Raw genomic sequence first — 57,671 nt, 5'->3', positions numbered from 1 at the left:
GCTTATTTCCGTATTAGTTTCGATAGTATTTGGTATTTATTTAAGGAATAAGGATTACTCTTGAACAATTAACTATAAATGTAAAGGTGAAGTGTTCTAAAGCTGTTAGATATAATCTAACAACTTTAGAACACTTTTTTTATGATTAAATATTCTTCAGATTTATCGTTGGGTCCATGAAGCAGAGAAAAAGGATTATATATCCGCCGTGTTGGATCGGACCAGTGGCTAAATATTATCCTGTGCAATTGAACAAAAGCATGTCTTGAAAAAGACAATTGTCACGACAATGCCCCAATTAAGGTTTTTAATTTGCTCAAAAGAGAAATGTCTTTACGGGTATAATATCGATGACCTAGCTGAATTAAAGAATTTGGTCGTTAAATATATTAATTGGTACAACAATAAACGTATTTCTTTAAAGAAAAATGGATTGTCCCCGTAGAATACAGGGAACAATCCATGATTTCTTGAAACTTATAAAAATGTCTAACTTTTTTTATTGTATTTCATAAGGAATTGCTTTTTCTTTGAGTTTTATCTTTGAATGACCTCATTTAAAGCAATGAACTCATCAGTGGCGACACGATAGTATTTCTCTTCATTATCTCCTAAGTAGGCGATGCGGTCGTATTTCCAAGCTGAATGAGCTCCTAAGCCACGATTAGAGATTAATTTGGCATCAGAACTAACCAGAGTAGTGAATTCTTTATCTTTAGTTTCAACAATACCGGATTCAACTTGGTAACGATAAACGGTTTTAGCATCAACCCATTCATTCGTAGCAACGCGGTAGTAAATCTTACCATCTATCTTAATAGTTTGATCAAATTTCCAATCGGAATGCTTACCCAATTCTTTATTAGTAATAGGCTTCATTTGGCCTTTTTCTAATTGATACAATTTAACGTATTGTTTCATAGTACCAACGAATCCATTCATTTTGTCTGGATTAGGGTTTGGAGTTGGATTAGGGTTTGGAGCTGGATTAGGGTTTGGAGCTGGATTAGGGTTTGGAGCTGGATTAGGGTTTGGAGTTGGATTAGGGTTTGGGGCTGGATTAGGATCTGGAGTCGTTACTGGGGGTTTAGTATTATTACCATTACCCTCATCATCCGTAATCAGTTCATATTTAACTTCTTCATCAGTAGTGATAGTCCCATCTTCATTTACTTTAGCAGTTACGGTTTCTTTATCAGGTTTGTACCCATTAATTTGAGGAACGTTAACAGTGATAGTTTTCCCCTTTTTACCAGTAACATTTAGAACTGTTTGTAATCCAAGATTGGAATTGATGTGTACGTTAGCAGTTACGGTAGAATTAGCTTCTTCTTCAGAGTAACCATCTGATTCATAGTAAATAGAGATGGTTTGTTTACGGCCAGCAAATAAATGGTGTATATCCATGTCGCGAATATAATAATGTAGAGCTTGATTAAAAAAATCTTCAGTTGTGGGTTCATCTATCCCGTTATTTCCAACGTCAAAAATAGTTTGATGGAAGGCCTTACCAGACATCGTAGTTACACCCAATTGTGGGAAATAAGAGTAATACACGTCAGTACGTGTCTTATTATTATTTAGCTTAGCTGTTGATGGATCTGGTAATATTTCACCAGTCTGCTTAGAAAGCTTTGTATAAATATCAGCCGTAAGGCTCTGTTTGGAGAAAATTTTACCGTCCAAATAGACATTTAAATTAAAAATAGTCGGTTCAGCTTTTTCTAATTTAACAGTAAATTCGGCATTGTCCTTGTTAATCTTGTCAGGATCATATTCTTTAACAATTGGCTCTTCTTTAAAACTTATTTCAGTCGGATTTGAAGGGTTCACGACATTAGCAATATTATCAAAATCAATAGAAACAGCGTCAAAATGTCCCTTTAATAAATAGTCTTTTTGGAGAGAGACTAAATCTTCAATTGTGAAATCTTGTTCACCAGATCCAAGAGTATCATCATGAATCTTTTGATAAATTTCTTCACCAGTATCTTTGAAGATATAATGAACATTGGCATCACCATGCATTAATTCGTAGGTAATATGATCAACTTTTTTAGAATCATCTAGTAGGGAAAGCGTCTGAGTACTGTCGTCATATTGTAGTTGCATGTCAGAACTAACGCTTTCGTAGCTAAGAGAACCTCCCCAACTAGTAGTAATTTCTAAGCCATCGACTTGAAAATTAGTTTCTTTATTATCCTTTAATTCAGCAATTTCTTCATCAGTAAGATTAACGTAAATGTCATCTAATTTAGTATTAACATCTTTATTTGTGGAAGGGATCACGATGCTGGTGTCAGTATTTAACTGATCCAATGAGATTTTATCGCTTAATTTAATCTTGTTAGTACGTGGTTCTTGATTATTAGTACTTTTACCTTCTTGTGTTTTTGTATTCTGAACGACTTCAGTTTGGATATTTTGTGCACTAGCAACTGTTTGTTGCACAATAGGAGCCGTAAAACCTCCTAAAATAATAGCTGATAGTAAGATTGTTTTCTTTTTCATAATAAACTCCTTGCGTTTTGTGGTAGGGAATTTTCAAACCATTTGGTTTGTAAGTGGTTTCAGTATAACAGAGAAAATAGCACTGTAAGCGTTAAATAACGTGTTATATCAACAAACAATTGCAATCTAAAAATTACTTTATGGAAAATTATTTCAGATAATGAGAAAAGAATTATAAAAGCTAATGAGAATAAAAAAAGGATAAGAATTCAGTAATCGAGTTGGACTACTAAATTATTATCCCTTATGTCCTAAGATTAGATTTTTTTAAAATTTTTGTTTTATCTGAAATAAAGGATAAAAATAATATTAATTAAGATAAAGAAGGTAAGTATGATGTTATCTTGCAAAGTGTCAGATGAAATTAAATTAACAGTACCAAGACCTAAAATTGACGGTCCTAAGTTGTTCAAATTGTTGGATGGGCAACGAGAATATTTTGAATATTATTTACCATGGTTAAAGTTAACTAAAGTGGCGAATGATGAAGTGGAGTTTTTACAGATGACTAACCGCCATATGGGGATGAATGATTCATTAAACCTTGTAATTTGGTATCAAAATGAAATTGCCGGAATGATTAGTTTTAATCATTTTGATCATTTACGAGCTAGTGCCGATATTGGTTATTGGTTAGGTAAGAAGTTTCAGGGGAGAGGTATTGTGACAAGAGCAGTACAATGTTTTGCTAACTTGGGTTTTGAAGATTATGGTTTAAATCGCGTCATAATCCAAGCAGCAGTTGATAATGAAGCTAGTAATGCGGTGGCCAAAAGAGCTGGCTTCATTTTGGAAGGAACATTACGTCAAAATGAACTATTGGACGATGGCTTTCATGATGAGAATCTATACAGTTTGCTTAAAGAAGATTTATAGTAGTGACTCCAATTGGAAAATTTTAGTAATTTATTCCAAATAAAAAAACTATTTAGCTAACTTCCTAGTCAGTTAAATAGTTTTTTGTCCGTTTATAACGGGATTTATTTATTTTCTTTTTTAGCAGGTTTCCAAACACCGTAGATAACACCAGAAATTACAGCACCGATAACAACAGCTAATAAGTAAAGTAATGGTTTGTTAGCTAATGGTGTAACGAAGATACCACCGTGAGGAGCAGGAACGTTAACGCCCCATAGTTGTGTCAAACCACCACCGATAGCAGAGCCGATAACACTTGATACGATAACGTGCAATGGATCTCCGGCAGCAAATGGAATAGCACCTTCAGTAATGAATGATAAACCTAAAATGTAGTTTGAAAGACCGGCTTGTCTTTCTTGTTCAGTAAACTTGTTCTTCCAGAATGTTGTTGCAATCGCAATAGCTAGAGGAGGAACCATACCACCAACCATAACGGCAGCCATCAAAGCACCATCTTGGGTTGCAGTAAATGTACCAATGGCAAATGTGTAAGCAGCCTTGTTGAAAGGACCACCCATATCGATAGACATCATACCACCAAGTAATGTACCTAAGATAACAGCATTACCAGTACCCATTGATTCTAGGAAGTGAGTAATAGCGGCATTAACAACGGCGAAGATTGGATCAACAGCAAAGTACATGATAGCTCCAGTGAAGAGCAGTCCTAGTACTGGGTAAATCAAGATAGTCTTAAGACCAGCTAGTGAGTGAGGCAGGTTCTTGAGCCATTTCTTTAAGAAAACAACTACCCATCCAGCAATGAAACCAGCTAGAAGACCACCAATAAAGCCGGCAGGACTCTTGGAACTAACTACAGAAGCTGTAGCTTGGGAAGCCATGTAACCACCAACGAAACCAGGTAGCAAGGCAGGACGATCACCGATTGAAACCGCGATGTAGGCAGCTAGAACAGGGATCAAGAAACTGAAGGCGTAATTACCAACATTATTAAAGAAGAGGAACCATTGTGAATGAGCACCAACGGAGTTTTCCAATAGGAAGGAAATAGCCATTAAGATACCACCACCAACAACGAATGGAAGCATATTGGAAATACCATTCATTAAATCAGCGTAGATTCTTGACCAAAGTGACTTCTTTTCTTCAGTGTCTTCTTTTTCTGCGGTAGCACCACCCTCAGCATGGAAGACAGGAGCTTTTTGTTCAACAGCTAAGTTGATTAATTCTTCGGCTTTGTTGATACCATCACTAACAGGACGGTTAACTAAGTGCTTGCCATCAAAACGAGGCATATCAACTTTCTTGTCGGCAGCGATGATAACACCATCAGCACGGTTGATTTCGTCGGCGGTTAACTTATGCTTAACACCTTCGGAACCATTAGTTTCAACCTTAATGTCGATACCCATTTTTTCAGCTTGTTCTTTTAGAGCAGCTTCAGCCATGTATGTATGAGCAATACCAGTAGGGCAGGCTGTAACAGCAACAACATAAGGTTTCTTGTCATCAGAATCGCTAGCTTGAGCGGCAGCCGCTGCTTTAGCTTTTTCTTTCTCTTCGTCAGCTTTATCCTTGGCTTCCTTTTCTTTCATGGCTTTATCAAATAATTCTTGAACTTCATCAGCTGTTTTAGCAGCCTTTAGGTTCTTGACCAATTCAGGATTGATTAGAAGTGATGATAGTGCGGCAAGAGCTTGCAAGTGAAGATTATCAGCACCATCTGGAGCAGCAATCATAAAGAATAGGTAGGCTGGTTGGCCATCTAATGATTTATAATCGATACCCTTAGCACTTTTAGCAAATAAAACTGTAGCACGTTTAACAGCTTTATCACGAGCATGTGGCATGGCAATTCCTTCACCGATACCAGTACTTGTTTGTGCTTCACGCTTTAAAATATCTGCTTTGTATAATTCTTTGTCATCAATAACGCCGACTTGATAGTACTTATCAACCATTTCTTCAATGGCATCCTCTTTAGTAGTAGCTTTCAAGTCCATGATCATGGCGTCTTTTAACAATAGTTGCTTTAAGTCCATTATTAAGAGTCCCCCTCAATTAGATTTCTGTAATAGAAATTTCCTTATAAACTTCGTCAATTTTTTCTTTAATAGCTATGTCTTGACTGAAGGCAGTAGCTGATCCACAAGCAGCACCCATATGGAAGCTTTCAATAGGATCGTTTGTTTCCATGAATGTACCAGCAAATCCGGCAATCATAGAGTCGCCGGCACCAACTGAATTGATGACAGTTCCTTTAGGAGCATTTGCCTTATAGGCTTTATCCTTAGTAACTAGTAAAGCACCATCTCCAGCCATAGAAACTAAGACATGCTTAGCCCCTTTGTCCAAAAGTTTTCTAGCGTAAGTAATGATTTCTTGTTCATCTTTGAAAGTAACGTCGAACAAGTCAGCTAGTTCATGATGATTTGGTTTTACGACTAATGGGTGTAGTGGCAAAGTATCCAACAGGGCTTGACCAGTAGTATCAATGATGAATTCGGCACCTTGCTTTTGAATTTTTTCAGCAATATCTAAATAAAAATTAGTATTGAGATTTCTGGAAAGGCTTCCAGCCATAACAACGATATCACCCTTGCCAATTTCACTTAAATTATTCATGAAATTAGTTTGTTCTTCATTGCTGATGGTAGGACCGGCACCGTTAATTTCTGTTTCCTCGTTTTGTTCAGTAGCGTTAATTTTGACATTGATACGAGTGTCTTCCTTAACTCTAGTAAAGGAAGTTTTTAGGTTGTGTTGAGAAAGCAATTCTTCAAACATTGAACCTGTAGCACCACCAACAAAACCAAGCGCTGTGGAATCAATATTAAGTTCCTTCATAATTCTAGAAACATTGATTCCTTTTCCTCCAGGAAGTTTAACATCGTTTTGAGTACGGTTAACTTCACCAGTATTTAAATTCTTCAATTGTAAAACGTAATCAATTGAGGGATTAACTGTAATTGTATAGATCAACTAGATTGCCTCCGTTATCTTAGTAAATTTTTTCAAAGCATTAGCTTCTTTTTCTGATAGTCTGCTTGTTATTAATGGAACTTCATCTAAAGTTGCAAAACGACTAAAACTAACTTGCGAAAACTTGGAACTATCGGATAGTACATAAGATTGATTCGATTGCGTGATCGCCAAACTCTTAATAGCTGCTTCTTCAGGATCTGGTGTTGTGTAACCAGCATCAATAGAAAAACCATTGGTACCGAGAAAAGCGCGATCAAAGTGATATCTTTCAAGTGTTTGAATGATGTTTGCACCAATCAATGCCTTTGTAGATGATTTTAACTTTCCCCCAGGAAGAAATGTGTTCACGTTATAATCGGCCAACATCGAAGCGTTGTCGACACTATTGGTAATGACTAACAAGTCGTTATGTTCTATTAAGTAGGGGATCATGAATTGAATGGTAGTTCCGGAATCTAAAAAGATTACTTCATGATTTCTAACTAAACTTGCGGCTGTTTGACCGATCAGTTTCTTTTCATTAATATGTACAGCTGCTTTTTGAGAAAGCGCTGGTTCCTCATGTAATGAAATGACGTTTTGAGCACCGCCGTGGATTCGTAATAACTTGTGACAATTCTCAAGATCTTGCAAATCACGACGCAAGGTAGATTCAGAAGCACCCGTTAATGGAATTAAATCGTGGAGTTTGACAATATTGTGTATTTTTAATTGTTCTAAAATAATTTGTTGTCTTTCTTCAGTAAGCACTTTCATCACCTCGCAAAAAATATAATACCTCCATATTCATTCAAAATCAATCATAAAAACTCAAAATCTTTCAAAATCTTCCAAAAGATATCAACCGATTAATAAATTTCTGGACAATCAATTATACTTCAAAGTATTATGAAGTATGTTTTTGTGCTAAAATTTAGAAATGATAATTAAGTTTAGAAAGGGGGATTTTAATGTTTGTAGATAACGTTAAAATCACCGTAAAATCTGGTAAGGGTGGAGACGGCGCTGTTGCCTTCCGCCACGAAAAGTATGTACCACTTGGCGGACCTTCAGGTGGAGACGGTGGTCGCGGAGGCGACATAATTTTAAAGGCTAATGAAGGTATGAATACCTTAATGGACTTTAGATACAAGAGAATTTTTAAAGCTCAACCTGGTCAAAATGGCCAAATCAAGGGAATGTATGGTCACAAGGCTGATCCAGTTTACATTGTCGTTCCTACAGGAACATCAATTTATGATGAAGATAGTGGTAGATTAGTCGGAGATTTAACCGAGAATAACCAAGAACTAGTTGTTGCTAAAGGTGGAGATGGTGGTCGTGGTAATATTCACTTCGCTACATCTAAGAACCAAGCACCAGAAGTAGCCGAAAATGGTGAACCTGGTCAAGAAAAGCATTTGAAGCTTGAATTGAAGTTGATTGCGGATGTTGGTTTGGTTGGATTCCCATCAGTTGGGAAGTCTACTTTATTATCTGTAGCAACTTCTGCTAAACCTAAGATTGCTGCATATCACTTTACAACTTTATCTCCTAATTTAGGAATGGTTAAGTTGGAAAATGGGCAAGATTTTGTTATTGCTGATTTGCCAGGATTAATTGAAGGAGCTTCTAACGGTGTTGGTTTGGGGATTCAATTCTTACGCCACGTTGAAAGAACTAGAGTTATCCTACATTTAGTTGATATGGATCCTAATAATGGTCGTGAACCTTATGATGACTATTTAGCTATCCGTAAAGAACTAGGTAATTACGATGCAAATGTTTTGAAACGTCCAGAAATTATTGTGCCAACTAAGTTAGATATTCCTGGTTCTGAAGAACGCTTGGCAGAATTTAAAGAGAAATTGGATGCTGATGCTGATATTTTCCCTATTTCAAGTGTTCAACATACAGGTGTTAAAGATCTGATGAATCATACTAGTGAAGTATTATCCAAGGCGGAACCAATTCACATTGATGTACAAACTGACGATTCTAAAGAATACAACTTTGAGCCAGAGAAGAAGCAATTTACTATTGAAAAAGATGCTGAACATAGTTTTGTTGTTAAAGGTGATCGAGTTGAATTACTTCTTCAAAGAACTAATTTGGATCATCAAGATGGAATTATGCGTTTTGCTAGACAATTGAAGTCAATGGGTATTGAAGACGCTTTGATTGAGGCAGGGGCCGAATCAGGTGATTCAGTTACAATTCTTGACTTTACTTTTGAATTTATTTAGGGGCTAGAAATAATGAATAAATCACCGAAAAGAAGATTTATTACTGGATTTGATGGACTACGTACTTTAGGGGTTATAGGTGTTATCATGTATCACTTAAATCCTAATGTTTTTTCCGGTGGATATTTGGGAGTGCCAATCTTCTTCCTAATATCTGGATACTTAATCACAGATCATTTCTTTAATACTGTAGATTATGGTGGTTCGTTTTCATTAAGTAATTTTTATCTAAAAAGAGTAAAAAGATTGTACCCAGGGATGCTGTTTGTATTATTAGCATCGGGGGCATATATTGTTTTGTTTTTAAAGAACTTGCTATACCATTTCGATCAGATTTTTGTGACAAATATTTTGAATGTCTATAATTGGTGGCAAATTTTTAATGGTCAGTCGTATTTCGAACGATTTGCCAATAATGAATCACCATTTACACATTTATGGACGTTGTCTATTGAAGGTCAATTTTATATTATTTGGCCAATTCTGTTGATTTTGTTTAGTAAATTCCATGTTAAAAAAGGCCGTATTTTTGGCTTTTCTATGATTGTTTCCATTGCATCAGCAATTTGGATGGCAATTTTATTTAAGCCGGGTGTTGACCCAAGTAGAATTTATTATGGTACTGACACAAGATTATTCTCAATCCTTTTGGGATGTGGCTTAGCACTAGTTTGGCCTGCTGAAAAATTAAAAGAAGGTCTTAAAAAATCTGATAAATGGAAATTGAATATTGTTGGTTTATTGTCGTTAGCTTTGATGCTGTTGATGATTTTCACAATTAAAGATTCTGATCCATTCCTTTATCGTGGCGGGATGTTCATCTTCTCTGTTACAACATGTATCTTTATTGCGGTTGTAGCTCATCCAGATTCTATGTGGAATGGTTTGTTATCCAATAAGGTTTTCCATTTTGTGGGTTCAAGAAGTTATGGATTATACCTATACCAATTTCCTGTTATGATCTTTTTTGAATCTAAGTTTAAAAATGTTGCAGATCATCCGATTTTATATCCGGTGATTGAAGTTATTTTAATTGTCTTAGTAACTGAATTTTCATTCAGGTTCGTCGAACAACCTTTGGCCCATGCTAAGTGGAGTGACGTTAAGAATTTCTTTAAATCTTCAACAGGAATTCAACGTATTTTAGCTCTAGTAATTGCTTTAATTAGTATTACAGGTTGTTACGGTGTAGTTAAAGCCGTTAGTGCACCAAATCCTAATGTTAACCATAGTCAATTGGCTAATAAGATTAATAAGAATGAAAAAGCTAATAAGAAAAAGAAACAGCAAGCTATTGAGAACCTGAAAAAGGCTAAAAAGAAACAGAATGCAACAGGTAAGATGTCAGCTGCTGACTATGCTAGATATAAGAAAGCAGCTAAAGATAATCCAATTAATACCGAATTCGAGAAGTATGGTTTAACACAGATCGACTTGCAGAGATTAAAGGATGTACCATTAACAGCTGTTGGTGATTCGGTTATGGCCGATGGATCAGATAATTTCTTGAAGTTGTTTGATGACAAGAAGGTCGTTGTTGATGCAGCAGTTAGTCGTCAATTGACTGCCAGTCTAGATATCTTACAGAAGTATAAAGATCAAGGCGTCTTAGCACCTAATGTCTTGATTGGTTTAGGAACTAATGGACCATTCAATATGCAACAGCTTGGACAAATTATGTCATTGGTTGGTCCACAACGTCATGTTTATTGGATCAATGTTCATGTTCCAACTAGACCATGGGAAAAGACCGTTAATGGTGTTCTAAGTCAAGCTCAAAGTAAGTATAAGAATTTGACCGTGATTGATTGGAATGGATATTCAAATGGACACACTGATTGGTTCTATGATGATAATGTTCATCCAAATCCGGACGGTTCAATGTATTACACATCCTTCGTGGCTAAGGAAATTTTGAAGTCATTGGATAAAAAGTAGAAGTAGAATAGGAATTTTTTATGGAATTAGAATTTTTAGGAACAGGCGCTGGCGTTCCATCAAAGGGCCGTAACGTTTCAAGTACAGCTCTAAAAATGTTGGATGAAAGAAATGAAGTCTGGCTGTTTGATGTCGGCGAAGCTACACAGCATCAAATTTTAAAAACGGCAATTAAGCCTAGAAAGATCACAAAAATTTTTATCACTCATTTACATGGGGATCATATCTTTGGTTTACCCGGTTTGTTATCTAGTCGTTCTAATCAGGGTGGAAATTCGCCTTTAGAAATATATGGACCAGTTGGGATCAAGCTGTTTGTTGAAACCTCCTTAAAGGTAACCGGTAGTAGATTAAGTTATCCTATCAAATATATTGAGATGAAAAACGGTGGGGAAATCTTTAACGATAAGACTTTCACTGTATATGCAGGCGAATTGAAACATCGAGTAACTTGTTTTGGCTATCGTGTGGTTGAGAAACCAAGGACTGGTGAACTTTTGGTGGATGATTTACAGAAGTACAATATCCCTAATGGTCCACTTTTCGGTCAATTGAAGGCTGGTAAGACGGTTACTTTAGAAGATGGTACGGTTCTAAACGGTAAGGACTTTATTGGTCCTGATAAGCCAAGTAAGGTCGTTACGATCATTTCGGATACTCGCTATACTCCAGAAATTGATAAATTATCACAAGATGCAGACGTAATCGTTCACGAATCAACTTTTTCTAACGATGAAAAGAAACTAGCTTATAATTATTTCCATTCAACTGCTACTCAGGCAGCCGAAGTGGCCAAAAGATGTCATGCAAAAGGATTGATTTTGACACATATTTCTGCTAGATATACTGGTAGAGGTGCTTTAGTTTTGCAAAGAGAAGCTCAAAGAATCTTTAAGAATACTAAAGTGGCTAGTGATTTTGATTTGTTTGAAGTTCCATTCAAATAGAAAAGAGGATGACTATGGTTAATTTATTGAATCAGACAGTTTTGGTTACAGGAGCATCTTCCGGAATTGGTAAAGATGTAGCTATTAATGCTGCAAAATCCGGTGCTAATTTAATATTAGTAGCTCGTAATGAAGATAAGTTGTTGCAGGTAAAGAACGAATGTATTCGTGTCGGTGCAGAGGGTGCTCACCATGAATACTTGAGCGTTGATATGAGTGATCCACAACAAATTACTGAGGGCGTAAAAAGGGCTTTTGAAATCACTGATGATATTGATGTCTTGGTTAATGCCGCCGGTTTTGGTGACTTTTCTAATTATCTAGAAACAGATTTTGATAAGATTGAAAAGATGTTTCGCGTGAACGTTTTAGGCTTAATGTTAATGACAAGATTAGTTGCTAGCAAAATGATTGATAATGGCCGCGGACATATTTTTAATGTTGGATCAATGGCTGGTAAGATCACAACTCCTAAATCAGCAGCATATGCAGCTACTAAAGCGGCTGTAATCGCCTTTTCAGACGGTTTAAGACTTGAATTGAAGCCATTAGGTGTATTTGTAACGACTATCAATCCAGGCCCTGTAGCAACTAATTTCTTCTCTGTGGCTGATCATAATGGAAACTATCTTGATTCGGTGAAAAATTTTGTGCTTGATCCAAATAAGTTAGCCTGGGAAATAGTTAATACGTTTAATAAAAATAAGCGTGAAATTAATCGTCCTCGTTATATGGAATTAGCAGCGGTACTTTATAAATTAGCACCAAGTTTAGGGGACTATTTTGCTTCAACACTTGGAAATCGCAAATAGAGGGTTAAAAAATGAGTAATAATAATGGTAAACAATCAAGATTCGTCATTGGATTAGTTATAGCTTTGATCGTGGTAATCTTTGCTGTGTTGAATGTAGATCCAGTTACAGTCAGTTTTGGTTTTACAAGAGTGAAGTTGCCATTAATTATTTTGATTATTGTTTCATTACTTTTGGGAGCACTGATCACATTGCTTTTAGCTAATACTGGAAATAAAAAAGAAAATAAACTTAATCGACATGCACAAAAACAAATTTCCAACGTAAAAGTGTCTCATGATAACCAAATTGCGGACGCTTTAAAGGAAAATAATACAAAAAAGCAAACAAAATAGGATTTTTGCTTGCTCTAATGTTTTTATGATAGTATTATATTAAACGTTAGATTTGATTAAGTAATATAAATAAAGGAGTTTTTAAATATGGCAGTTCCAAAGAGAAAATCATCAAAACAAAGAAAACGTCAAAGACGTGCACATATTAAATTGAACACACCAAACATGCAATTCGACGTTGCTACTGGTGAATATCGTTTAAGTCATCACGTTTCACCATCAGGTATGTACAAGGGTGAAAAAGTTATCAGTGATAACAAAGAAGCTTAATTAAAAGTCAAGTCAATTGGTCTTGGCTTTTTTTTAATATTTTTAATTAGATGGGGAAACAACTATGAAAAAATTAAAGTATTTATTGTTGTTGGTTATTCCGCTATTCTTTTTAATGCTCTCAGGGTGTTCAAAATTAAATTTATCAACGACTAAGAAGTCATATAGTGCAGATGGTTTAGTTGCTGTGGTTAAGGGTCAAGCTAATAACTATAAGAAACTGACCTATACAGTTAATGGCGAAACTAAGAAAGTAGCTGTAGACGGTGGACATTTTGCTATCTCTATACCTGTTTCAGCAAGTGATCAGAATGTGAGAATCAAAGCTGTTAATGGTGATAAGACAGAGACTAAGTTGGTTAAAGTAAAAAAAGCTAAGGCACTTGAAGATTACCTGACTTTTGCGCAATCGTATAATTATACATTGCTATCATTAGGACAACAAAATGATCAATTACAATTAATTTCTAAAAACGGAATTATAACGCATAAGAAGAATGATGGAACAAAGTGGTATTACAACGTTCAAAATAACCAATTAATGGGAATTGCAACAAAGTTCTCTTATAAAGATCTCAAATCTAAGACTGGTCAAAAGAATTTTGCTACAGATTTGATGATTGTTTCCAAGTTATTAGGAGCTGATGGTAAAAAAGTTTTAAAGGATTTTGCTAAGCAGACTAAAAATGCTGACAAGAATTCTACTAAGACTTCAATGGATCCAATCACTTCTAAGGGAGTTAATTATAATATTAATTTGACGACTAAAGATTTCTATATGTACATCACTAAGTATTAATTTACTTACAAAATAAAAACTTCAACTCTGAAAATTGAGTTGAAGTTTTTTAGTTATAATTTAAAAATTTTAATGGTACAAAAAAACGCTTAATCTAAATTAAGCGTTTTTTTCGGTCTTTGTTTCTTTAACAGAACTGTCGAGCATCAATGGAATTACACTGAAGATGACAGCGAATACTATACTAACAATGATAGAATAATTTGTATTGTAAGTTTGTTGGTTTAGGGCACCACCGATAAAACCGGCAACTTGTCCTAACATGATTGACCAGAAAATTACAGCAATATATCTCATTTCTTCCATCTCACTTTCTCAAGTAGTTTAGCACAAAATGGATTTTTACCCAATAAACTTCTGCTTGATTTTGATATAATTTTAAACAAAGGGGGCGTTAAATTGCAAGCCCAATTACAAGTCATTAGTAGTTATAGTTTATTGCATAGTCCTGCCAAATTGACGGAGATAGTCGATCAGGCTAAGGAACTAGGCTATAAGGCTATTGCTTTAACGGATATTAATAATTTATACGGTTCGATAGATTTTTATAAATATGCTCGTAAAGCCGGTATTAAACCTATTATTGGTTTAACAATTGAAACGCAGGGATTGATAGATGAACAGAATAGTTATCCTTTAATTCTATTGGCAAGAAATAATAGTGGGTATCAAAATCTTATTAAAATTTCTTCAGCAGTTATGTCATCCAAGAATTCTCTAGATTTAATAACTTTAAGAGCATATTTGAAAGATCTTTTTGTAATTACTCCAGCAAGTGGTGCAGAAGTTATTACAGTCGACAATAAAAAAGATTACATTCAAAAATTATTGAAGTTAATTGATAAAGAAGCTCTTTACTTAGGAGTAGGAATTTATTCTGAGCAAATTGATAATGTTCGAGTTATTAAAGATGTATCTAAATTGAATGGTCTTAAAATGGCAGCCTTAGGCGATGTACGCTATGTTAAGACTGATGACCATCTGGCTTACCAGGTAGTCAATTACTTGCGTACAGGACAACATTTTGACAATCTGGAGCAAGTTGTAGAGACGGGAGATCATTATTTACGTCCAGCAACTGATTTTATGTCTGATTTTTCAGAAGTTGATATGACAGATGCGGTAGAAAATACTGGTCATATTGCTGATCAGTGTAATGTTGAGATTGAATTCAAAGAGACAGAGCTACCGGAATTTGAAACACCTGATGGCAAATCTTCGATCCAGTTTTTAACAGAATTGACGCAAAGAGGGTTGAATAAACGTCTAGCAGGTCAAATTCCTAATGAATATACTCAGAGATTAGATTATGAATTAAGCGTTATTGATAAAATGGGCTTCTCAGACTACTTTTTGATTGTTTGGGATGTTATCAAGCATGCTCATGAAGTCGGGATTAAAACAGGTCCAGGGCGTGGTTCTGCGGCAGGATCATTAGTATCATACTGTTTGGGAATTACACAAGTTGATCCAATTAAATATGATCTGCTATTTGAACGATTTTTGAACCCTCAGCGGGTAAATATGCCAGATATTGATTTGGATTTACCTGATAATCGGCGTGATGAAATGGTTATGTATATGCATGACAAGTATGGTTCTGACCATATGGCACAAATCATCACCTTTGGGACTCTGGCTGCTAAGATGGCCTTACGTGATATTGCTAGAACATTCAGTCAAACACAGTTTCAGATGTCACAGTGGTCGAATGCCATTCCTAAAAAATTGAATATAACTTTACAAGAATCTTTTGATGAATCTAGTACTTTGAGAAATTTGATCAATAATTCTCGTGAAAATGAATTGATCTATCAAGTGGCTAAACGAATTGAAGGTATTCCACGACATTACTCCAAACATGCTGCGGGAATCGTTTTAAGTAAGAAAAAGATGACTGATATTGTGGCTGTTCAGCTGGAAGATGATGGCATCAATCTAACACAACAGACTAAAAATAATGTTGAGAGTGTTGGATTGTTAAAGATGGATTTCCTAGGTTTAAAGAATTTAACGATTTTGGATAAGGCTATTCAAATAATCTCAAGAGATTATGGTCGTGAATTTATTCCGGAGAAAATACCTCTGAATGATCCTAAAACGCTAGAATTGTTCCAGAGAGGGGCCACAGACGGAGTTTTTCAATTTGAATCAGATGGTATTAGGAGTGTTTTAAGACGGCTTGTACCGACTAGCTTTGACGATATTGTGGCAACTAATGCACTGTATCGTCCTGGTCCAATGCAAAACATTGCTACATTCATTGCACGAAAACATGGTCAAGAGCCAGTAACTTATCCAGATAAATCTTTAGAGGAATTATTGCGACCAACTTATGGTATTTTGGTGTATCAGGAGCAGGTTATGCAAGCATCGTCACAAATGGCTAATTTCTCGTTGGCAGATGCGGATATTTTACGTCGAGCTATTAGTAAGAAAAACGAACGATTGATTGAAGAAAACCGACAAAAATTTATTAATGGTGCTGTTGGTCAAGGGCATACTAAAGAATCGGCTGAAAAGGTTTATCAATATATCGAAAAGTTTGGTAACTATGGATTTAATAAATCCCATGCGGTTGCATATTCGATGATTGCCTTTTGGTTGGCCTATATCAAAGTTCATTTTGCAGATGCATTCTTCGCTTGTTTGTTGAATTCTAATTTGAACAATGAGAATAAGGTTTCAACTTATGTACAAGATGCTAAAGATCAGCAAATTAAGATTTTGAATGTTGATATCAACTTGAGCTCTTATGAATTTAGTTCAGCTAATAAAGCAATACGGTTCGGTCTGTTAAGTGTCAAAGGGATGCGTCGAGACTTAGCTCAATCGATTGTTGAACAGCGTGAAAAGAATGGACCATTTACGAGTGCGTTAAATTTTTTGCAGCGAATAGACCCAAGGTTTGTTAAGAATGATTATTTGGAGCCATTGATCTTGGCTGGTGCTTTTGATTCGTTTAATAAGAATCGTAAAGAATTACTATACGATTTTCGAGACTTAATAGAGAGCATCCAATTGGCAGGTAGTAATTTGTCACTATTTGATGTTCTAGATCCAAAAAAACACGAAGTTGACGATTTTACTTTGACGGAGAGACTCAATCAGGAAAAAGAATATTTAGGTGTCTATGTTTCTGGACATCCAGTTGAAAGATATCGTAGTAAACTATTAAACATTTCCACTAAGAAGATATCTGAACTGAAAATGGTTCAGAATATTTCTGTAAAAATTTTGGGACTAATTAAGAATTTACGAGTTATTAGAACTAAAAAAGGTCAGAGAATGTGTTTTATGACAATTGAAGACGAGTCTGGCAGTATATCAGTAACAATTTTTCCTAAAGTTTTTCAAAGGATTGAAAATATGGAATTAGATGGTAAAATTTTCTTGTTCGATGGTCACAGTAATGTGGGGCAGCGAGGTGATTTAGAATTTATCGCTGATCGACTAAGTGATCCTAAACAATATACTGTCCAATTACCAAGCGAGAAACTCTATCTTCGAGTTACGAAGAATCTTGATACACCTGATAATTTAGAGAAGTTATATCGTTTGATCGAACATTATCCCGGGAAAATGCCAGTTATTATTTATCGGGAAAAAAAGAAGCAAGCATTACTGTTGAAATCTAATCGTTGGATAGGCTTTAATAATAATGTGCAGAGTCAATTGAAAGATTTCTTAGGCGAAAAAAGTGTTTTCTTAAAAAAAGACTAACAAATTTGCTTGAAAAACGTTTTCAGCTCTACAAACTAACCTATAAAAATGTTATATTTGATTAGGTTTTGTTTTAGAAACAAATAATTTTGGAGTGTGAACAAATGAAGCGTATTGGTATTTTAACCAGTGGTGGAGATGCCCCTGGTATGAACGCTGCTATTAGAGCAGTCACACGTAGAGCCATTGATAAAGGGCTTGAAGTGTTTGGTATCAATTATGGATATGCTGGTTTGGTTGCTGGTGATATTTTCCCACTAACAAGCGAAGACGTATCTGACCGTATTCAACGTGGTGGTACATTCTTGTATTCTGCAAGATATCCTGAATTTGCTAACGTAGAAGGTCAACTCAAGGGTATTGAGCAATTAAAGAAATTTGGAATTGATGCATTAGTTGTTATTGGTGGAGATGGTTCTTACCATGGTGCATTGCGTTTAACAGAACATGGTTACAACGCAATTGGTCTACCAGGAACAATTGATAATGATATTCCATTTACTGACTTTACAATTGGTTTTGATACAGCTGTATCTACAGCTGTTGATGCCATTGATAAGTTGCATGATACTGCTAGCTCCCATGAAAGAACATTTATTGTTGAAGTAATGGGTAGAGGTGCTGGTGACGTGGCTCTTTGGGCTGGTGTTGCCGGTGGTGCTCAAAAGATTATCGTTCCAGAACGTGATTTTGACATCAAGGAAATTGCTGAAGAAGTTAAAGAAGGCCGTCAAAACGGTAACAAGAACATGATTATTGTTTTGGCCGAAGGTGTTATGCATGCCGATGACTTCAAGAAGGAATTAGATAAGTATGGTGATTTTGATTCACGTGCTACTGTCTTAGGACACGTACAACGTGGTGGTTCACCAACAGTTAAGGATCGTGTCTTAGCAAGTAAGATGGGTGCTTATGCTGTTGATTTGCTTCTTGACGGCAAGGGTGGTCTTGCTGTTGGTATCGAAAACAACAAGATTACTTCTCATGACATTCTTGACTTGTTCGATAGCAAGCACAAACCTGATTTATCATTATATGACTTAAATGAATCTTTAAGCAGATAAGTTAAGCATATAACGTTTTAATTTGTTACAATAAACGATGAAAACAAGAAAAGGGGATTCTCGATGAAAAGAACTAAAATTGTAAGTACACTTGGACCTGCCAGTAACGATGTTGACACAATCGTTAAGTTGATTGAAGCCGGAGCTAATATCTTCCGTTTCAACTTCTCACATGGTGATCACCCAGAACATAAAGCTCGTATGGAAATGGTACACGAAGCTGAAAAGATTACAGGCAAGACTGTAGGTATCGTTCTTGATACTAAAGGTGCTGAAATCCGTACTACTGTTCAAGAAGGTAACAAGTTTGAAGCTAAGATTGGTCAAACAATCCGTATCTCAATGGATGACTCATTAACAGGTACTCCTGAAAAGATTGCTTCTACATATCCTGGTCTATACGATGATACACATGTTGGTGGTCACGTATTGATCGATGATGGTCTTGTTGACTTGAAGATTACTGAAAAAGATGACAAGAACCGTGAATTGGTTACTGTTGTTCAAAATGACGGTATGATCGGTTCAAGAAAGAGTATCAATGCTCCTGGTGTTGAAGTTCGTCTACCAGGTATCACAGAAAAAGATTCAGACGATATTCGTTTTGGTTTGGAACAAGGTATTAACTTCATCTCAGCTTCATTCGTTCGTAAAGCTCAAGATGTCCTAGATATTCGTGCAATCCTTGAAGAAAAACACTGTGAATACGTACAAATCTTCCCTAAGATCGAATCACAAGAAGGTATCGATAACATCGATTCTATTCTTAAAGTTTCAGATGGTTTGATGATTGCTCGTGGTGACATGGGTGTTGAAATTCCATTCGAAAACGTACCATTCGTTCAAAAATCATTGATCAAGAAGTGTAATGCTCTTGGTAAACCAGTTATCACAGCTACACAAATGCTTGATTCAATGCAAGAAAACCCACGTCCTACACGTGCCGAAGTTACTGATGTTGCTAACTCTGTTCTTGATGGTACAGATGCTACAATGCTTTCAGGTGAAAGTGCTAATGGTGACTACCCTGTTGAAGCTGTTGCTGCTATGGCTCGTATCGACGAACGTACAGAACAACAATTAGACAAGAATAACTCACTTGCAATCCAACGTTTCGAAGATTATAAGGGTTCAAACGTTACAGAATCAATCGGTGAATCAGTTGTTAGAACAGCTGAAGAACTAAACATCAATACAATCGTTACAGCTACTAAATCAGGTTACACTGCACGTATGATTTCTAAATACCGTCCAAGTGCTGATATCTTAGCTCTAACATTCGATGAAACTACACAACGTGGTTTGACAGTTAACTGGGGTGTTGATCCAGTTATCGTTGACAAGCCAGAAAACACTGATGAAATGTTTGACTTAGCTGCTAAGAAAGCTCAAGAACTTGGCTTTGCTAAGGAAGGCGATTTAATTCTTGTTGTTGCCGGTGTTCCTGTTGGTGAAACAGGTACAACTAACTTGATGAAGGTTCAATTAATTGGATCAACATTGGTTAAAGGCCAAGGTGTTGGTGAAGAATCAGTTGTTGGTAACGTTGTAGTTGCTAACTCAGCTGAAGAAGCTAACAAGAAGGTTAACGAAGGCGATATTCTTGTTACAAAGATGACAGATAAGGATTACCTACCAGCTCTTGAAAAAGCTAGTGCCGTTGTTGTTGAAAACGGTGGTTTGACATCACATGCAGCCGTTGTTGGTATTGCTATGGGTCTACCTGTTGTTGTTGGTGCTAAGAATGCTACATCACTTGTTAAAGATGGTGACACTGTTACTGTTGATTCAAGACGTGGTGTTGTATACAAGGGTGCTTCACGTTCACTTTAATTTTTAAATGAAATTAAACATGCTTTAAAACATAAATTGACTGAAAGAAACTGACGAGTTTCTTTCAGTTTTTTTGTGTTTGCGGTAATATCGTATTAATAAACATATTGAGGTGAAAATTTGTCAAATAAAGATGTTTTAGTATTTGAGATCGAACAGGCTAAAGGGAAGCCTCAAGATATTAAGAAGAAGAAAGACTATTGTCCGTTCTGTGATCGGGAAAATTTAACTAATATAATTGAGCAAAAAGGGGACATGATTTGGCTAGAGAATAAATTTAAAACACTTAAAGATACTAATCAAACAGTGTTAATTGAATCTAGTGATCACTATGGTGATATTTCTAATTATTCAGTTGCTAAAAATCGAGAAGTCTTTGAATTTGTTTATCATTGTTGGGATGAAATGATTCAGAGCAAAAAATACAAGAGTGTTTTGTTATATAAAAATTTTGGCCCTATGTCAGGTGGGTCTTTACGTCATCCACATTTTCAAGTGATTGGCTTAGATAATGTTGATGGATATAAACATATTGAGGCCGAGAATTTTACTGGAATGGATGTATTTAATTCAAAACATATTAATGTTAATGTTTCGGAAAAACCAATCATGGGATTTGTAGAATTTAATGTTGTTATCAATAATCCTAAATATATTGATGATCTAGCAGAATTTACACGTGTGACAGTTAAGTATGTTCTAGATGATCTTTATGGTGGTAAGTTTGATTCTTATAACTTGTTCTTTTACAAGGTTGGACGAAAGATTATTTGTAAGATTGAGGCCAGATATGTAGTTTCTCCATATTTTGTCGGTTATCGTTTATCTCAACGTGATGGTGATAAGCAGGTAAGAGGAATTGCGGACGTGTTATTACAAAGACTACAAGAGAATGCCCATAGTTCAGAAATTGAAAATCAAGAATAAACAAAAAGATGGTTCGTATGAGCCATCCTTTTTTGTTACTTTCATATCAGCTTCGGAGTAGAAATGTTATGTAACCTAAAATATAAAATAATCAGATTTATTCAATCCAACCATTCTTTTTAGCAACATTTAAGGCTTCAATTCGAGAGTGAGTGCCAGTTTTACTGAGAATAGAAGAGATATAATTTCGGACAGTTCCGTTAGAAAGAAAAACACTGTCGGCAATCTCTTGAGTTGATTTCCCTTGAGAAAATTCTTTCATAATTTTCAATTCTTGAGGGGTCAGGGGATTCTTTACCGCAGTTAAAATGGTTGAAACTAAATTTGAATCATAAATGGTTTGACCATCTAAAATTTTATGAATCGAATCAACTAGTTTATCGGTAGGGCCATCTTTCAATAAGTATGCATTTACTTGGGCAGCCACGGCTAGCTCAAAGTAGGTCTTACGAGCAAACGTTGTAAGAATGACAATTTTTAAATCCTGTTTTGTTAAACGAAGTTCGTTAGCAACTTCTAGGCCTGTCATTTGCGGCATTTCAATATCTAAGATTGCTACATCTGGTTTTAAGGAAACTATTTCTTTGAGGGCTGTTTGGCCATCAGTCGCATTACCAATAACGGTAAAATCGTCTTCTAAATTAAGAATTGCAGAAAGTGCTGAGTTAAGCATTTCTTGATCTTCAGCAATATAAATGGATGTCATAATTACTCCTCTTTGGGAACAGATATTTTTAGCAATACACCGTGCTTGGACTCTATTTCAATTTTACCATCAATTTTATTAAGGCGTGTTCTCATACCATTTAAACCAAATGTTTGACGATCATCTGATTTTTGAAATCCTATGCCATCATCTTGAATTTTTAGTAAATAATTGTTTTGATCTTCCTCAAAAATAAGATTCATCATATTGGCTTTACTGTATCGGATGACATTGGTAGTGGATTCTTTAATAATTGCCGAAAGGACATGTTGAACCGTCTTTGGCCATTTGGCAGATATTTCTTCGTTAACCGAATGTTGCCTTATATCAGCAACCTGTAAATTATTTTCTTCTTCAATCATGGCACTGGCAATAGTTTTTTCGTTAAGATCAGCAACTATTTTACGAACAAGATTCAAATCTTCACGAGAAGTTTTAGAAATATCTTGTAACTGTTGTTGAGCCTTCGTAGGATCCTTGTCGATTAATTTAGAAGCGAGTTCGGCCTTGAGAGTAATGATGGAAAAAGATTGACCTATGTTATCGTGAAGATCTTTAGCAATTCTGTCACGCTCATTCTGTTTGATAATTGATTCCAGACGTTTATTATTTTTTTTGGCTTGATAGCTGCGCCGATAACTATTAGCTAATGATCGAGCAGCGAGGGGTGAACCTATTGTAAAAGTTAAAGTAATAATTACACCTATGAATCCATAACTATTCATCACTGGACTTAAAAGAACAAATGAAGTAATGCAGCTTAGTGAAATTATTAGAAACATAGCATAATATTGAAAGAATTTTTTTGATTTCAACGGTAATGAACCGATTTCCCATGCAGTATAAATGAAGAGGGTGCCACCTCCGTCGGGAAATAAAATGACAAAATAGACAGCAATAGACAACTGTACGAGAAGATCCAGCCACAGATAGGGATTAATCCAGTAGCCATCACGATAAAATTTAAGAAAAATAATCATTAAAATTAAATGCCACCAGTTGAAATGGGCTTCGTGGGCTAAGAGTTGAGTCGCCATAAGAAATAATGAAAAAACCCAAAAATAGGGCATAAAGCCTAATCTTTTTGGGAATAAAATGTGCTTCTGCATGAAATTCTTCATTGCGTAACAAGTCCTTTTTCTTTTTGAATTTTGTTTACTATAAATAGAATTAAGAAAATAATGAAGGACCAAATCAACAGATTAATAAAAGGACCAATGTGTTGGGTCGTCTGATGTAGAATATTTTTATCAATAACAGATAATTGATAAGTGGGCATTACTTTACCAATGTTTTGTAACCAAGTAGGCATAATATTGATAGGCCACCATAATCCACTTAGAATTGCTAAAGGAAATACTACCAAGTTTGTTAATAAATTAACAGTATTAGGTTTTCTAGCAAATGAAATTAGTACACCAATTAGAATTAATAATATGGTACCTAGAAGATTGATTGAAATTAATTCAAACAGTAGTCTGATTGAGATACTGACATGATTGACGATCATTGCTATTGCAGTAAGTGCAATGGAGGATACTAGATTCAAAGTGATAAGAACAATTGCCATGGATCCATAGTATTGAAAATTTGAAAGGGGACTTAGTGTGACAAATAATTTGAAGTTAGACATTTCGTCTTCTAAAAGTGTATTTGCTGTAGTGATAATCCCACCTAACATACAAGCATAAATCATCATACTAACTAAATAATCTTCATTCCAAACTTTGAGATAGCTAGCAGGGACATTACTTACGAGAATTTTAGTATACAGGATATAAAAAACGATTGGTAGTAACATATCAAAGAAAAAGAAGGCTTTATTTCTAAGGACTATACGTTTGAAGTTGATTTTAGTTTGAAAGATAAATTTATTCATGATTATTCTCCTCGTAGTTAAGTAATAGCGTGTCCAAAGTACTTTGTTTTACTTGTAAATTATCAATTGCTTTTAAGTAAGGTGTTAATTCAGTGACTAATTGATTAACATCGTTAGTAATAATTTGAAAATGATGTCCAACCAAATTGATTGAGATTATGTTTGATAAATTTTCGAAGTCGATTTGATTCAATTCACTGTCGAATTCAATCAAGCTTTGGCCTTCACGACTACGGAGTTGCTTGATTGTACCATCGAAAGCAATGGTTGAGTTCTGTAAAATTAAAAATCGGTCTGCAATGTTTTCTAATTCTTCTAGGTAATGGCTAGTAACGAAAATTGTTTTACCAGATTTTTTCAACCGATCAATTTCTTGCCAAAAGTCATTTCGAGCGTTGCTATCCATGCCGACGGTAGGCTCATCTAAGAAAAGTATTTCAGGATTACCAGCTAATGCTAATGCAAAAGCCAATCGACGTTTTTGACCACCGGAGAGTCCAGTCATTAGGTTGTTTTGATGATCTTTTAAACCAGAGATATTCAGGAGTTCTTCGTAGGAAAGTGGTTTGTCGAAATAACTGCGGGTTAGGCTGATAATCTCTTTAACAGTGATTCGATGCAATACGATATTGTCTTGCATCATAACACCGGTAATTTGTTTCCAATTATCATTAGTTAAAAACTTAATCTGACCAGAGGTTTGAGGAATTAGATTTAAAATAATGTTGATTAAAGTAGTCTTTCCGGCACCATTTGCACCAACTAAAGCAATAATGGATGATGATTCAATTTGAAGATTGATATCTTTTAAAATAATTTTTTTGCCAAAGGATTTGTTGATATGTTGAATTTCTAAAATAGTCATATGATTAACCTCATCTCTTAATTGAATAACTTTATTTTAAGAGAATTGCCTGTACAGCAATAGTAAGCAATGTCATTAATTTATATGACAGATGTCACATTATTGTATTATTAAATGTTTTACGAAAACATTAATCAATAAAAAAATCTCCAACCCTAAAAAGGGTCGGAGATTTTAAAGAGTTATTATGCTTCAGGTTGGTAATCTTTATCAATAACCAAAACAGGTTTAATTGTCTTACCGCTAACTGAATCAACATCAGCTTCGTTAATTTGGTCGAAATCATAGAACTTTTCAGTTAAATCAAATGGGAAGACACCCATCCTGTAGAATTCAATTAGACGAGGAATATCAACTTGAGGAATTGAATCACCCATATTGACACCGACGATCTTCTTGTCATCAACGCAGAGATCGTTCCAAGTACTCAAAGTGATGTTATGTGGAGTAACAGCAATAGTTGCGGTTGTACCACCTTGTGTTAAAGCAGCAATGGAGTCTTCCATAACCTTTTCAACACCAGTTGTATCAACAGCCCAGTCAACACCTAATCCGTTAGTAATCTTCTTGATAGCCTCAACAGCATCTTCGTTCTTACTATTAACGGCATCAGTAGCACCCATCTTCTTAGCTAATTCCAAACGTGAATCAACGATATCGACAGCAATAACTTTGACACAGCCTGAAATCTTACCAGCCATCATAGCGGCTAATCCAACAGCACCTGTACCAAAGACAGCAATTGTATCCCCAGGTTTTGGTTGAAGGGTATTGAAGACCGTACCACTACCAGTTACGTAGCCACAACCAAGAGGTCCTAATTTTCTTAAATCAAGGTCATTAGGAACCTTAACAGCATTTCTTTGAGAAATCACTGTGTGAGTTGTGAATGAAGATTGATTAAACATGTCACTTACGTGATGGCCGTCTTCAGTGAAATGATCAGTACCATCAGGACGTGTTCCTGAAAGATTTGATTTAGCATAATTACGACATTGTGTTGGTTTACCCTTTAAACAATTGTCACATTCACCGCATGAATAGAAGGACATGATGATGTGATCACCGGGTTTGAAATTCTTAACATTTTTACCGACTTTTTCGACAATTCCGGAACCTTCATGTCCTAAAATAACTGGAAAACTAAAGGCGGCATCACCTTTACGCAATGCTTCATCAGAATGACAAATACCAGATGCAACAACTTTAACTTGTAGACCGTCGTCCTCAAGATCGGCCAATTCAACGTCATCTTTAATAACAAATGGATCATTTACTTTATCAACAACAGCAGCTTTAATTTTCATAACATAAGAACCCTCTTCCATAAAATAAAATGTTCATTGGAAACGCTTACTACATAAGAAATTATTTCACAATATCAGAAATAATTCAATTGGCTTTTGACAATTATATTGATAAAGGGCTATATTTTATAAATTTTTATCATGAAAATAGAATCAATCCCTTCATGAGATATCATGATTTTTAAAAAGGAGAATTAAATTACGAAAATATTAAAATCTTAAAAGTATTATGTAACGTAAACTGGTAAAATATAATAGCAAAGAAAATTAAAATAAAGAGTATGGTGAATATGGATATAACAGAAATGTATGGTCAAGTATTGACGGGTACTGTGACCGATTTAAATAAAGATGAAGCTTTCGTTCAAATCGACGGTAAGACGTTTGCTTTGGACTTAAATGAATTAACAGAGATCCCTGAATTGGGGGATGAAATCAGTGGTTTTCTCTATGAGAATCAAGCCCATAAAAATAAAATGACGACAGTAGTGCCTTTTGTTGTGCAAGGTGTTTGGGATTTCGCTGAAGTAACTGATGTTAGAACCGATTTAGGTGTGTTTGTTAACATTGGTTTGGATGATAAGGATATTGTTGTTTCCTTAGATGATTTACCTTTCGAACATTCTGAATGGCCTAAAAAGGGCGATAGTTTAATGGTCAAATTGGATATTGATCACAAGGGAAGACTTTGGGGTAAATTAGCCGATATTGAACTTTATACGCAAATTGCTCGTAGTCCTGGTGCTGATGTTAAGAACAAGGATGAAGAAGGTACAATTATCGCTATTAGAGAGAGTGGTGCCTTTGTTATGACGGAAAGTTATTACATTGGTTTCATTCATGTGGAGGAACAATCACAACCACTACATATTGGTCAACATGTTAAAGCACGTGTTATTGGTACTAGTCACCGTCGTTTGAATCTATCAATGAGACCCCGTGCTTATGAGGAAATTACCCCAGATGCTCAAATGATCGTCGCTGTTTTGGAACACTCTCGTGATAAGAAAATGCCTTATACCGATAAGAGTGATCCTGATGATATTAAAGAATACTTTGGTATCAGTAAGGGTAGCTTTAAACGTGCTTTGGGTAATCTTATGAAACAAAAGAAGATTGAACAAAAAGACGGCTACACTTATCTCAAATAGAGGTAACAATATGAGTGAGAAATTATCAATTAAGAATCAAAAGATGATTGATACAATTGCTGACTATGCTCGTTACCTTCGTTTGGATCGAGGATTGTCACAGAATACAATTGTTTCATATCAACAGGATTTATTGGAATTCAGTAGTTTTTTGGAAAAGAAGCAAATATCGTTTTATCCAGAAGATCATTTTGTTGTTACACAATTTTTTGTTAGTCAAGATAAGGAAAATAAGTCCAAGACTTCACAGATGCGGATGTTTTCTTCGTTGAGACGTTTCTACCAGTGGATGGAAGTTATTGATAAAATTCACGCTAATCCGATGAATGAATTGGATGCTCCCAAAAAGGGAAGTCATTTACCAGTTGTTTTGTCGATGGATGAAGTGAATTCACTAATTGAGTCGCCAGATGTTTCCACACCTTTAGGTATTAGAGATCGAACCATTTTTGAGGTAATGTATGCGACTGGTTTACGTGTCAGTGAATTAGTCAATCTGAGTATGGATGATTTACATTTGGATTTAGGCTTGATCAAGACTTTAGGTAAAGGAAATAAAGAACGGCTCTTGCCAATTGGCGATACGGCCATTGAGTGGTTGAAAAAATATTTTGCAGAAACTAGAAAAGATTTGGTGGCTAAATACGGTCAACAAAAAGAAGTCTTTTTGAACTTTCGTGGTAAGAAATTAACTCGTCAATCAATTTGGCGTATGATCAAAAAGTATATTGCTCAAGTTGGAATTAAAAAGGATGTTACACCGCATACTTTACGACATTCATTTGCCACCAACTTATTGGAAAATGGAGCTGATCTTCGAGTTGTCCAGGAGTTGTTAGGACACTCTGATATTTCAACGACACAAATTTATACGCATGTTAATCAAACGAGAATGAAACAGGTCTATAATAAGGCCTTTCCAAGAGCTTAGATAGGAGGATAGGGATGCTTAGTAAGTATAGTGATGAGAATAAGAAGATTGCTATGGGCTTTTTATCTTATATCAGTGACCTCAAGGATTTGAATAATTTGGAACAAGAGTTACAGCTCTATTCTGAAGATGAAAACCGTCAGTTATATCTTTGGAAGAGTAACATGGAAGATTATTCAGGTATCGTAGCATTATCATTTTCAGATAGTACTGTCTTTATCGAATACGTTTCACTAAATCCTTCATATCGTTCACAGAGTAACGTTTTTAAAATTTTTGATGACATTCAACAGAAATTTCCCAACTTAGTAATTTTAGGGAATTTTAATTTGAGTAAGCAGATTCAACAGTGGCGTCAGAATAAACAAAAATTAGAAAAAGATATGAAAGAAAAAGAAAACAGCTAATGCAAAAATTGAATTTAGTTTTAACTGATTTTGAAGGTCCAATTGATTTATTATTGCATTTGATCAAAGAGTCAAAAGTCGATATTTATGACATTCCGATTGCACAAATTACCCAACAATATATTGATTATTTGAAAAGTATGAAAGTTTTAGAGCTGGATATTGCAGGCGACTATTTGGTCATGGCGTCAACTTTGATGTCAATCAAAAGTAAAATGTTGTTACCACAAGCACCGGATGAAATTGAAGATGAAATTCAAGAAGATCCGCGTGATGAGTTGGTTTCTCAACTTTTAACTTATCAAACATACAAGCGAGTTGCAGCTTATTTTGAAGAAAAAGAACAAGTTAGAAAGCAACAATTTGATAAAGAGGTCAGTTTGCCTAAAGAGCAATTGGATCAGTTTCTAAAACCTGGTTCGGTAATTTTAGATGATTTAGCAGCGACGTATTCTGAATTGTTACGAGCTCAAAAGAATCATCAACCAGAAATTGAAACAATCGAAAATGAAACTTTGTCAATCGAAGATGCAACTAATAATATTATGGGTGAATTGAGATCAGTTAAGAAAATGACTTTTAAAGCCCTTTTGAAATTAAATAATAATATTGAAGAAATAGTTACTGACTTTATGGCTATCTTAGAATTAGCTAGCAAACAATTAGTTTCAGTTAGTCAAGATGGTTTTCAAAGTGAGCTATTCATTGAATTGAGGAATTAATGTGTATCAAGCAAAAATAATGGCATTATTATTTGTGGCGGGAGATCAAGGCATTAAAGAAAAGGATCTCGCTGGACTTTTGGAAATAGATAGTGCAGCCTTAAGACAAAATATTGAAGAGTTAAAAGTGAAATTAATGACCGATGTCGATTCTGGGGTCGAGTTAGTTGAATTTAATTCGAACTATAAATTAGTCACTAAAAATGAGTTCAATGAACTATTAACCAAGTACTTTAAAACTGGATTGGCTACTAAGCTGAGTCAAGCAGCACTCGAAGTGTTGTCGATTATAGCTTATCGTCAACCAATCACTAGAATTGAAATCGATGAGATTCGTGGGGTACAAAGCTCTGGTAGTTTAAATACTTTATTGATGAGAAAATTGATTAAGGAAAATGGGAAGAAAGATGTTCCCGGTCATCCTAATCTTTACGTAGTAACTGATGAATTCTTCGATTATTTTGGAATCAAAGATTTAAAAGAATTACCAAAAATAGAAAATTTTGAGGATAGTTCCGATATAGGAGATATAAATGGAGAAAGTTAGATTACAAAAATTCATGGCTGATGCCGGAGTCGCTTCTAGACGTAAATCAGAAGAGTTGATTGCCGAAGGCCATGTTAAAGTAAATAACAAAGTAGTTACAGAAATGGGCATCAAAGTTGACCACAGCGATAAAGTGGAAGTTGACGGGATGCCTCTAGAAACAGAAAAGAAACGTTACATTCTAATGTACAAGCCTCGTGGAGTGATTTCAGCTGTTAAGGATGATAAAGGTAGAAAAGTAGTTACTGACTTATTAGAAGAAGACGTACAAGAACGTGTTTACCCTATTGGTCGTTTAGATTACGATACTTCAGGTTTGCTGTTACTAACGAATGATGGGGAATTTGCTAATCATTTGATGCACCCACGTTACCATGTGGATAAGACTTACGTTGCTAAAATCGAAGGTATTTTAGAGACTGAAGAAATCAAGAAATTGGAGTCTGGGATTAAGTTTAAGGATTACACGACATCTCGTGCTAAAGTCAGAGTTATGTCTAAGGATAAGAAGAAGAATTCTTCAATTGTTAGAATAACTATTCATGAAGGACATAATCATCAAGTTAAGAATATGTTCGATGCTGTTGGTCATAAGGTTGAGAAATTGGCTCGTGAGAACTATGGTTTCTTAACTCTTGATGGCTTAGTTTCTGGTAAGTACCGTGATTTGACAAGACAAGAGGTCGCTCAGTTGAAACAAGATAATCGTTAATTAATTGAATTGGTTTAAATGTTAAGAAAACTCTACAGTTGTCTTATATCAAGCGTTCTGCTATATTGAATGTATAAAATTAAATAATTGGTTTTCAGGGCAGGGTGAAATTCCCGACCGGCGGTAAAGTCCGCGACCCAGCATTGCTGGTTGAATTGGAGAATTCCCAATACCGATAGTAAAGTCTAGATGAAAGAAAACAGAAGGTTAAGGTCTGTTTTGGTGTGCCCAAAATAGGCCTTTTTTCTTTGGAAATCAATTGGAGAGGTTGATTTTAATGGGAAAAAGTTTAGATAAGATGCATGAAGTAATAGGAGTAGCTGTTTTTGCAGCATTGGGAACGATTTTGATGTTCTTCGAGTTTCCAATTTTGTTTTGGTTACCTTTCTTGAAAATTGATTTAAGTGATGTGGTAACGCTAATTGGAACTTTTGCATTTGGTCCTGTAGGTGGTGTTTTGATTGCATTATTGAAATCAATGGTGCATGTGATTGTTACTGGTAGTGGCGTAGCCGGTTTGATTGGTAATGGATCTGCTTTTGTGGGTTCAGTTGCTTTATTATTACCTTTCAATTACTTCTGGAAGAGGAATAAGAAGGTTATGGCAGTGATTGCGGGAACCGTTGTAATGACGATTATCATGTCATTATTGAACTATTTTGTTGTAATGCCACTTTATATGAATGTTATTGGAATGAAACTAAATATGAGTTTGGCCGAATATGTGGCAACAGGTGTGGTACCATTTAATATTGTCAAGGCACTGATTATTTCAGCGGCCACGATGATTGTTTATCCACGTATCAAAGGGCATTTCTCAATAAAATGAGAAACTAACAGAATTTTATAAATCTTTAAAGAAAAATTTTAAACTTTTATGATATGCTTTAAGAGATAGAAATTAGGAGGTTGGTTTTTAATGGCCGATAAGGATAAAAACAATATGTCTGGCGATTCTCGCGTTCCTAAATCCACACAAGGACTTGAGGGATCCGTTAGTCTCGAAGATTTGAAGAAATATCATCTAATTAGTGATGGCACAAGTGATGTGGTTACACCTACACCTACTAGTGCGGTTTCTGACGATCAAACTTCTAATGATGCACCTGTAGAAGAAAATACTGATGACTCAGCAATGAGTGAGAATCAGGAATCTGCAGACCGTCTTCAATCTGAAGAAAGCCAAGATCATTTAAGCGAAGCAAAACAGGATAATAATCCAGAAACAAATTATAACGATAATAATTACGACTCAGCACCAGAAGACGATCAGTCAGCTCCTGAAGCACCAATACCTGTGCCAGTAGAATCTGAAGAAACAAATCAATCTGAACCAGAAGATTCAGTTGATGATGAAGCAGAGGATGACGCTAAAAAGAGTAGTAAGCCTTGGGAAAACAGTTTCGATACTGATACTGACGATGACGGGCATGTGTCACGTGCTGTAACTAAAGAAAAACAACGTGGTAATCATACTTTAGTTGTTACTTTAGTCATTGCCTTGATTATTATTATGTTTACACCGGTAGTTATTAATGCTGTTAAAGGTAGTAGCGGTGGTGACTTGGATAGTACTCAATCTGCTAAATCAGTAGAGAATAAAGACAAGTCAACTAAGAAAAAGAAGAAAACTACTAAAAAGGCTACACCTAAGAAGAAAGCTGCCAAGAAGACAACAACTAAGAAGTCAACAAGCAGCAATAATTCTTCAAATAACAATAGTAGTAATAATTCTGATACAACGGATAATGACAGTTCTAACTCAAATGCTACAAATGATGGTAACAGTACTACTTCAAATAGTAGTGATACTACAGCAAGTGATAACAACACAACTAATTCAACAACAAGTTCAGATTCACAATCACAAGCTAACCAATCAAATAGTACTGATAGTTCCGACAGTTCTAACACTTCAAGCACTACTTCAAATAGTAATGCAAATAGTGGAACTTCATATTACACAGTTAAAGCCGGTGACAACTGGTTCAGAATTGCTTACAACAACAATTTAACAACTGCTCAATTGAAGAGTATGAATGGTAATGTTGGAACATTGACACCAGGTACAACATTAAGAGTAAAATAGATAAGTAATTAAGGGTCTCTGACAATTTTGTCTGGGCCCTTTTATTAAGGAGAGAAAAGTAGATGCAAATTGCAATCGATGGACCAGCTTCAGCCGGTAAAAGTACTATTGCCAAATTAATTGCTAAAAATTTAGATTTTGTTTATTGTGATACTGGTGCGATGTACCGTACAGTAACATTACTTGCAAAAAAGAATAATGTAGGGTATGGTGATACTTTCAATATTTTGAAGTTAATGTCTGAACATAAGATCCATTTTCTTAATAAGGAAGATGGTCAACACGTTTACTTAGATGATGAGGACGTTTCAGATGCTATTCGAACAGAAGAGATAACTAATAACGTTTCTCAAGTCTCAGCAATCAAAGAAGTTAGAACGGAATTAGTTCAAATGCAGCGAGATATGGCAAACGATATTAATATCGTAATGGATGGTCGTGATATTGGAACGACTGTTTTGCCCAATGCCGAAGTAAAAATTTTCTTAATTGCTAGTGTAGAAGTACGTGCGCAAAGACGTTATAAGGAAAACCTTGAACGTGGCATCGATACACCTTTGAAAGAATTGCAAGATGAAATTGCTGCTCGTGATTACAAGGATTCACATCGAGAGATTTCGCCATTGAAAAAAGCTGATGACGCTATCGAAGTTGATACATCAGATATGACCATTGAAGAAGTTGTTAAAAAAGTTACAGAAATTGTTAATGAACATAAGTAGGGAGGCAGATTATGTCTGTTCCAGTAGTTGCGTTAGTAGGGCGCCCCAATGTTGGTAAATCTACTATTTTCAATAGAATAATTAATGAAAGATTATCTATTGTTGAAGATACACCAGGTGTAACTAGAGATCGTATTTATTCACGTGCTAGTTGGCTTGGAAAAGAATTCCGTTTAATTGATACCGGTGGTATTGAAATGAGCGGAGAAAAGATGTCAGTTCAAATCAAGAATCAAGCTGAAATTGCGATTGATGAAGCTGATGTTATCGTCTTTATTGTTAATGGACAAAATGGTGTTACTAAAGAAGATGAGGATGTTGCCAAAATTCTTTATCGTACGAAGAAACCAGTTGTCTTAGCAGTTAATAAAGCTGATAATCCAGAACAACGTGAAAACATTTATGACTTTTACTCACTAGGATTTGGCGATCCTAATCCTATTTCTGGTTCCCAAGGAACTGGTTTGGGTGATTTGTTAGATGAAATCGTGAAAGTATTTCCTAATGATGATAAAGACATAGATGATGAGTCAATCAAGTTTAGTTTTATTGGCCGTCCTAATGTTGGTAAGTCATCTTTAGTTAATGCTATTTTAGGCGATGAACGTGTTATTGTTTCCGATATGCAAGGAACGACACGTGATGCTGTCGATACTAAGTATCATGATGAAAAGCTCGATAAGGACTTTACAATGATTGATACTGCCGGTATTAGAAAACGTGGTAAGGTCTATGAAAATACAGAGAAGTACTCTGTATTACGTGCGTTGAGTGCGATTGATAAGTCGGATGTTGTCTGTGTTGTTTTGAATGCTGAAGAAGGTATTCGTGAACAAGACAAACGTGTAGCTGGCTATGCCCACAATGCTGGTAAAGGTGTTATTATCGTTGTCAACAAATGGGATGCTTTGAAGAAAGATACCCACACTATGCAGGACTTTGAAAATCAAATTAGAGCAGAGTTCCAATACTTGTCATATGCTCCAATTCTCTTTACTTCAGCAATTAAGGGTCAACGTTTAGATCAAATCCCAGAACTAGTGACACGTGTCTTCGATAACCGTCACCGTCGAATTCAATCAGCTGTTCTAAATGATCTATTGTTGCGTGCTACTTCAATCGCACCAACACCATTAGTTAATGGTAAGAGATTACGTATTTACTACATGACACAAGTAGCTATTCAGCCACCAACATTCGTTGTTTTCGTTAACGATAATGAATTATTGCATTTTTCATATGAACGTTTCTTGAAAAATCAATTACGAGACACATTTGACTTTGAAGGAACACCGATTAAGATCTTGCCTAGAAAACGTAAATAGAGCCTAAAACGGTGCTATTTTACACGCTTTTATAAATATATTTATATTTAAAGAAAATTATCGTAAAAAACGGCTTAAATGCTTGCCACATCGACATTCCTATGGTAGTTTTGTAAATAGAATAATGAACGCATTCAAATAGTTCATGTGTTCTAAATTTTTTACAAATTTCGGAGGTATTTTTACATATGGCAAATAAAGCTGAACTTATCGATAGTGTAGCAAGTAAAACTGGTTTGACAAAGAAGGATGCAACTTCAGCTGTTGATGCAGTCTTTGAAACAATCCAAGAAAACTTATCAGAAGGCAACAAAGTTCAATTGATCGGCTTTGGTAACTTCGAAGTACGTCAACGTGCTGCTCGTAAGGGTCGCAACCCACAAACAGGCGAAGAAATTAAGATTCCTGCAAGCAAGGTTCCTGCATTTAAACCAGGTAAAGCTTTGAAGGATTCAGTTAAATAATTCTTTTTTAAATTAGGGGCGGTCATTAGACCGTCTTTTTTTACGCAAAAATATGGAGGTAACAATTTGAGTAAAGCAGATGAAGTTATAGAAACAATTGATGATGGTGACTTTTCGAAAGTTGACTCTTTAATTCAAGAATCAATTGCTCAAGATGATGACCAGACTCAATTTTCACTAGCGGAGACTTTGATGAGCCGTGGCTTATCTGTCCAAGCCAAGACTGTCTATGACCATTTATTAACGATGTATCCAACTGAAGGGCAAATCTTGTCTCGCTTAGCTGAGATTTCTGTATCTGATGGAGATACTGATCAAGCTTTAGGCTATATTTCTCAAATCACACCTGATTCGCCAGCTTATGCCGAAAATTTGCTGGTTTCAGCCGATATATATCAATCCCAAGGTTTGTACGAAGTTAGTGAACAAAAACTATTAAGTGGCATCAGAGAGTTTCCTGATGAAGAAGTATTCAAATTTGCTTTAGCTGAAGTTTATTTTGATGAGAATAAGTTTAGCAAGGCTTTGACATATTACGACATGCTACTAGACATGGGGATTAAAAATTACTCTGGTATCTCAATTGTTTTACGTAAGGCCAGTTCCCTTGCAGGGGATGGTCAATATGAAGAAGCTATTGATGCTTATGAAGATTTGAATGCTATTGAGTTGAATGAGGATGCACAATTCCAATTAGGCTTCTTATATAATCAAGTTAAGAATTATAATAAATCGATCAGTATCCTGGAAAAACTTTTGGAGACAAATCGTGATTATCCAACGGCATATTCAATCTTGGCTGAGGACTATTTAAACATTAAAAAGAATTCCGATGCCTTCAAGTATGCACAATTAGGTTTGAATTTGAATGAACTAGATGACAATCTTTACCAAATTGCTTTTGATGCTGGTACTGCGGAAGATCCAACTGGAGCAATCAAGATACTTGAAAAGGGAATTAAAATAGTCGAAAATCCTTTACCTTTAGTAATTAAATTGAGTGATTATTATGTAACCAAAGGCCAATTTAAGAGTAATCTTGATTTATTAAACGTTCGCGATATCAGTAATAATCCTAAATTAGTTTGGAATTTAGCTAAGTCAGAATTTGAAACTGATGATGTAAATAAAGCTCAGGAGAATATTTTGCTAGTTCTCGACGATTTTAAGGATAACTTGGATTACTTATCCGATTTAATTGAAATCCTTCGTAGTACGGGTAATAATGACGTTCTCAAGCCAGCTATCCAACTGTACTTGAAACAGGATCCTGATAATGAAGAAATGCATAATTTATTGGATCAAATTTAGAAATTTAGGATTAGTAATAACCTCACTAAGATGACACCTAATCGTGTGTGACTTAGTGAGGTTATTTTTTTAAAAAGTATTTTTAGACAATAAATAGCATTATTAGTCAATTAATCCATTGATAATATCTTATTATACTATTTGTAAGCGGTTACTAAAGGCTTTGTGGAGGAACTTTAAATGGAATTCAAACAAATATATATAAATCACATGAAAAATCCGATTGGCTTTGACTTTGACAGCTTGTTTATCAGTTGTGAATTATCGTCTAAAAATTATCCTGAAGATTTGGAGAAGAAAATGACAATCTCCTGTCAAGGAAGAGTAATTTATATGACTGAATGGCAGGCAGCCAATAATTTAAGTTTTAAACCAATATTTAAATTGACTAGAAAAACAAGATACGAAGTTTTGGTTGAATTAAGATCCAATGACAAGTCCTATTCACAGAAAGCCTTTTTTGAAACAGGATTAATGAATAGTTTTCAGCAAAGTAAATGGATTGGTAGTGAAGATACGAGTGTACACGGAATTAATTTACGTAAACAGATTACAATTCCTAAAATTAAACAGGCACGCTTGTACATTACAGGATTAGGTTTGTATGAAGCCTATATTGATGGAAAAAAAGTAGGTGATGAGTACTTGGCACCTGGATTCACCGATTATAACTACTATATTCAGATAGCAACGCATGATGTTTCCAATTTATTGAGTGAGCCCGGCATTCATACTTTGCAGATATCATTAGGTGATGGTTGGTACAAAGGAAAACTAGGTATTCAAACTCATGGTGGAAAAGCTAATCAATACGGCAATGTCTTAATGGCTAATGCTGAATTAGATTATATAGACGATAGTGGAATTAAGCATATATTAGGAACAGATTCTACTTGGCAGATAGCAACTTCACATATATCCCATTCAGGAATTTACTATGGAGAAGATTTCGACGAGACTTTGAGTACTAGAGATCTATCGACAAAAGAATTTAAACAACCGACAAAACATTTAAGAGATCGTTTGAGTTTGCCTATTAAGGAACATGAGATTTTTGAAGCTAAAAGGATTAATACCGTCGATAATGATATTGTTTTAGACTTTGGTCAAAATATGTCTGGTTGGGTTACTTTTGAAAATACATTACCCAAAGGAACCAAGGTAGAGTTGCAATATGGTGAGATTATTCAAAAGGGAAATCTTTATCGTGATAATCTGCGTTCAGCTAGAGCTAGTTTTACTTATGTAAGCGATGGTACAAAACATTTAATCAGACCACATTTTACGTATTTTGGTTTTAGATATGTTAAATTAATAGGTTTTCCTGAGAATATTGATCTTAAACTCTTTCATGCGAGAGCTTTGTATTCAGATATGGAAGAAATTGGGCAAATCAAAACTGATAATACCGCAGTGAATCAATTATTTAGCAATATTAAATGGGGGCAGAAGAGTAATTTTGTAGATATCCCAACAGATTGTCCTCAACGTGATGAACGTTTGGGTTGGACAGGCGATGCAGCCATATTCTCTAAGACTGCAAGTTACAATATGGATACTTATCAATTTAATAAAAAATTTGCTTTTGATATCGCTGTCGAACAAAGTTTTCGTAACGGTGAGGTTCCATTGTATGTTCCCAATGTTGACGGGAAAGATGGTGGAAAAGCTGTTTGGGGTGATGTAGCGACTATTATCCCATGGGTATCTTACTTAAGATCTCATGACAGTACGATTTTACGTCAAAATTTTGGGGCTATGATGTCTTGGGTTGATTGGATTCATGATTACGCTAAATCTACTAAAAATGAATTTCTCTGGTTGGATTCCGATCAATTGGGCGATTGGTTAGCCCTGGATACAGAAGATATTATGCGTCTGAAAGGTAAAACTCCGGATGAATTGATAGCAAGTGCTTATTACTATCAGTCAGCTAAGATTGTGGCGCGGACGGCATTAATTTTACATTCTAAAAGAGAACATGAGTATTACAAATTACTAGCTGAAAAAATAAAAGAAGCTTTTATTACAGAATTTTATACAGCCGGAGGACGTTTAATTACTGATACTCAAACGGCTTTGGCCTTATGTTTGAAATTAGGACTTTATCTGCAAGCTTTTCATGAAGAGATCGTTAAAAAATTAGTTGGTCGCATTGAAAAGGATCAAAATCATTTAACCACCGGCTTTGTGGGAACTCCAGATTTGTTACCAGCTCTGTCTGAGAATGGTCAAAATGATTTAGCTGTTCAAATATTTCTTAATGATGATTATCCTAGCTGGCTTTACGAAGTAAGACTTGGAGCAACAACTATTTGGGAGCGTTGGAATTCTATTCAACCTGATGGCAATATTAATGAAAATGGTATGAACTCTCTTAACCATTATTCAGCAGGAGCGGTTATGCAGTGGGCATATGAATATCTTTTAGGAATTAAACAGGGTAAGCGATTAATCATTCAACCGCAAATAACACCTAAATTTAAAATAATGAGTGGAAAAACTAAATTAAATACAGGCGAATTGAAAGTTCAATGGAGATTAGCAGATCATCAAGGGTCTCGAGTAGAAGTGATCTTGGATATACCATTTGATAATCCAGCTCAAATGATTTTACCAAGAACTCAAAACTGGGTTGACAATGGTATCAAACATCAGAACGGCGATATTTTGCAGCCAGGTCATCATGAAATATCTTATGAGCCCAAGATTAATTTTATTAATACTTTTAGCGTTCATACAGCTTTAAACAAATTTATGAATAATCAGGAAATAACGAACAATTTGAAAGAATTAGTACCATTTTGGGAGTTCTTAGAATTGCCTGGTAACATTGATCATTTTAAAGACTATTCAATTTTACAGTTAAGTCGGGAAATGAAGGGAATTGGATTCACTCCCTTGAATGATGAACAGTTAGCACGCATTGATCGATACTTTAGAACTTATGCTAAGGAGCAAATAGAAAAGGAAGATGAATTGAAATGAGAAAAATAATGACACGTTTTGCAATTTTGATATTGTCCGTTTTCACAGTTAGTGCAGGGGCAACAGCGGCAACAATCCCGTTAATGATGAAGAGCTTTCCAAACATAAGTTCAACAACGATTGAATTATTAATGACGATTCCTTCATTAGGAATTATTGCTTTTACGCCAGTGAGCAACTGGGTAGCTGATCTTATTAGTGTTAAAAAGACTATTATGACGGGACTTGTATTGATTTTCCTAGGTGGTGTAATTCCCGCTGTTACGGTTAACTTTCTGTTAATATTTGCTTCAAGAATCATCTTAGGATTGGGTACAGGACTATTAATGTCATTCTCACAATCTTTGATTATTCAATTGTATCAAGGTAGAGAACAACAAAGAATGTTAGGACTTTCTAGTGTTTTTCAAGGTTTAGGGATGTTTGTTATGACTTATGCCGCCGGTGTTTTATTAAATAGTGGTTGGCAGATGTCATATTGGGTTTACCTGATTGTTTTACCTATTATTCTTTTGGTTGGTGTTTACGTTCCTAAAACTGTGGGAAAAGTAACTGATAGTAATCAGTCTGAAATTGTGACTGACAGTAAGAAAATTGATAGTAAAATTTGGACTTTAGCATTGTTTGCTTTTCTATTTAATGCAACTTTTGCTTTTATATCAATTAAATTTGCTCTCTTAGTTGTTTCACGCAATTATGGTACGGCAGCAGACGCCAGTACTTTGCTGGGATTAATGGCCTTTGCTATGGCAGCCGGTGGATTTATTTTTATGTTCGTTCAAAAGCATTGGTTTAAATTTACTACTGCAATTGGTTTAGGGTTTGCAACTATTTCATTTTTGATTTTAACAATTTCACGTTCGTTGATGCTAAGTGGTATAGGAGTAATTTTGGTAGGTATCTCTGTATCAATCTTTATGGCCTCAATGGTAGCTAATATCAATAGAATGACTTCAGCTAGTCAAGTAGCTTTCTCCACTTCAGTAGTTATGACTTGTGCTAATGTAGGGACGCTATTATCACCATATTTTGCTAAAACACTTTCTAATCTCTTTGACAATCAAGAAGCTGGCTTCACTTTTGAAGCAGGGTTAATTATTTTTGCAATCCTCTTTGTCATTGCGACATTTGTTGGTATGAATTATTCCAAACTTGAATATAAAAATTCCAGCGATTTATCAAATAATATGAATGCACAGAATTAGGAGGAAAATTATGTTAAGTAACGAAGCAAAAGAGGCAATTAAAATTGCTAAAAGTATTAAGACGCAACAATCAGATAAACTAACACCTGATCAAGTTTGCTTTTTGAGAAACGATGCAAATCAAAATAATAGTGTATCTATTCCAGATGATATAAAAATGGATGAAATCAATGAGAATGCCAAAGGTGAATTTTATCATTTGAAAAATGGTATCGATCGGACAGTTTTACTGTTTATTCATGGTGGAGCTTACATGACAGGAACAGTTAAATCACGAAGAAAGCTCTGTTTTAACCTATTAAGAAGGCTCAATTGTGATGGCTTTTCAGTTGATTATCGACAATGGCCTGAAGCAAAGCATCCCGCAGCTCAAGAAGATGTAATGGCGGCGTACCAATACTTGGCAAAACGTTACAAGCGTGTTTTAGTCTTTGGTGAATCAGCTGGTGCTACGCTGGCATTAACTTTGACACTTGAGTTGAAATCTGAAAGTAGAAAATTGCCAGCTAAGATTGCTGTTTTCTCACCAGTAATTACTCAAATTAATACTATGCCATCAGAGTTTCTTATGCAGGAGCGTGATCCAATGCTATTAGGGGCTGGTGATCCGGTTCCATATTTTGCCGAACCTTATAAGAATGATCCACTCATTTCACCAATCTTTGGCGATTTTACTGATTTTCCACCACTAATGATTAATTGTGGTAGTGAAGAAGTAAAATACGATGATTCTAAAGTTTTGAATTATTTGTGTCAAAAAGCAGGTGTAGATGTAACATGGACTATTTGGCAAGATTTGTTCCATGTTTTCGTACTTTTTGATATGCCGGAGACAAAACAAGCTTTAAATAAGATAGCTGAATTTTTGAAATAGGATTGAAAAAGCCGGCAAATCATTGATTTGTCGGCTTTGATTATAAATTTTGATTTTTTCTAAATTGAAGTGGTGAGATACCAGTATTATTTTTAAAAATTCTAGATAGTTGAGAAGTACTTTCATAGCCAAGGGTATTGGCAATGTCATGGATAGACAGTTGAGTAAAGAGCAATAATTGTTTAGCAGAAAGGATTTTCTGTGAAGTTAAAAATCCAATAATACTAATACCGGTAGTTTGTTTGAAAAGGTGCATTAAATAGGACTTACTACAGCCCACAGACTGAGCAATTTCACCAATATTTTTAACCGTTGTTAAATGATCATAAATATACTCTTGAGCTCGATAAACCAGTGACGGGATGTTATTTCTTTTAACTTGAGCTACATTCTTAACAAATCTTTCCCCGATAGTACGAGTGTATTCATAAACATTAGTAATATTCTGTTTTAATTCGGTTTTCTTAATACATTCGTCACTTAGATCATAAGCGTTTTCAGCATACATACCGCCACGAATAGCTGCTCGAGTGAATAGAGTTGTTGCAGCAACGGTAATATTTTTTTTACTACGTAAGTCAGATGTTGCCAAAACGCCGAAGTTACCTTCATCCATGAATTTGACATAATTGTCGTTGAATTCTTTTAAATTACCATGTTCGACGCCTAATAGCATTTGTTGCTCGGCTAAGTACCCATTATGCGAGGGTCTATGGCTGTTGAATGATTCCAATTCTTGGTTAGGGCGGTCAATGATATCAAAATCAGAAAGAGTCAACTGACTTTTAGTAAATTCCGGATTCTTCTGTGCCAGAGCCAAATAAAATAAAGTTAATTGAGCCTCAAAAGTATTAAAGTCGATCAAAGGAACTTTATCAGCGTATTGACCGTTACCGTTAATGGCACTAGAAGTGGCCCAAATAATTAGTTTGTAATTAGCAACTTGAAAGGTCGCAATAGTTCCAAGGCGTAAGAACATGTAGATAGAAATCTTCTGATTAGTATTGGTTAATAATTTATCTTTTAATTTGGCAGGTAATTGTGGTGCAACCGTCATTTTAAAAGTTGTGATGGGATTGTTTTGTAGATTAAATAAAAATATTGATAAATTGGTCGCTTCGAAAAATGACTTAGAAGTAGTAGTAATTTTCATTAAAATCCTCACTTGAAAAACAGTATTTGTCAAAAAAAAAACTAAATCGAATAAATTAACTTTATGAAAATGATAATAATAAAATATGTGAATTGCAAAGGAGAAAAAATGAAAATCTATTTGGCTTTTGATATCGGTGGAACCAAATTAAAGTATGCCTTGATCAATGATCAAGGACAACTTTTAAAAAAATATTCAGAGGATACAATTTCGACTTCTAAATCTGCATTTATTAATCGTTTGAATCAAATTGTAAAAAGATTTGAAGTTCAGATTTCGGGAGTTGGTATCAGTGTTCCTGGAAAAATTGATGCTCAGACACAAGAGGTTAGTTTCGGTGGATCATTACCCTTTTTGAATGGTGTCATCTTTTCTAAATTATTAGATACTCAATTACCAATTTTTGTGGAGAATGATGCTAAAGCCGCAACATTAGCTGAGATGTGGTTAGGATCACTAAAGAATGTTGGCAGCGGTGTGATGTTAGTTTTAGGTACAGCAGTTGGTTCCGGTATTATGTTGAATCGGCAACTTTTATATGGATTTCACCAGCAGGCCGGTGAAGTCAGTTTTATCAGTTCTGGACAGTTAGATAAAGAGCATATGGTGGGAAGTCAGAGTTCTGCTGTAGCATTGATTCAGGATATTGCTCGACATGAAAAACTAGATGATATAGATGATGGACAGACGGTGTTCAGGTTGATTAAAAAAGGAAATTCTTATGCTGTAGAGAGATTTTCTGGTTTTTGCAAAAATATAGCATTACTGATTTATAATATGCAAACCATTTTGGATGTTGAACAGTTTGTTATTGGTGGAGGAATTTCTCAACAGAGTATTGTAGTTAAAGGGATTAACCAAGCGTTAGATAATTTACGCCAAACTAGTCCCTTTGTTAGTACAACATTAAAAGCACCAAATGTAGTTAGTTCGAAATTATTTAATGATGCCAATCTGTATGGAGCAATTTCACATTTTGAATTAAGTGAAGATAGAAATTCAAATAGAAAAATTGGAAATATTTAAAAATGAATTTTGAGGTGTCTAATGGATCAATCAAAAGTAAAAAAAGTTAATAAGGATTTTCTTTTTTACGTAAGTCGTTTAGCTACTGTTTTTTCAATTATGATGTACGTTTCTTATATTCCACAAATTTTAGACAATATGAGTGGTGTGAAAGGTAATCCAATTCAACCGTTGAGCGCCATGATCAATAGCTCTCTATGGGTGTTGTATGGACTATTGAAGGAGAAAAAAGATTGGCCAGTAATAATTGCTAATTTACCCGGTATTGTATTGGGCCTACTAACGTTTTTAACTGCATTATAAGGTCTTTATTTAGTAACATTCCGGATTGGTATATAATAAATAAAGACTTTTATGATTATGTGAGGTAAAAATATGCAAATCAAACAACTTCCTGAAGATTTTAAACAGGCGTTACCAGTATTAGAAGAAATCGAGCAAGCCGGTTTTGAGGCTTATTTTGTTGGGGGAAGTGTGCGTGACCATATTTTAGGATTACCGATCCACGATGTTGACATTGCTACGAGTGCTTATCCTGAAGAAATTAAGAAAATTTTTAAGCGTACAATCGATACCGGAATTCAACATGGTACAGTCACGGTATTATTAAACGACGCATCATATGAAATTACTACTTTCAGAACAGAATCAGGTTATCAAGATTATCGCCGTCCAGATAAAGTGACTTTTGTGAGATCGTTAGCTGATGATTTAAAGCGCCGTGATTTTACAATCAATGCTTTAGCAGTCGATTTAAATGGTAATGTGATTGATAAATTCGATGGTTTACAGGACTTAGATAAAAAAATTATTCGTGCAGTAGGTCAAGCTGAAGCTAGATTTCACGAAGATGCTTTGAGGATGATGCGTGCAGTTAGATTTCAAGCTCAGTTAAACTTTCAAATTGAAACTCAAACGGCTCAGGCAATAGCTGATAACGCACCATTATTGTCTAAAATTGCAATTGAACGTATTCGGGAAGAATTCGTTAAATTGTTATTGAGTCAGTCATGGAAAACTGGGTTTGCTGATTTTCTCAAGCTTAATTTGAGTGAATATTGCCCTGGTTTCAAAGATCAACGCGTGGAATTGTCTGAACTATTGAATGCTACAGGAACTTTTGTTGACGAAGATGCAGCTTGGACGGCAATTGGATATGCTTTAAACATGAACCATCCCGAATTTAATAGTCTTTTACGTGATTGGAAGGTTTCCAACAAGGTTCGTGAGGCTAGTGTAAATAGTCTGGACATGTTGCATTTATTTGAGAATCAAGATTACGATTTGTGGAATATTTATAAGTTTGGCTTAGATAATTTTGAACGAGTAATTCAACTTTGCCAAATGCTTCAGATTGAGTTTGATTACACAGATTTAAAACAAAAAGTAGGACAAATTTCTATCAAAAATAGTCATGATTTGGCGATTACAGGAAAAGATATCTGTGAAATTCTGGGTGTGAAACCTGGCCCGATTATTGGAAAGTCGATGTCGCAAATTGAGCGTGCTGTCGTGGAAGGAAACGTTTACAATAATTTTGATGAATTAAGACATTATTTGTTAAGTAATCAATAACCCTGTGTTATTATGAAATCAGTAAGTATTTTATGATTGAAAGGGTGGTAATATGACTAAGCATGTTTTTAAAGAATTGAAATTCTACTTCAGAAATGATGATACTTGGACAGTTAATCATGGGGAAATGAGTGATGTTTGGATTTCTCGTGTAACGACAAGTTATGGACGTATCGCAGGTGGACGTATGCAAGAGATTCACCCATGCAAACGTTTTAGAATTGAGATTTTACCTGCAGCTGACTACATTAAAGATACTGATGTTTCTACGGCTGCTTTGGCAGATGGTATGTTCAACCGTATTATTAAGTATCAAGATATCGAAAAATGTGACATTGTTTTTGAAGATGACGAAGGTAAAGAACCAATGGAGATTTACTTCCCATTCAAGCAAAAAGATGCTGAAGGCTTAGACAATGCTTATCAAACTTCAACAATTTCAAGCAAGAGTGGCAATTTGTTTATTTCAATTGATCCAGAAAATACGGTATATGATTTATATAAAGAAGAATTATAATTAAAATACGGGACATTGGTTGAGATTAATTTTGACCTATGTTCCGTATTTTATTGAAGGGAATTAATATGGGAAATTTAAAAATAGGGTCGATGGTGAAAATTGTTGATCAAGAAGATGGTATGAAGAATCAAATTGGAGCCGTCGTTTATTTCGATGAAGAGCGTGAAAAAATTTTGGTCAGATTTGGCGGGGTTCAACAGCTATACTATGCATTGGATCAGTTAAAAGAGTACTAAGAGGTTTTACAATCAGCGGCTGACATGTGATAATAAATATTGATAAGTTTGATACCTCTATCTACATTGGTAGAGGAATTTTTTATTTACAGTGGTGAAAATTAATTGAAAACCTTAAATATAACTAATGCATCAAAATCCTTTGGAGAGAGAACGCTCTTTAAGGATGTTACTTTTACAATTAACGAAGGAGACCGAATTGGTCTCTTGGGTCTAAATGGTACCGGTAAGACAACACTTTTGGACGGTATCGTTAATAATAGTGATCTGAATACGATCACAGTTGATAAGCCCAAGGATTATAAAATTTCCTACTTGAAGCAGCAACCAGATTTGGATGATAATTCATCCGTTATTGATGCTGTTTTTAATGGTAGTGGCGAAAAGTTCCAGTTGATTCGTCAATATGAGAACTCTTTGGCTAAATTCAATGCCAATTCGACTGATACTAAAATTCAAAATGAATTCTTCAAGCTTCAGGAGCGGATGAATGCATCTGAGGCTTGGCAAATGGAATCAGATGTTAAGTCAATTTTGAATAAATTGGGTATTACGGAATTAGATAAGAAAATTTCAGAGTTATCTGGTGGTCAACAAAGACGTGTAGCTTTGGCCCAAACCTTAATTTCTGAAGCGGATCTTTTAATCCTTGATGAGCCAACTAACCATTTGGACTACGAAGCTATCGACTGGTTACAGACGTATTTGAGCAAGTATAAAGGATCTGTTTTATTTGTAACCCATGATCGTTATTTCTTGAATGAAGTTGCTACAAGAATTTTTGAAATTGAAAATCGTAATATAACTGAGTACGACGGTAACTATGAGAAGTATCTTCAACAAAAAGCCGACAATGAAGATATTTATGCCTCAGAGCAACATCACAAGACACAACTCTACAAACAAGAATTGAAATGGATGCGTGCTGGGGTTAAAGCTCGTGGAACTAAACAACAAGCTAGAAAAGATCGTTTTACTAACTTAAAGGAAGATCTTCAAGATAAGCCAGATGTTCAAAAAGAAATGTCAATCGATATTGCTCAGCAACGTTTGGGTAATGACGTTTTTGATATCAAAGCTGCCAACTTGAAATTTGCTAAACATGTTATTCTAGATGATTTCAGCTATCTAGTGTCACGTGGCGACCGTATTGGAATAACTGGTTCGAATGGTTCTGGTAAGACTACCTTTTTAAATGCCATTGATAAGCAGATTCCATTGGATTCAGGTGAGATAAAGACTGGTCAAACAGTAAAGATTGGCTACTACACACAACACACGCGTGATATGGATCCCGATAAACGTGTGATCAGATATTTGGAGAGTATTGGCCAAGGTGTGAGAAATACTGATGGTGAACACATGTCAGCTTCACAGATGCTAGATACTTTTAAATTTGACCATCAAATGCAAGGTGCCTTTGTTCGTGAACTGTCCGGTGGTGAAAAACGTCGTTTATACTTACTAGCTATCCTAATGGATCAACCAAATGTACTTTTGCTTGATGAACCAACTAATAATTTAGATATCGAAACTTTGACAATTCTGGAAGATTATTTGAGTAGTTTTAAGGGGACTGTTTTGGCAGTATCCCATGATCGTTATTTCTTGGATAAAATTGCTGATAAATTATTGATCTTTGAAGGTCAAGGACAAATTGAAGAAAGCTATGATTCTTATTCAGCTTATCTAGAAAGAGCAACTGCTAAAAAGCAGGCCAAGCATCATGAAGTTAAAGAACAGAAACATGTTGAAGCTAAGCAAAAAGCAGAACAGGAACAAAAGGCCGAGCCTAAGAAGAAATTAACTTATGCAGAACAAAAAGAGTACGAAAAACTAGAACCTCAGATCGACAAATTAGATTCTGAAATATCCACCTTACAAGATGAATTGAATAATCCAGATAATGGTTATGAAAAGTTAATGGATTATCAAAGAGAACTTGATGAAAAGAACCAAGCAGAAGAAAAACTGATGGAACGTTGGGAATATTTAAGTCAATTTGCCTAGGAGAAGAAAATGCATAACGAACAACAATATCTAGATCTTTTACAATATGTTTTGAATCAAGGTCACAAGAAGAGTGATCGTACGGGAACGGGCACGATTAGTACCTTTGGTTATCAAATGCGTTTTAATTTGCAAGAGTCATTTCCTCTTTTGACAACTAAGAAGATCCCTTTTGGTTTGATTAAGAGTGAATTATTGTGGTTCTTGCATGGTGATACCAATATTAAATATCTGTTGGAACATCACAATCACATTTGGGACGAATGGGCTTTTAAGAACTATATTGAAAGTGTCGATTATACCGGACCTGATATGAGTGATTTCGGCCGTCGCAGTTTAGTGGATACAGATTTTGCTAAAGAATATAAGGTTCAAAAGGATAAATTTGATCAGGCTATTTTAACTGATGATGCTTTTGCTCAAAAATTCGGTAATCTAGGGGATGTTTATGGTGCTCAATGGCGTCATTGGCAAAAACGTGATGGTGGTTTTATCGATCAAATTGCAAATGTGATTGATCAAATTAAGAAGACTCCTGATTCACGTCGACTAATTGTTAGCGCCTGGAATCCAGAAGACGTACCTACAATGGCCTTGCCACCATGTCATACGTTGTTCCAGTTTTACGTGAATGACAATAAATTGTCTTGTCAGCTCTATCAAAGAAGTGGTGACCTCTTCTTAGGGGTACCTTTCAATATTGCTAGTTATGCGCTTTTAACACATTTAATTGCACGTGAGACTGGATTAGAAGTGGGAGAATTTATCCATACTTTAGGGGATGCTCATATTTACTTGAATCATTTGGATCAAGTTAAAGAGCAGCTTAATCGTAAACCGACTATGGGACCACAATTAGAGATTAAGAGTGATAAGAGTATTTTTGAAATAGAGGCTTCAGATATAATCGTGAACGACTATAATCCACAACCTGCCATCAAGGCACCAGTCGCTGTTTAGGAGGAACTGTAAATGATAAGTTTTGTTTGGGCTGAAGATAGAAACCACATCATCGGTGAAAAAGGACACTTACCATGGTCGTTGCCTAATGATTTGCACCATTTTAAGGATGTGACGATCAATCATCCTATCGTTATGGGGCGAAAGACCTTTGAGAGTTTTCCTAATGGTCCCTTACCTAAGAGACTAAATATTGTTATTTCTAAAAACCCTGATTACCAAGTACCAGACTCTGTAGTTTTAATCAATGATAAAGCTGATTTGAAAAAGTACGTACAATCTGACGACGAAGTTATGGTTATCGGTGGAAGTGGTATTTTTAAACTATTTCAAGATGATGTTGATAGGCTCTATCTGACTAAGATTGATTATGAATTTACAGGAGATACTAAAATGTGTTCAATCGACTATAACAAGTTTAAATTAGTCGAAAAAAAAGAAGGCCAAATGGATGATAAGAATATCTATCCATATACCTTCGAGACTTGGGACAAAATTTAAACTACGTAAAAGTATACTGAGAAGTACATCAAAGCTGTACCGATCATAACAAAAATATGCCAGATCACGTGAATATATCTAATGTTTTTCATTAAGTAGAGACAAGCCCCTAATGTAAAGGCAACGCCACCAGCAACTAATAGTGCAATGCCAGTTCCACCAATTGCATAATAGAGCGGTCTCATGGCGACGATAATAGCCCATCCCATAAGGACATAGAGCAGTGTTTCAAAGTATTTAAAGCGGCCAACATTAAAAATTTTGTAGAGAATACCACCGATGGCTAATAGCCAAATGAATGATAGGATAACGATTCCAAATGTGGAATGTAAAGCAATCAAACAGTAAGGTGTATAAGTTCCTGCAATCATCAAGAAAATTGAACTGTGGTCAAATATTTGGAAAACACCCTTAGCCTTAGTAAAGTATAGGCTGTGGAACAGAGTCGAACTTAGATATAAGAAGAACAAAGTGAACGCATAAATAAAATAGGCCGTGATATTCAGGGGCTTGCCCTGTTGAAATCCTTTGATCAACAAGAATATAGCACCAATAATTGCTAAAATAATGCCGATACCATGAGTAACAGCACTGAAGACTTGATCTGTGATTAAATAAGCTCTAGAAAAGTTGTGTTTTTTTGTCATGTTAAAACCTCAATTATTTGAACTGTTTACTTTAATTATTATAAACGTCTTACAAGGCTTTTCATATGGTTATGGTATTGTATAATTAATAAAGATTTGGCATATTTATTTTAGTAAAATGATTAGTTATTTATCATTAGACCCTATTAAGTTTGTTATAATAATTAAAAGTAATAGGAAACAAGACCCTATGAAAGAGGGATAAAATGAGCAAAGTAAAAATCCTTACCGATTCATCGGTACAGTTAACACCAGAGGAAATAGAAAAGTATAATATTAGTGTCGTTCCTTTGACAATTAGTATTGACGAAAAAACTTATGTTGATGGCGTTAATATCACGCGCGAAAAGTTCGTTGAAGAAATGGATTCTTCAAAGGATTTGCCTAAGACATCTCAACCATCAATTGGAACTTTTATGGACGTTATTGATAAGGTTCCTGATGACTATACGGATATCTTGGCCTTGATTATGACACCATCTATTAGTGGTACTATTAATGCGGCTAGACAAGTAGAAGATATGGTCGATCGCAATATGGAAGTCATTGATACAGAATTTACAGATCGTGCCCAGGGCTTCCAAGTAATTAGAGCTGCTCAAATGGCCCAAGAAGGTAAATCTGTTGAGGAAATTAAACAGGCCTTAGATGAGCTTCGTGCACATACTTATCTCTATATGGGTGTGACAAGCATTGAAAATATTCTACGTGGAGGTCGTTTGAGCAGATTTGCTGGAACACTTTCAACCTTATTGAATATTAATTTAGTTCTAACAGTAAAGAATAATAGCCTGGATATTGTTAAACGTGGTCGTGGTCGTAAGACAATTGAAAAATACATGAATAATGTAATGGAAGAAATTAAAGGCTTAAAGAACATCAAAGCTGTAGGAATTTCCTATGTTGACAAGATGGACTATGTTAATGAGTTAAAGGCTAAGCTGGAAGAGATTATTCCCGATGTACCATTACTTATAAGAGTAACAAGTCCAGTTATTGCCACACATGCTGGTTCTGGTGCCTTTGCAATTGAATTTTATACAGAGTAAAAGCTGATGAATGCATCAGCTTTTTTTTGAAAGATGGATTAATTAATGAAGAAAAAAAGTATTTGGATCATAATTGTAATTTTAATATTGGTAGTTGTTGGCGGTGGAGCATATTATTTCACTAACAATAAGCAAAGTGAACAGTCTACTAATCAAGTAACTAAAACAACTAAGAAATTAGTTAAACCGAAGAAAAAAGTTATTCCTAAAAAGAAACAAATCAGTATTGTTGCAGTAGGGGATTCACTGACGCAAGGAGTCGGAGATTCTTCTAAAGCAGGCGGTGGCTATGTAACCCGTTTGCAATCTAAAGTGCAAACAAAGTTCAATGTTCCTACACAGTCACATAATTATGGTGTTTCTGGCGATACAAGTAATCAAATCATGGCGCGTATCAAGTCTGATAAGAAGATGCATCAAGACTTGCCTAAAGCTGATATTATCACTGTAACAGTTGGTGGTAATGACTTCATGCATCTTTTACAACGCAAAGGAATTGATCTGACAGCAGGCGACATTGCCGATGAACAGGTTAAATTCGACAAAAGATTAAAACAATTATTGACTGATTTGAGAAATTATAATGATACAGCCCCAATTTATCTAATAGGTATTTATAATCCTTTTAGTATCTATTTATCGAATGTAAAAAATGCTAAAATAGCATTCATTAACTGGAACAAAGCATCTGCCAAAGTAGCTAGTGGATTTAATAAAACTTATTTCATTGATATCAATAATCTATATCAAAATAAGACTATCGATAATAAAGTTAAAAAGACAGGAACTAATCCTTATCTCTATAAGAAGGATCACTTCCATCCCAATGGGACTGGTTACGATATGATGACTCAAAAAGTGTTCGACGAAGTTAGCGTTACGAAAAAGGAGTGGCTTTTTAAATAATTATGAAGAATAAGAATTATTGGAAATATGCATTTATTGCTTTAGTAGCAATTTTAGTAGTAGGTTTTGGTTATTTAGGTACTAAAGTCTTAAGTTCTCCAACAGAGAACTACCAAGTTAGTTCTAAGATCAATAATGATGATAAAGTTTTTACTGTTAATATGAATAAACGTGAGGCCAACAAAATGGCCCAATACTATTTAAAAAATACTTTGAATAATGGTAAAACTGAATATCAATTAGTTTTAAAAAAGGATGCTGAATTGTCAGGTGCAATTAAGTTCTTGGGGGCTAAAATTCACTTTACAATTTTGATGCAACCATATGCTAAGACTAATGGGGATGTGCTCTTAAAAGCTAAAGAAATGAAGATTGGGGACTTATCGTTGCCAATTTCCTTTGTAATGAATTATATTAAGAATAGTTTTAAGACCCCTGATTGGGTAAGCATTAACGGCAAAGACAAGACAATGTTGTTGAAATTTACTAAGTTTACTACCAAAGAGGGATATGGTATTCGTGCAAAGAATATTGATTTAAAGCATGATAAATTATCGTTTGAGGTAATGAATACAAAGATCACCGACAATCAATAGAAGGGAGCAAAGATGCGAAGAAGTTTTTATGAATTTTTGATGACACTAAGAAACGCTGATAGTGTTGAACCAGATGCAGAATTTGCAAATAACGCATTTCATGATCAATCTTTTCCTAAACATGAGGAGAATTATCAAAAAATCTCAGATTATTTAGAATTGAATGCAGGTTATTTACCCAGTATGTCAATTTTTGATGAGGTATATCAAAAGTATCAAGAAATAGATAGAAAATAGGTGAAGACAATGGCATTACAATGGTATCCAGGGCATATGAACAAAGCGAAGAATCAAGTGCAAGATCGACTTAAATTAGTCGATATCGTACTTGAAATTGTTGACGCAAGATTACCTTTTTCATCCAGAAATCCCGTTTTGGAACAAATAATTGACCAGAAGAAACATATTATTATTCTCAATAAGTCTGATTTGGCAGACCCTAAAGTCACAGCCGACTGGAAACTAAACTTTGAGCAAGAGGGTACTAAGTCGATTGAATTAGATGCCAAGCACAATAAGGGTCTGGGTAAAATCAAGAGTCTAATTCGTTCGGAATTATCTGATAAAATTGATCGTTACGAGCGTAATGGTGTACAAAACTACCGAATCAAGGCAATGTGCATTGGGATTCCTAATGTTGGTAAGTCGACTATTTTGAATCGTTTTGTCGGAAAAAATGTGGCTATTACAGGTAATAAACCCGGTGTAACTAAAAATCAAAATTGGTTAAAAACTAATATTGGAATTGATTTACTAGATACTCCAGGTATTTTGTGGCCTAAGATCGATGATCCTAAAGTAGGGATGAAGTTAGCCTTGTCAGGTGCAATTAAGGATAAAATTTATGCACCCGATGATGTGGCTATTTATGCGCTTAATTTCATGGAAACTCACTATATGGATCAATTGCTCGAAAGTTACAAATTAGATAAGTCCGATATTTTTAATCATACAACGCCAGAAGTGTTGATGAATTTGACGAAAAAATTTGGCTATAAGGATGATTATGATCGGGCTTCCAGACGAATTATCGATGACGTTAGAAAGTTGAAACTAGGGCGTCTTACATTTGATATTCCTGGGGAGTTCTATGAAGAGTAAATATACAATTTCCGAAGCAAAAAATATTCTGAAACAGACCAATTTAAGTAAAGAACAGTTAAATGAATTTTCACAAGATGAACGTAGTGGGATTAAAAAATTATTAGAGCAATATTATAAGAAGCAATTGAAACAAAAAGAACTAATTGAGAAATTTCACAAAAAAGAATTTCTTGAAAAGCCTTTTTGGGATCATGGCTTAGCAGTAGCGGGAGTTGATGAAGTAGGACGCGGTCCGTTGGCAGGTCCAGTTGTCACAGCTGCTGTTATTTTGCCGGCAGATAATACTTTGTATGAGGTTGATGATTCTAAAAAGTTGTCGATTGCAAAACGTAATGAGCTTTATAAATTGATTTGTGCGCAAGCAATAGATATCAGTGTAGCGGTAGGTAGTCCTCATTTAATTGATCGAGAGAATATCTATCACGCAACAGAATTGACGATGGGAGATTCAATCAACAATCTTTATTTGAAACCTGATCATATCTTAGTTGATGCTATGACTATTCCTGTTGATATACCTCAAACAAAATTGATTAAGGGCGACTCCAAATCGTTGAGTATCGGTGCTGCCAGCATTGTTGCTAAAGTCTCACGTGATAAGTTGATGACAATGTATGGCAAGATTTATCCAGAGTTTGGCTTTGAAAATAATGATGGTTATGGTACGAAACAGCATTTGAAGGCTTTAGACGAGTATGGTCGTACTAAAATTCATCGTTTGAGTTTTTCACCTGTTAGAAAAATTTCTAAATTGTATTAAAATAGGAACATCACTTTCGTAATTTAAGTTAAGGGAGTGATGTTTTTATTATGACTGAATTAACTAAATTTTTGATTAAATGTCGTTTAACAGGAATGATTTCGAATCAAATAATGCTAAAAATTATAAAAAAATCTATAAATAGTGCTAACCTAATAACTGAATCCTTTGATTTATTAAAACAAGAGTGGGGCTTAGATAAATTTCAGCGCTTTCGTTTCTTATTTGATAAGCAGAGGATTGGTTCATTAAATGCTATAAATTATTTGGACTTTGAGTATCCAGAATTGTTAAGAACGATTTATAATCCGCCTGCACTCTTGTTTTTTGAAGGGAATATTGCTTTACTTAAAACTGAATGTATCGCAATCGTTGGTGCTAGGCAAGCATCAGATTATAGTTTTCGTTGTATAAGTGGTCTTGTCCCACGACTCGTAAATCGTTATACTATTGTGAGCGGTTTAGCTAAGGGGTCGATTCTTGGGCTCATCAGGCCGCGTTAAAGAATCAAGGACAGACGATTGCTGTGATTGGTAGTGGTTTAGACGTAACTTATCCTAAAGAGAATTTTCACTTACAAGCGGAAATTATGGAGAAGGGGTTAGTTGTTACTGAATATCCACCAATGACAAAAATTGAACCTTGGCATTTTCCTCAACGAAACCGGATAATTGCCGGTCTCAGTCGAAAAGTTATTGTTACTGAAGCTAAAAAGCGTAGTGGCTCTTTAATTACTGCTGATTTGGCTTTAGATAATAATCGGGATGTCTTAGCTATTCCTGGTAGAATCGATGTTAACCTTTCGGCTGGCTGTAATAAATTGATTGAGGAAGGTGCCATTCCTTTGATTAATTTCAATGATTTATAGACTATATTCAGGAGATAAATTTATCTTTTGAATTGACAAAATAAAATTCTGTGATTAATATATTGAACAGTTTTAATTGATTCATTTTGGAAAGGAGCACTTTGCGTGCCATCAACACAAAAGAATTTGGTGATTGTTGAATCGCCATCAAAAGCAAAAACAATTGAGAAGTATTTGGGACGTAATTATCACGTAGTTGCTAGTTTAGGTCACGTTCGTGATTTACCTAAGAGTCAAATGGGTGTCGATATTGAACATAACTATGAACCAAAGTACATTTCTATTCGTGGTAAGGGTCCAGTTATTAAAGATTTAAAGAAGGAAGCAAAGAAAGCTAAGCGAGTTTATCTGGCAGCCGATCCGGATCGTGAAGGTGAAGCTATTGCTTGGCATGTTTCCCACTTATTAGGATTAGAAGATGATGGTAAGAACCGTGTCGTCTTCAATGAAATTACAAAAGATAAAGTTAAACAAGCATTTAAAACTCCAAGATCAATTGACATGAATCTGGTTGATGCTCAACAGGCCAGACGTGTATTGGATCGACTAGTAGGTTATTCAATTTCCCCAATTCTTTGGGCTAAAGTTAAAAAAGGTTTGAGTGCTGGACGTGTTCAGTCGATTGCCTTGAAGCTTGTAATTGAAAAAGAAAATGAAATCAAGAGCTTTGTTCCGCAAGAATATTGGACAATCGAATCAACATTTAAACATGGTAAGGATAAATTCAAAGCTAATTTCTATGGATTAGATGGAAAGAAAGCTGAATTAAAGAATAATGATCAAGTTCAAGAAGTATTAGGTCGTGTCGACAAGAAAAACGACTTTGAAATTGATAAGGTTACTAAAAAGGAACGTAAGAGATTCCCTGCCGCTCCATTCACAACTAGTTCGCTACAACAGGAAGCTAATAAGCGTCTAAACTTTAAGACTAGAAAGACCATGATGATTGCTCAACAATTGTATGAAGGAATCAATTTGGGACGTAAGGAAGGTACAGTAGGTTTAATTACTTATATGCGTACCGATTCTAAGCGTATTTCTAAGGTTGCTGAAGCAGAAGCTTCGAAGTTTATTCATGAAGAATATGGCGAACCATTTGCAGCTGTTAAAGAACGTAAGGATAAAAACCAAGAAGGGGCTCAAGATGCCCATGAGGCTATTCGTCCTTCATCTACTATGAGAACACCTAAGTCCTTGAAAGACGTTCTTAGTCGTGATCAATATCGCTTGTATGACTTGATTTGGTCAAGATTCGTTGCCAGTCAAATGACACCAGCCGTTTTTGATACTATGACAGTTGATCTTTCTCAAAATGGCGTTATGTTTAGAGCTAATGGTTCTAAGATGAAGTTTGAAGGATATCGTAAGGTCTATCAAAGTACATCTGAAAACAGTAAGAAAGATAACATCTTGCCAGAAATTTCTGAAGGTGACAAAGCTAAGTTGCAATCCAATGATCCAGCTCAACACTTTACACAACCACCTGCAAGATTTACAGAAGCCTCACTAGTTAAGGCTTTGGAAGAGAACGGTGTAGGTCGTCCTTCAACCTATGCTCCAACTATTGATACAATTCAGAGACGTTATTACGTTAAATTGAATGGTAAGAGTTTTGAACCAACTGAACTTGGTGAGATCGTTGACAATTTAATTCAAAGTTATTTCCCTGATATCGTTAATATCGACTTCACTGCCAATTTGGAAGATGAATTAGATAATATCGAAGAGGGTAAAGAAGATTGGGTTAAGGTAGTTGATCGTTACTATAAACCATTCGCTAAAGAGCTTGAATCCGCTGAAGATAAGATTGAAAAAGTTCAAATTAAAGATGAACCAGCAGGTATGGATTGTGATATCTGTGGTGCTCCAATGGTAATTAAGATGGGACGCTATGGTAAATTCTATGCTTGTTCACGTTTCCCAGATTGTCGTAATACTAAGCCAATCGTTAAGGAAATCGGGGTAGTTTGTCCTAAGTGTAAGAAGGGACAAGTTATCGAAAGAAAGTCTAAGAAGAATCGTATTTTCTACGGTTGTTCAAGATATCCAGACTGTGACTTTGTTTCATGGGATAAACCAGTTGGACGTGATTGTCCAAAGGATGGTCATTACTTAGTCGAAAAGAAGGTTAAGGGTGGTCGTCAAATACTCTGTCCAAACGGTGATTATGAAGAGGACATCCAAAAATAAATGATAGAACAAGAATTAATCGATAAATTTGTTGATAATTTAATGGTTAATCATCATTACTCAAAAGAAACAAAAAAATCTTATTTAGAAGATATAGATAATTTTGTTTCTTTT

General features: G+C 35.2%; 57 protein-coding genes, 1 pseudogene and 1 riboswitch (2 of these 59 only partly in view). Of the genes and pseudogenes, 46 read left to right on the top strand and 12 right to left on the bottom strand.

Translation table 11 applies throughout. From position 1 onward, the window contains the following. Positions 1–64 carry the final stretch of a magnesium transporter CorA family protein gene (locus FC97_RS08550; RefSeq protein ID WP_054642306.1) on the top strand. It extends 878 nt beyond the left edge of the window, so only the last 64 of its 942 coding nucleotides appear in the window; its start codon lies beyond the left edge, outside the window; its stop codon occupies positions 62–64. Positions 65–289: 225 nt separating this feature from the next. Continuing rightward, positions 290–445 (top strand): IS3 family transposase, encoded by a 156-nt coding sequence (locus FC97_RS13895; RefSeq protein ID WP_082397481.1) that lies wholly within the window; start codon positions 290–292, stop codon positions 443–445. Between the two features lie 92 nt (positions 446–537). On the opposite strand, the gene FC97_RS13525 is transcribed toward FC97_RS13895, so the two are convergent. Next, entirely contained in the window at positions 538–2,511 is a 1,974-nt protein-coding gene (locus tag FC97_RS13525) for a hypothetical protein (RefSeq protein ID WP_056968085.1), read from the bottom strand. Between the two features lie 351 nt (positions 2,512–2,862). On the opposite strand from FC97_RS13525, the gene FC97_RS08540 reads away from it, so the two are divergent. Beyond that, positions 2,863–3,387: a GNAT family N-acetyltransferase gene (locus FC97_RS08540; protein ID WP_225868677.1), complete on the top strand. Its 525-nt coding sequence runs from the start codon at positions 2,863–2,865 to the stop codon at positions 3,385–3,387. 104 nt (positions 3,388–3,491) lie between these two features. Here FC97_RS08540 and FC97_RS08535 read toward each other — a convergent pair whose 3' ends face one another. Genes FC97_RS08535 through FC97_RS08525 form a run of 3 tightly spaced genes read right to left on the bottom strand, consistent with a single transcriptional unit; the run spans position 3,492 to position 7,128 of the window. After that, the gene (locus FC97_RS08535) at positions 3,492–5,435 is read right to left on the bottom strand and encodes a PTS fructose transporter subunit IIABC (protein WP_056968082.1); all 1,944 of its coding nucleotides are present in this window, start codon (positions 5,433–5,435) and stop codon (positions 3,492–3,494) included. A gap of 19 nt (positions 5,436–5,454) precedes the next feature. Continuing rightward, positions 5,455–6,375, bottom strand: a complete 921-nt coding sequence (gene pfkB, locus FC97_RS08530; RefSeq protein WP_054642302.1) for a 1-phosphofructokinase — start codon at positions 6,373–6,375, stop codon at positions 5,455–5,457. Then, positions 6,376–7,128 carry a DeoR/GlpR family DNA-binding transcription regulator gene (locus FC97_RS08525; RefSeq protein ID WP_054642355.1) on the bottom strand — a complete coding sequence of 251 codons (753 nt, stop codon included), beginning with the start codon at positions 7,126–7,128 and terminating at the stop codon, positions 6,376–6,378. A 200-nt stretch (positions 7,129–7,328) separates the two neighbouring features. On the opposite strand from FC97_RS08525, the gene obgE reads away from it, so the two are divergent. The 7 genes from obgE (at position 7,329) to FC97_RS08490 (ending at position 13,704) form a co-directional block, all read left to right on the top strand. Continuing rightward, the gene (obgE, locus tag FC97_RS08520) at positions 7,329–8,603 is read left to right on the top strand and encodes a GTPase ObgE (RefSeq protein WP_054642301.1); all 1,275 of its coding nucleotides are present in this window, start codon (positions 7,329–7,331) and stop codon (positions 8,601–8,603) included. Between the two features lie 12 nt (positions 8,604–8,615). Continuing rightward, positions 8,616–10,541 (top strand): acyltransferase family protein, encoded by a 1,926-nt coding sequence (locus FC97_RS08515; protein WP_054642300.1) that lies wholly within the window; start codon positions 8,616–8,618, stop codon positions 10,539–10,541. A gap of 20 nt (positions 10,542–10,561) precedes the next feature. Further along, positions 10,562–11,488 (top strand): ribonuclease Z, encoded by a 927-nt coding sequence (rnz, locus tag FC97_RS08510; RefSeq protein WP_054642299.1) that lies wholly within the window; start codon positions 10,562–10,564, stop codon positions 11,486–11,488. A 14-nt stretch (positions 11,489–11,502) separates the two neighbouring features. Beyond that, entirely contained in the window at positions 11,503–12,300 is a 798-nt protein-coding gene (locus FC97_RS08505; RefSeq protein WP_054642298.1) for an SDR family NAD(P)-dependent oxidoreductase, read from the top strand. 11 nt (positions 12,301–12,311) lie between these two features. Further along, positions 12,312–12,635 carry a lipopolysaccharide assembly protein LapA domain-containing protein gene (locus FC97_RS08500; RefSeq protein ID WP_054642297.1) on the top strand — a complete coding sequence of 108 codons (324 nt, stop codon included), beginning with the start codon at positions 12,312–12,314 and terminating at the stop codon, positions 12,633–12,635. 87 nt (positions 12,636–12,722) lie between these two features. Beyond that, positions 12,723–12,905: a 50S ribosomal protein L32 gene (rpmF, locus tag FC97_RS08495; RefSeq protein WP_025085314.1), complete on the top strand. Its 183-nt coding sequence runs from the start codon at positions 12,723–12,725 to the stop codon at positions 12,903–12,905. 64 nt (positions 12,906–12,969) lie between these two features. After that, complete coding sequence (locus FC97_RS08490; RefSeq protein ID WP_054642296.1) at positions 12,970–13,704, top strand: hypothetical protein; 735 nt, start codon at positions 12,970–12,972, stop codon at positions 13,702–13,704. A 99-nt stretch (positions 13,705–13,803) separates the two neighbouring features. Here the strand turns inward: FC97_RS08490 and FC97_RS08485 are convergent, their stop codons facing one another. After that, positions 13,804–14,001 carry a YjzD family protein gene (locus FC97_RS08485; protein ID WP_054642354.1) on the bottom strand — a complete coding sequence of 66 codons (198 nt, stop codon included), beginning with the start codon at positions 13,999–14,001 and terminating at the stop codon, positions 13,804–13,806. A 102-nt stretch (positions 14,002–14,103) separates the two neighbouring features. Here FC97_RS08485 and dnaE point away from each other — a divergent pair, with 102 nt between their 5' ends. From dnaE to FC97_RS08465, 4 genes are all read left to right on the top strand, one after another. After that, positions 14,104–17,427, top strand: a complete 3,324-nt coding sequence (gene dnaE, locus FC97_RS08480) for a DNA polymerase III subunit alpha (protein WP_054642295.1) — start codon at positions 14,104–14,106, stop codon at positions 17,425–17,427. Between the two features lie 104 nt (positions 17,428–17,531). Beyond that, entirely contained in the window at positions 17,532–18,491 is a 960-nt protein-coding gene (pfkA, locus tag FC97_RS08475; protein WP_054642294.1) for a 6-phosphofructokinase, read from the top strand. 63 nt (positions 18,492–18,554) lie between these two features. After that, on the top strand, positions 18,555–20,324 hold the full coding sequence (gene pyk, locus FC97_RS08470) for a pyruvate kinase (RefSeq protein WP_054642293.1): 1,770 nt from the start codon (positions 18,555–18,557) through the stop codon (positions 20,322–20,324). A 120-nt stretch (positions 20,325–20,444) separates the two neighbouring features. Continuing rightward, positions 20,445–21,251, top strand: coding sequence for a DUF4931 domain-containing protein (locus tag FC97_RS08465; protein ID WP_056968078.1), 807 nt, complete (start codon positions 20,445–20,447; stop codon positions 21,249–21,251). Positions 21,252–21,348: 97 nt separating this feature from the next. On the opposite strand, the gene FC97_RS08460 is transcribed toward FC97_RS08465, so the two are convergent. The 5 genes from FC97_RS08460 to FC97_RS08440 all read right to left on the bottom strand — a co-directional run bounded on the left by FC97_RS08460 (position 21,349) and on the right by FC97_RS08440 (position 26,008). Next, entirely contained in the window at positions 21,349–21,957 is a 609-nt protein-coding gene (locus FC97_RS08460) for a DNA-binding response regulator (protein WP_054642292.1), read from the bottom strand. Positions 21,958–21,959: 2 nt separating this feature from the next. After that, positions 21,960–23,066, bottom strand: coding sequence for a sensor histidine kinase (locus FC97_RS08455; RefSeq protein WP_162257585.1), 1,107 nt, complete (start codon positions 23,064–23,066; stop codon positions 21,960–21,962). 8 nt (positions 23,067–23,074) lie between these two features. After that, positions 23,075–23,836 carry an ABC transporter permease gene (locus tag FC97_RS08450; protein WP_054642290.1) on the bottom strand — a complete coding sequence of 254 codons (762 nt, stop codon included), beginning with the start codon at positions 23,834–23,836 and terminating at the stop codon, positions 23,075–23,077. Beyond that, positions 23,829–24,701, bottom strand: a complete 873-nt coding sequence (locus FC97_RS08445) for an ABC transporter ATP-binding protein (RefSeq protein ID WP_054642289.1) — start codon at positions 24,699–24,701, stop codon at positions 23,829–23,831. The genes FC97_RS08450 and FC97_RS08445 overlap by 8 nt, the downstream gene beginning before the upstream one ends. 185 nt (positions 24,702–24,886) lie before the next feature. Beyond that, entirely contained in the window at positions 24,887–26,008 is a 1,122-nt protein-coding gene (locus tag FC97_RS08440; protein ID WP_054642288.1) for an NAD(P)-dependent alcohol dehydrogenase, read from the bottom strand. A gap of 290 nt (positions 26,009–26,298) precedes the next feature. On the opposite strand from FC97_RS08440, the gene FC97_RS08435 reads away from it, so the two are divergent. From FC97_RS08435 to FC97_RS08365, 15 genes are all read left to right on the top strand, one after another. Next, positions 26,299–27,159: a CvfB family protein gene (locus FC97_RS08435; RefSeq protein WP_054642287.1), complete on the top strand. Its 861-nt coding sequence runs from the start codon at positions 26,299–26,301 to the stop codon at positions 27,157–27,159. 10 nt (positions 27,160–27,169) lie between these two features. Beyond that, on the top strand, positions 27,170–28,090 hold the full coding sequence (gene xerD, locus FC97_RS08430) for a site-specific tyrosine recombinase XerD (protein ID WP_173585300.1): 921 nt from the start codon (positions 27,170–27,172) through the stop codon (positions 28,088–28,090). 14 nt (positions 28,091–28,104) lie between these two features. Next, entirely contained in the window at positions 28,105–28,497 is a 393-nt protein-coding gene (locus FC97_RS08425; RefSeq protein ID WP_056968076.1) for a hypothetical protein, read from the top strand. Then, complete coding sequence (locus FC97_RS08420) at positions 28,497–29,219, top strand: segregation and condensation protein A (RefSeq protein WP_054642286.1); 723 nt, start codon at positions 28,497–28,499, stop codon at positions 29,217–29,219. The genes FC97_RS08425 and FC97_RS08420 overlap by 1 nt, the downstream gene beginning before the upstream one ends. A 19-nt stretch (positions 29,220–29,238) precedes the next feature. Continuing rightward, positions 29,239–29,766, top strand: coding sequence for an SMC-Scp complex subunit ScpB (gene scpB / locus FC97_RS08415; protein ID WP_054642352.1), 528 nt, complete (start codon positions 29,239–29,241; stop codon positions 29,764–29,766). Beyond that, positions 29,753–30,478, top strand: coding sequence for a pseudouridine synthase (locus FC97_RS08410; RefSeq protein ID WP_054642285.1), 726 nt, complete (start codon positions 29,753–29,755; stop codon positions 30,476–30,478). Before scpB ends, FC97_RS08410 begins: the two co-directional genes overlap by 14 nt. 86 nt (positions 30,479–30,564) lie before the next feature. After that, a riboswitch (FMN riboswitch) is annotated at positions 30,565–30,683 on the top strand. 72 nt (positions 30,684–30,755) lie between these two features. Beyond that, the gene (locus tag FC97_RS08405) at positions 30,756–31,307 is read left to right on the top strand and encodes an ECF transporter S component (RefSeq protein ID WP_056968074.1); all 552 of its coding nucleotides are present in this window, start codon (positions 30,756–30,758) and stop codon (positions 31,305–31,307) included. 90 nt (positions 31,308–31,397) lie between these two features. Then, positions 31,398–32,567, top strand: coding sequence for a LysM peptidoglycan-binding domain-containing protein (locus FC97_RS08400; RefSeq protein ID WP_054642284.1), 1,170 nt, complete (start codon positions 31,398–31,400; stop codon positions 32,565–32,567). Positions 32,568–32,629: 62 nt separating this feature from the next. After that, positions 32,630–33,289 carry a (d)CMP kinase gene (gene cmk / locus FC97_RS08395; protein ID WP_025085499.1) on the top strand — a complete coding sequence of 220 codons (660 nt, stop codon included), beginning with the start codon at positions 32,630–32,632 and terminating at the stop codon, positions 33,287–33,289. An 11-nt stretch (positions 33,290–33,300) separates the two neighbouring features. Next, the gene (gene der / locus FC97_RS08390) at positions 33,301–34,614 is read left to right on the top strand and encodes a ribosome biogenesis GTPase Der (RefSeq protein WP_056968072.1); all 1,314 of its coding nucleotides are present in this window, start codon (positions 33,301–33,303) and stop codon (positions 34,612–34,614) included. A gap of 188 nt (positions 34,615–34,802) precedes the next feature. Continuing rightward, positions 34,803–35,078 carry an HU family DNA-binding protein gene (locus FC97_RS08385; RefSeq protein WP_010019909.1) on the top strand — a complete coding sequence of 92 codons (276 nt, stop codon included), beginning with the start codon at positions 34,803–34,805 and terminating at the stop codon, positions 35,076–35,078. Positions 35,079–35,144: 66 nt separating this feature from the next. Further along, positions 35,145–36,389 carry a tetratricopeptide repeat protein gene (locus FC97_RS08380; protein ID WP_056968070.1) on the top strand — a complete coding sequence of 415 codons (1,245 nt, stop codon included), beginning with the start codon at positions 35,145–35,147 and terminating at the stop codon, positions 36,387–36,389. 180 nt (positions 36,390–36,569) lie between these two features. Beyond that, positions 36,570–39,377, top strand: a complete 2,808-nt coding sequence (locus FC97_RS08375) for a family 78 glycoside hydrolase catalytic domain (RefSeq protein WP_056968068.1) — start codon at positions 36,570–36,572, stop codon at positions 39,375–39,377. An 8-nt stretch (positions 39,378–39,385) separates the two neighbouring features. After that, entirely contained in the window at positions 39,386–40,582 is a 1,197-nt protein-coding gene (locus tag FC97_RS08370) for an MFS transporter (RefSeq protein ID WP_235628560.1), read from the top strand. Positions 40,583–40,592: 10 nt separating this feature from the next. Continuing rightward, a complete protein-coding gene (locus tag FC97_RS08365) occupies positions 40,593–41,456 on the top strand; it encodes an alpha/beta hydrolase (protein WP_056968066.1) in 864 nt (287 codons plus the stop codon). Between the two features lie 40 nt (positions 41,457–41,496). On the opposite strand, the gene FC97_RS08360 is transcribed toward FC97_RS08365, so the two are convergent. Next, positions 41,497–42,609, bottom strand: coding sequence for a helix-turn-helix transcriptional regulator (locus FC97_RS08360; RefSeq protein ID WP_054642282.1), 1,113 nt, complete (start codon positions 42,607–42,609; stop codon positions 41,497–41,499). Between the two features lie 108 nt (positions 42,610–42,717). Between FC97_RS08360 and FC97_RS08355 the strand changes: the two genes are divergently transcribed. The 8 genes from FC97_RS08355 (at position 42,718) to FC97_RS08325 (ending at position 49,437) form a co-directional block, all read left to right on the top strand. Further along, a complete protein-coding gene (locus FC97_RS08355) occupies positions 42,718–43,635 on the top strand; it encodes an ROK family protein (RefSeq protein ID WP_054642281.1) in 918 nt (305 codons plus the stop codon). A gap of 21 nt (positions 43,636–43,656) precedes the next feature. Beyond that, on the top strand, positions 43,657–43,938 hold the full coding sequence (locus FC97_RS08350) for a SemiSWEET family transporter (protein ID WP_054642280.1): 282 nt from the start codon (positions 43,657–43,659) through the stop codon (positions 43,936–43,938). 72 nt (positions 43,939–44,010) lie between these two features. Beyond that, positions 44,011–45,210: a CCA tRNA nucleotidyltransferase gene (locus FC97_RS08345; RefSeq protein WP_054642279.1), complete on the top strand. Its 1,200-nt coding sequence runs from the start codon at positions 44,011–44,013 to the stop codon at positions 45,208–45,210. Between the two features lie 52 nt (positions 45,211–45,262). Further along, positions 45,263–45,727, top strand: a complete 465-nt coding sequence (locus tag FC97_RS08340) for a hypothetical protein (protein ID WP_025086352.1) — start codon at positions 45,263–45,265, stop codon at positions 45,725–45,727. A 68-nt stretch (positions 45,728–45,795) separates the two neighbouring features. Next, on the top strand, positions 45,796–45,966 hold the full coding sequence (locus tag FC97_RS13400; RefSeq protein ID WP_156314064.1) for a hypothetical protein: 171 nt from the start codon (positions 45,796–45,798) through the stop codon (positions 45,964–45,966). A gap of 105 nt (positions 45,967–46,071) precedes the next feature. Then, positions 46,072–47,976: an ATP-binding cassette domain-containing protein gene (locus FC97_RS08335; RefSeq protein ID WP_054642278.1), complete on the top strand. Its 1,905-nt coding sequence runs from the start codon at positions 46,072–46,074 to the stop codon at positions 47,974–47,976. Between the two features lie 9 nt (positions 47,977–47,985). Further along, positions 47,986–48,936: a thymidylate synthase gene (locus FC97_RS08330; protein ID WP_054642277.1), complete on the top strand. Its 951-nt coding sequence runs from the start codon at positions 47,986–47,988 to the stop codon at positions 48,934–48,936. Positions 48,937–48,948: 12 nt separating this feature from the next. Further along, positions 48,949–49,437, top strand: coding sequence for a dihydrofolate reductase (locus FC97_RS08325; protein ID WP_054642276.1), 489 nt, complete (start codon positions 48,949–48,951; stop codon positions 49,435–49,437). Here FC97_RS08325 and trhA read toward each other — a convergent pair. Continuing rightward, the gene (gene trhA, locus FC97_RS08320; protein ID WP_054642275.1) at positions 49,434–50,084 is read right to left on the bottom strand and encodes a PAQR family membrane homeostasis protein TrhA; all 651 of its coding nucleotides are present in this window, start codon (positions 50,082–50,084) and stop codon (positions 49,434–49,436) included. The genes FC97_RS08325 and trhA overlap by 4 nt on opposite strands. Before the next feature lie 206 nt (positions 50,085–50,290). Here trhA and FC97_RS08315 point away from each other — a divergent pair, with 206 nt between their 5' ends. The 9 genes and pseudogenes from FC97_RS08315 to xerC form a co-directional block, all read left to right on the top strand. Continuing rightward, on the top strand, positions 50,291–51,133 hold the full coding sequence (locus tag FC97_RS08315) for a DegV family protein (protein ID WP_025084933.1): 843 nt from the start codon (positions 50,291–50,293) through the stop codon (positions 51,131–51,133). Positions 51,134–51,178: 45 nt separating this feature from the next. Further along, the gene (locus FC97_RS08310; protein ID WP_054642274.1) at positions 51,179–52,039 is read left to right on the top strand and encodes a DUF459 domain-containing protein; all 861 of its coding nucleotides are present in this window, start codon (positions 51,179–51,181) and stop codon (positions 52,037–52,039) included. Between the two features lie 2 nt (positions 52,040–52,041). After that, positions 52,042–52,635 carry a YpmS family protein gene (locus FC97_RS08305; protein ID WP_054642273.1) on the top strand — a complete coding sequence of 198 codons (594 nt, stop codon included), beginning with the start codon at positions 52,042–52,044 and terminating at the stop codon, positions 52,633–52,635. A gap of 12 nt (positions 52,636–52,647) precedes the next feature. Further along, the gene (locus FC97_RS08300) at positions 52,648–52,872 is read left to right on the top strand and encodes a YozE family protein (protein WP_025084931.1); all 225 of its coding nucleotides are present in this window, start codon (positions 52,648–52,650) and stop codon (positions 52,870–52,872) included. A gap of 9 nt (positions 52,873–52,881) precedes the next feature. Further along, a complete protein-coding gene (gene ylqF / locus FC97_RS08295) occupies positions 52,882–53,736 on the top strand; it encodes a ribosome biogenesis GTPase YlqF (protein ID WP_054642272.1) in 855 nt (284 codons plus the stop codon). Next, positions 53,726–54,499, top strand: a complete 774-nt coding sequence (locus FC97_RS08290; RefSeq protein WP_054642271.1) for a ribonuclease HII — start codon at positions 53,726–53,728, stop codon at positions 54,497–54,499. The genes ylqF and FC97_RS08290 overlap by 11 nt, the downstream gene beginning before the upstream one ends. Positions 54,500–54,549: 50 nt before the next feature. Next, positions 54,550–55,367, top strand: a pseudogene (dprA, locus tag FC97_RS13890) (DNA-processing protein DprA). Between the two features lie 105 nt (positions 55,368–55,472). Further along, positions 55,473–57,557 carry a type I DNA topoisomerase gene (topA, locus tag FC97_RS08280; protein WP_054642270.1) on the top strand — a complete coding sequence of 695 codons (2,085 nt, stop codon included), beginning with the start codon at positions 55,473–55,475 and terminating at the stop codon, positions 57,555–57,557. Continuing rightward, positions 57,558–57,671, top strand: partial view of a tyrosine recombinase XerC gene (xerC, locus tag FC97_RS08275; RefSeq protein ID WP_054642269.1) — the start only. Its footprint extends 786 nt past the window's final position; the window shows 114 of its 900 coding nt (coding positions 1–114); it begins with the start codon at positions 57,558–57,560; the stop codon falls past the right edge of the window.

Source organism: Companilactobacillus kimchii DSM 13961 = JCM 10707, assembly GCF_001435445.1.
Lineage (GTDB): Bacteria > Bacillota > Bacilli > Lactobacillales > Lactobacillaceae > Companilactobacillus > Companilactobacillus kimchii.
The sequence above is the reverse complement of the archived record's forward strand: the minus strand, read 5'-3'. Positions and strand labels throughout refer to the sequence as shown.

Excerpts from the sequence above, each read along its gene's own strand:
- FC97_RS08330 (WP_054642277.1), top strand. The coding sequence starts at position 47,986 with ATGCATAACGAACAACAATATCTAGATCTTTTACAATATGTTTTGAAT.
- FC97_RS08455 (WP_162257585.1), bottom strand. The coding sequence starts at position 23,066 with ATGCAGAAGCACATTTTATTCCCAAAAAGATTAGGCTTTATGCCCTAT.
- FC97_RS08310 (WP_054642274.1), top strand. The coding sequence starts at position 51,179 with ATGAAGAAAAAAAGTATTTGGATCATAATTGTAATTTTAATATTGGTA.
- scpB (WP_054642352.1), top strand. The coding sequence starts at position 29,239 with ATGGCATTATTATTTGTGGCGGGAGATCAAGGCATTAAAGAAAAGGAT.
- FC97_RS08300 (WP_025084931.1), top strand. The coding sequence starts at position 52,648 with ATGCGAAGAAGTTTTTATGAATTTTTGATGACACTAAGAAACGCTGAT.
- FC97_RS13895 (WP_082397481.1), top strand. The coding sequence starts at position 290 with ATGCCCCAATTAAGGTTTTTAATTTGCTCAAAAGAGAAATGTCTTTAC.
- FC97_RS08375 (WP_056968068.1), top strand. The coding sequence starts at position 36,570 with ATGGAATTCAAACAAATATATATAAATCACATGAAAAATCCGATTGGC.
- FC97_RS08400 (WP_054642284.1), top strand. The coding sequence starts at position 31,398 with ATGGCCGATAAGGATAAAAACAATATGTCTGGCGATTCTCGCGTTCCT.
- FC97_RS08345 (WP_054642279.1), top strand. The coding sequence starts at position 44,011 with ATGCAAATCAAACAACTTCCTGAAGATTTTAAACAGGCGTTACCAGTA.
- FC97_RS08485 (WP_054642354.1), bottom strand. The coding sequence starts at position 14,001 with ATGAGATATATTGCTGTAATTTTCTGGTCAATCATGTTAGGACAAGTT.
- FC97_RS08325 (WP_054642276.1), top strand. The coding sequence starts at position 48,949 with ATGATAAGTTTTGTTTGGGCTGAAGATAGAAACCACATCATCGGTGAA.
- FC97_RS08515 (WP_054642300.1), top strand. The coding sequence starts at position 8,616 with ATGAATAAATCACCGAAAAGAAGATTTATTACTGGATTTGATGGACTA.
- FC97_RS08460 (WP_054642292.1), bottom strand. The coding sequence starts at position 21,957 with ATGACATCCATTTATATTGCTGAAGATCAAGAAATGCTTAACTCAGCA.
- FC97_RS08450 (WP_054642290.1), bottom strand. The coding sequence starts at position 23,836 with ATGAATAAATTTATCTTTCAAACTAAAATCAACTTCAAACGTATAGTC.
- FC97_RS13400 (WP_156314064.1), top strand. The coding sequence starts at position 45,796 with ATGGGAAATTTAAAAATAGGGTCGATGGTGAAAATTGTTGATCAAGAA.
- rnz (WP_054642299.1), top strand. The coding sequence starts at position 10,562 with ATGGAATTAGAATTTTTAGGAACAGGCGCTGGCGTTCCATCAAAGGGC.
- rpmF (WP_025085314.1), top strand. The coding sequence starts at position 12,723 with ATGGCAGTTCCAAAGAGAAAATCATCAAAACAAAGAAAACGTCAAAGA.
- FC97_RS08365 (WP_056968066.1), top strand. The coding sequence starts at position 40,593 with ATGTTAAGTAACGAAGCAAAAGAGGCAATTAAAATTGCTAAAAGTATT.
- FC97_RS08340 (WP_025086352.1), top strand. The coding sequence starts at position 45,263 with ATGACTAAGCATGTTTTTAAAGAATTGAAATTCTACTTCAGAAATGAT.
- obgE (WP_054642301.1), top strand. The coding sequence starts at position 7,329 with ATGTTTGTAGATAACGTTAAAATCACCGTAAAATCTGGTAAGGGTGGA.
- FC97_RS08355 (WP_054642281.1), top strand. The coding sequence starts at position 42,718 with ATGAAAATCTATTTGGCTTTTGATATCGGTGGAACCAAATTAAAGTAT.
- FC97_RS08425 (WP_056968076.1), top strand. The coding sequence starts at position 28,105 with ATGCTTAGTAAGTATAGTGATGAGAATAAGAAGATTGCTATGGGCTTT.
- der (WP_056968072.1), top strand. The coding sequence starts at position 33,301 with ATGTCTGTTCCAGTAGTTGCGTTAGTAGGGCGCCCCAATGTTGGTAAA.
- ylqF (WP_054642272.1), top strand. The coding sequence starts at position 52,882 with ATGGCATTACAATGGTATCCAGGGCATATGAACAAAGCGAAGAATCAA.
- FC97_RS08290 (WP_054642271.1), top strand. The coding sequence starts at position 53,726 with ATGAAGAGTAAATATACAATTTCCGAAGCAAAAAATATTCTGAAACAG.
- FC97_RS08370 (WP_235628560.1), top strand. The coding sequence starts at position 39,386 with ATGACACGTTTTGCAATTTTGATATTGTCCGTTTTCACAGTTAGTGCA.
- FC97_RS08350 (WP_054642280.1), top strand. The coding sequence starts at position 43,657 with ATGGATCAATCAAAAGTAAAAAAAGTTAATAAGGATTTTCTTTTTTAC.
- FC97_RS08435 (WP_054642287.1), top strand. The coding sequence starts at position 26,299 with ATGGATATAACAGAAATGTATGGTCAAGTATTGACGGGTACTGTGACC.
- FC97_RS13525 (WP_056968085.1), bottom strand. The coding sequence starts at position 2,511 with ATGAAAAAGAAAACAATCTTACTATCAGCTATTATTTTAGGAGGTTTT.
- FC97_RS08360 (WP_054642282.1), bottom strand. The coding sequence starts at position 42,609 with ATGAAAATTACTACTACTTCTAAGTCATTTTTCGAAGCGACCAATTTA.
- cmk (WP_025085499.1), top strand. The coding sequence starts at position 32,630 with ATGCAAATTGCAATCGATGGACCAGCTTCAGCCGGTAAAAGTACTATT.
- FC97_RS08305 (WP_054642273.1), top strand. The coding sequence starts at position 52,042 with ATGAAGAATAAGAATTATTGGAAATATGCATTTATTGCTTTAGTAGCA.
- FC97_RS08500 (WP_054642297.1), top strand. The coding sequence starts at position 12,312 with ATGAGTAATAATAATGGTAAACAATCAAGATTCGTCATTGGATTAGTT.
- FC97_RS08385 (WP_010019909.1), top strand. The coding sequence starts at position 34,803 with ATGGCAAATAAAGCTGAACTTATCGATAGTGTAGCAAGTAAAACTGGT.
- FC97_RS08490 (WP_054642296.1), top strand. The coding sequence starts at position 12,970 with ATGAAAAAATTAAAGTATTTATTGTTGTTGGTTATTCCGCTATTCTTT.
- FC97_RS08420 (WP_054642286.1), top strand. The coding sequence starts at position 28,497 with ATGCAAAAATTGAATTTAGTTTTAACTGATTTTGAAGGTCCAATTGAT.
- pyk (WP_054642293.1), top strand. The coding sequence starts at position 18,555 with ATGAAAAGAACTAAAATTGTAAGTACACTTGGACCTGCCAGTAACGAT.
- FC97_RS08315 (WP_025084933.1), top strand. The coding sequence starts at position 50,291 with ATGAGCAAAGTAAAAATCCTTACCGATTCATCGGTACAGTTAACACCA.
- trhA (WP_054642275.1), bottom strand. The coding sequence starts at position 50,084 with ATGACAAAAAAACACAACTTTTCTAGAGCTTATTTAATCACAGATCAA.
- FC97_RS08410 (WP_054642285.1), top strand. The coding sequence starts at position 29,753 with ATGGAGAAAGTTAGATTACAAAAATTCATGGCTGATGCCGGAGTCGCT.
- FC97_RS08405 (WP_056968074.1), top strand. The coding sequence starts at position 30,756 with ATGGGAAAAAGTTTAGATAAGATGCATGAAGTAATAGGAGTAGCTGTT.
- FC97_RS08505 (WP_054642298.1), top strand. The coding sequence starts at position 11,503 with ATGGTTAATTTATTGAATCAGACAGTTTTGGTTACAGGAGCATCTTCC.
- pfkA (WP_054642294.1), top strand. The coding sequence starts at position 17,532 with ATGAAGCGTATTGGTATTTTAACCAGTGGTGGAGATGCCCCTGGTATG.
- FC97_RS08440 (WP_054642288.1), bottom strand. The coding sequence starts at position 26,008 with ATGAAAATTAAAGCTGCTGTTGTTGATAAAGTAAATGATCCATTTGTT.
- xerD (WP_173585300.1), top strand. The coding sequence starts at position 27,170 with ATGAGTGAGAAATTATCAATTAAGAATCAAAAGATGATTGATACAATT.
- FC97_RS08535 (WP_056968082.1), bottom strand. The coding sequence starts at position 5,435 with ATGGACTTAAAGCAACTATTGTTAAAAGACGCCATGATCATGGACTTG.
- FC97_RS08445 (WP_054642289.1), bottom strand. The coding sequence starts at position 24,701 with ATGACTATTTTAGAAATTCAACATATCAACAAATCCTTTGGCAAAAAA.